The 50,063-nt window shown below is 65.2% G+C and carries 42 protein-coding genes (1 of these 42 cut by a window edge); 19 read left to right on the forward strand and 23 right to left on the reverse strand.

The features are described from left to right. On the forward strand, positions 1 to 2,271 hold the 3' portion of the coding sequence (icmF, locus tag GPT34_RS03780) for a fused isobutyryl-CoA mutase/GTPase IcmF (protein ID WP_291009816.1). The gene continues 1,023 nt to the left of window position 1, outside the view; only the last 2,271 of its 3,294 coding nucleotides appear in the window; its start codon lies off the left edge, out of view; the stop codon is at positions 2,269 to 2,271. 445 nt (positions 2,272 to 2,716) lie between these two features. Beyond that, a complete protein-coding gene (locus GPT34_RS03785) occupies positions 2,717 to 5,758 on the forward strand; it encodes a PAS domain S-box protein (RefSeq protein ID WP_291009817.1) in 3,042 nt (1,013 codons plus the stop codon). 6 nt (positions 5,759 to 5,764) lie between these two features. On the opposite strand, the gene GPT34_RS03790 is transcribed toward GPT34_RS03785, so the two are convergent. From GPT34_RS03790 to GPT34_RS03800, 3 genes are all read right to left on the reverse strand, one after another. Beyond that, positions 5,765 to 6,847 (reverse strand): DUF6352 family protein, encoded by a 1,083-nt coding sequence (locus GPT34_RS03790; RefSeq protein ID WP_291009818.1) that lies wholly within the window; start codon positions 6,845 to 6,847, stop codon positions 5,765 to 5,767. 141 nt (positions 6,848 to 6,988) lie between these two features. Further along, positions 6,989 to 7,396, reverse strand: a complete 408-nt coding sequence (locus tag GPT34_RS03795; protein WP_291009819.1) for a hypothetical protein — start codon at positions 7,394 to 7,396, stop codon at positions 6,989 to 6,991. Between the two features lie 55 nt (positions 7,397 to 7,451). Then, complete coding sequence (locus tag GPT34_RS03800; RefSeq protein WP_291009820.1) at positions 7,452 to 7,691, reverse strand: hypothetical protein; 240 nt, start codon at positions 7,689 to 7,691, stop codon at positions 7,452 to 7,454. A gap of 401 nt (positions 7,692 to 8,092) precedes the next feature. Between GPT34_RS03800 and rocF the strand changes: the two genes are divergently transcribed. Continuing rightward, the gene (gene rocF / locus GPT34_RS03805; protein WP_291009821.1) at positions 8,093 to 9,013 is read left to right on the forward strand and encodes an arginase; all 921 of its coding nucleotides are present in this window, start codon (positions 8,093 to 8,095) and stop codon (positions 9,011 to 9,013) included. Between the two features lie 198 nt (positions 9,014 to 9,211). Here rocF and GPT34_RS03810 read toward each other — a convergent pair whose 3' ends face one another. Both GPT34_RS03810 and GPT34_RS03815 read right to left on the reverse strand, forming a co-directional pair. After that, positions 9,212 to 9,511 (reverse strand): antibiotic biosynthesis monooxygenase family protein, encoded by a 300-nt coding sequence (locus GPT34_RS03810; protein ID WP_291009822.1) that lies wholly within the window; start codon positions 9,509 to 9,511, stop codon positions 9,212 to 9,214. Further along, entirely contained in the window at positions 9,508 to 11,178 is a 1,671-nt protein-coding gene (locus tag GPT34_RS03815) for a choline dehydrogenase (protein WP_291009824.1), read from the reverse strand. The genes GPT34_RS03810 and GPT34_RS03815 overlap by 4 nt, the downstream gene beginning before the upstream one ends. Before the next feature lie 257 nt (positions 11,179 to 11,435). On the opposite strand from GPT34_RS03815, the gene GPT34_RS03820 reads away from it, so the two are divergent. After that, entirely contained in the window at positions 11,436 to 12,290 is an 855-nt protein-coding gene (locus GPT34_RS03820) for a 3-hydroxybutyryl-CoA dehydrogenase (RefSeq protein ID WP_291009826.1), read from the forward strand. A 158-nt stretch (positions 12,291 to 12,448) separates the two neighbouring features. On the opposite strand, the gene GPT34_RS03825 is transcribed toward GPT34_RS03820, so the two are convergent. Beyond that, positions 12,449 to 13,186 (reverse strand): SDR family NAD(P)-dependent oxidoreductase, encoded by a 738-nt coding sequence (locus GPT34_RS03825; RefSeq protein WP_291009828.1) that lies wholly within the window; start codon positions 13,184 to 13,186, stop codon positions 12,449 to 12,451. Between the two features lie 54 nt (positions 13,187 to 13,240). On the opposite strand from GPT34_RS03825, the gene gorA reads away from it, so the two are divergent. Next, on the forward strand, positions 13,241 to 14,644 hold the full coding sequence (gene gorA / locus GPT34_RS03830; RefSeq protein ID WP_291009830.1) for a glutathione-disulfide reductase: 1,404 nt from the start codon (positions 13,241 to 13,243) through the stop codon (positions 14,642 to 14,644). 140 nt (positions 14,645 to 14,784) lie between these two features. Here the strand turns inward: gorA and GPT34_RS03835 are convergent, their stop codons facing one another. Further along, positions 14,785 to 16,089 carry a DUF4010 domain-containing protein gene (locus GPT34_RS03835; protein ID WP_291009831.1) on the reverse strand — a complete coding sequence of 435 codons (1,305 nt, stop codon included), beginning with the start codon at positions 16,087 to 16,089 and terminating at the stop codon, positions 14,785 to 14,787. Positions 16,090 to 16,134: 45 nt separating this feature from the next. Here GPT34_RS03835 and GPT34_RS03840 point away from each other — a divergent pair, with 45 nt between their 5' ends. From GPT34_RS03840 to GPT34_RS03865, 6 genes are all read left to right on the forward strand, one after another. Continuing rightward, complete coding sequence (locus GPT34_RS03840) at positions 16,135 to 17,622, forward strand: AMP nucleosidase (RefSeq protein WP_291009832.1); 1,488 nt, start codon at positions 16,135 to 16,137, stop codon at positions 17,620 to 17,622. A gap of 20 nt (positions 17,623 to 17,642) precedes the next feature. Further along, positions 17,643 to 18,746, forward strand: coding sequence for a mechanosensitive ion channel family protein (locus tag GPT34_RS03845; RefSeq protein ID WP_291009833.1), 1,104 nt, complete (start codon positions 17,643 to 17,645; stop codon positions 18,744 to 18,746). A gap of 116 nt (positions 18,747 to 18,862) precedes the next feature. Further along, the gene (locus GPT34_RS03850; RefSeq protein ID WP_291009835.1) at positions 18,863 to 20,338 is read left to right on the forward strand and encodes an efflux transporter outer membrane subunit; all 1,476 of its coding nucleotides are present in this window, start codon (positions 18,863 to 18,865) and stop codon (positions 20,336 to 20,338) included. Positions 20,339 to 20,358: 20 nt separating this feature from the next. Further along, on the forward strand, positions 20,359 to 21,657 hold the full coding sequence (locus tag GPT34_RS03855; protein WP_291009837.1) for an efflux RND transporter periplasmic adaptor subunit: 1,299 nt from the start codon (positions 20,359 to 20,361) through the stop codon (positions 21,655 to 21,657). Positions 21,658 to 21,746: 89 nt separating this feature from the next. Then, a complete protein-coding gene (locus GPT34_RS03860) occupies positions 21,747 to 22,469 on the forward strand; it encodes an ABC transporter ATP-binding protein (RefSeq protein WP_291009839.1) in 723 nt (240 codons plus the stop codon). A gap of 2 nt (positions 22,470 to 22,471) precedes the next feature. After that, a complete protein-coding gene (locus GPT34_RS03865) occupies positions 22,472 to 23,680 on the forward strand; it encodes an ABC transporter permease (protein WP_291009841.1) in 1,209 nt (402 codons plus the stop codon). 78 nt (positions 23,681 to 23,758) lie between these two features. On the opposite strand, the gene purT is transcribed toward GPT34_RS03865, so the two are convergent. Both purT and asd read right to left on the reverse strand, forming a co-directional pair. Continuing rightward, on the reverse strand, positions 23,759 to 24,961 hold the full coding sequence (gene purT / locus GPT34_RS03870) for a formate-dependent phosphoribosylglycinamide formyltransferase (protein ID WP_291009843.1): 1,203 nt from the start codon (positions 24,959 to 24,961) through the stop codon (positions 23,759 to 23,761). Between the two features lie 24 nt (positions 24,962 to 24,985). Next, positions 24,986 to 25,849: an archaetidylserine decarboxylase gene (gene asd, locus GPT34_RS03875; protein WP_291009845.1), complete on the reverse strand. Its 864-nt coding sequence runs from the start codon at positions 25,847 to 25,849 to the stop codon at positions 24,986 to 24,988. 104 nt (positions 25,850 to 25,953) lie between these two features. Here asd and GPT34_RS03880 point away from each other — a divergent pair, with 104 nt between their 5' ends. Then, complete coding sequence (locus GPT34_RS03880; protein WP_291009847.1) at positions 25,954 to 26,889, forward strand: ATP-binding cassette domain-containing protein; 936 nt, start codon at positions 25,954 to 25,956, stop codon at positions 26,887 to 26,889. 124 nt (positions 26,890 to 27,013) lie between these two features. Continuing rightward, positions 27,014 to 27,835, forward strand: coding sequence for an ABC transporter permease (locus GPT34_RS03885; protein WP_291009849.1), 822 nt, complete (start codon positions 27,014 to 27,016; stop codon positions 27,833 to 27,835). Positions 27,836 to 27,960: 125 nt separating this feature from the next. Here the strand turns inward: GPT34_RS03885 and GPT34_RS03890 are convergent, their stop codons facing one another. The 3 genes from GPT34_RS03890 to GPT34_RS03900 form a co-directional block, all read right to left on the reverse strand. Then, positions 27,961 to 28,230, reverse strand: a complete 270-nt coding sequence (locus GPT34_RS03890) for a hypothetical protein (protein WP_291009851.1) — start codon at positions 28,228 to 28,230, stop codon at positions 27,961 to 27,963. A gap of 184 nt (positions 28,231 to 28,414) precedes the next feature. Next, entirely contained in the window at positions 28,415 to 29,542 is a 1,128-nt protein-coding gene (locus tag GPT34_RS03895; RefSeq protein ID WP_291009853.1) for a YbdK family carboxylate-amine ligase, read from the reverse strand. A 5-nt stretch (positions 29,543 to 29,547) separates the two neighbouring features. Then, positions 29,548 to 30,762 (reverse strand): cation:proton antiporter, encoded by a 1,215-nt coding sequence (locus GPT34_RS03900; RefSeq protein ID WP_291009855.1) that lies wholly within the window; start codon positions 30,760 to 30,762, stop codon positions 29,548 to 29,550. A 148-nt stretch (positions 30,763 to 30,910) separates the two neighbouring features. Between GPT34_RS03900 and GPT34_RS03905 the strand changes: the two genes are divergently transcribed. Beyond that, entirely contained in the window at positions 30,911 to 31,507 is a 597-nt protein-coding gene (locus tag GPT34_RS03905) for a hypothetical protein (protein ID WP_291009857.1), read from the forward strand. Between the two features lie 47 nt (positions 31,508 to 31,554). Here GPT34_RS03905 and GPT34_RS03910 read toward each other — a convergent pair whose 3' ends face one another. Both GPT34_RS03910 and GPT34_RS03915 read right to left on the reverse strand, forming a co-directional pair. Further along, positions 31,555 to 32,418 (reverse strand): SAM-dependent methyltransferase, encoded by an 864-nt coding sequence (locus GPT34_RS03910; RefSeq protein WP_291009859.1) that lies wholly within the window; start codon positions 32,416 to 32,418, stop codon positions 31,555 to 31,557. Next, positions 32,415 to 32,864 carry a potassium channel family protein gene (locus tag GPT34_RS03915; RefSeq protein ID WP_291009861.1) on the reverse strand — a complete coding sequence of 150 codons (450 nt, stop codon included), beginning with the start codon at positions 32,862 to 32,864 and terminating at the stop codon, positions 32,415 to 32,417. The genes GPT34_RS03910 and GPT34_RS03915 overlap by 4 nt, the downstream gene beginning before the upstream one ends. 38 nt (positions 32,865 to 32,902) lie before the next feature. Here GPT34_RS03915 and GPT34_RS03920 point away from each other — a divergent pair, with 38 nt between their 5' ends. The 4 genes from GPT34_RS03920 (at position 32,903) to GPT34_RS03935 (ending at position 36,179) form a co-directional block, all read left to right on the forward strand. Continuing rightward, positions 32,903 to 33,940, forward strand: a complete 1,038-nt coding sequence (locus GPT34_RS03920; protein ID WP_291009863.1) for a serine/threonine protein kinase — start codon at positions 32,903 to 32,905, stop codon at positions 33,938 to 33,940. A 115-nt stretch (positions 33,941 to 34,055) separates the two neighbouring features. After that, positions 34,056 to 34,505, forward strand: a complete 450-nt coding sequence (locus GPT34_RS03925; RefSeq protein ID WP_291009865.1) for a MarR family transcriptional regulator — start codon at positions 34,056 to 34,058, stop codon at positions 34,503 to 34,505. Positions 34,506 to 34,565: 60 nt separating this feature from the next. Beyond that, positions 34,566 to 34,982, forward strand: coding sequence for an organic hydroperoxide resistance protein (locus tag GPT34_RS03930; RefSeq protein ID WP_291009867.1), 417 nt, complete (start codon positions 34,566 to 34,568; stop codon positions 34,980 to 34,982). 108 nt (positions 34,983 to 35,090) lie between these two features. Then, positions 35,091 to 36,179 (forward strand): DUF2855 family protein, encoded by a 1,089-nt coding sequence (locus GPT34_RS03935; protein ID WP_291009869.1) that lies wholly within the window; start codon positions 35,091 to 35,093, stop codon positions 36,177 to 36,179. 39 nt (positions 36,180 to 36,218) lie between these two features. On the opposite strand, the gene GPT34_RS03940 is transcribed toward GPT34_RS03935, so the two are convergent. From GPT34_RS03940 to GPT34_RS03980, 9 genes are all read right to left on the reverse strand, one after another. After that, the gene (locus GPT34_RS03940) at positions 36,219 to 37,178 is read right to left on the reverse strand and encodes a response regulator (RefSeq protein ID WP_291009871.1); all 960 of its coding nucleotides are present in this window, start codon (positions 37,176 to 37,178) and stop codon (positions 36,219 to 36,221) included. Continuing rightward, the gene (locus GPT34_RS03945) at positions 37,175 to 38,347 is read right to left on the reverse strand and encodes a hybrid sensor histidine kinase/response regulator (RefSeq protein ID WP_291009873.1); all 1,173 of its coding nucleotides are present in this window, start codon (positions 38,345 to 38,347) and stop codon (positions 37,175 to 37,177) included. The genes GPT34_RS03940 and GPT34_RS03945 overlap by 4 nt, the downstream gene beginning before the upstream one ends. Further along, on the reverse strand, positions 38,344 to 39,684 hold the full coding sequence (locus GPT34_RS03950; protein WP_291009875.1) for an ATP-binding protein: 1,341 nt from the start codon (positions 39,682 to 39,684) through the stop codon (positions 38,344 to 38,346). The genes GPT34_RS03945 and GPT34_RS03950 overlap by 4 nt, the downstream gene beginning before the upstream one ends. A 9-nt stretch (positions 39,685 to 39,693) precedes the next feature. Further along, entirely contained in the window at positions 39,694 to 41,097 is a 1,404-nt protein-coding gene (locus GPT34_RS03955) for a class I SAM-dependent methyltransferase (RefSeq protein ID WP_291009877.1), read from the reverse strand. A gap of 170 nt (positions 41,098 to 41,267) precedes the next feature. Continuing rightward, positions 41,268 to 43,217, reverse strand: coding sequence for a molecular chaperone HtpG (gene htpG / locus GPT34_RS03960; RefSeq protein ID WP_291009879.1), 1,950 nt, complete (start codon positions 43,215 to 43,217; stop codon positions 41,268 to 41,270). Between the two features lie 173 nt (positions 43,218 to 43,390). Then, positions 43,391 to 44,932 (reverse strand): alanine/glycine:cation symporter family protein, encoded by a 1,542-nt coding sequence (locus tag GPT34_RS03965; RefSeq protein ID WP_291009881.1) that lies wholly within the window; start codon positions 44,930 to 44,932, stop codon positions 43,391 to 43,393. A gap of 311 nt (positions 44,933 to 45,243) precedes the next feature. Further along, positions 45,244 to 46,530, reverse strand: a complete 1,287-nt coding sequence (locus tag GPT34_RS03970) for an alpha/beta hydrolase (RefSeq protein WP_291009883.1) — start codon at positions 46,528 to 46,530, stop codon at positions 45,244 to 45,246. Positions 46,531 to 46,843: 313 nt separating this feature from the next. Beyond that, positions 46,844 to 47,992 carry a pseudouridine synthase gene (locus GPT34_RS03975; protein ID WP_363356199.1) on the reverse strand — a complete coding sequence of 383 codons (1,149 nt, stop codon included), beginning with the start codon at positions 47,990 to 47,992 and terminating at the stop codon, positions 46,844 to 46,846. A 103-nt stretch (positions 47,993 to 48,095) separates the two neighbouring features. Beyond that, positions 48,096 to 48,821, reverse strand: a complete 726-nt coding sequence (locus GPT34_RS03980; protein WP_291009885.1) for a Crp/Fnr family transcriptional regulator — start codon at positions 48,819 to 48,821, stop codon at positions 48,096 to 48,098. Positions 48,822 to 48,985: 164 nt separating this feature from the next. On the opposite strand from GPT34_RS03980, the gene GPT34_RS03985 reads away from it, so the two are divergent. Continuing rightward, on the forward strand, positions 48,986 to 50,063 hold a 1,078-nt coding region (locus GPT34_RS03985; RefSeq protein ID WP_291009887.1), incomplete at its 3' end, for an AMP-binding protein.

The following is a 50,063-nucleotide window of genomic DNA, read 5'->3' on the forward strand; positions in this document are numbered from 1 at the left end:
CTGGAGAAGATCGACATGCTCGACTTCGCCGAGTTTGTCGCCATCAACAAATTCGACCGCAAAGGGGCGCTGGATGCCCTGCGCGATGTGGCCAAGCAGGTGCAGCGCAACCGCGAAGCCTTCACCGTGATGCCCGACACCATGCCCGTATTCGGTACCATGGCCGCGCGCTTCAACGACGACGGCGTGACCGCGCTCTACCAGGCGATCAAGGTGCGGCTGCAGGCGCTTGGACTTCCCCTGACCGCGGAGCGGCTGCCAGCGGTCAAGGTGCGCCACAGCACCAACCAGACCCCCATCGTGCCGCCTGCACGCACCCGCTACCTGGCCGAGATTTCGGACACGGTTCGCGGCTACAAGCGGCGCGCCCGCGCGCAGGCCCAGCTGGCGCGCGAGATCCAGCAGCTGCGCGAAGCCGCGCGCATGCTCGCGGTCGACAAGCCGAACCGGCCCAAGGCCTCGGAAGCGGCGATCGACCTGGCCCAGGAACGCGAACTGCAGCAGGACAACGACGCGCGCAAACTGCTGACCCAGTGGCCCGACATGCAAAAGGCCTACGCCGGCGACGAGTACGTGGTGAAGATCCGCGACAAAGAGATCCGCACCGCACTGACAACGAAATCGCTCTCAGGCACCGTGATCCGCAAGGTGGCACTGCCGCAGTTTGAGGACCACGGTGAAATCCTCAAGTGGCTGATGCTAGACAACGTGCCGGGCAGTTACCCCTACACCGCGGGCACCTTCGCCTTCAAGCGCGAAGGCGAGGACCCGACCCGCATGTTTGCCGGTGAAGGCGACGCCTTCCGCACCAACAAGCGCTTCAAGCTGCTCAGCGAAGGCCTTCCAGCCAAACGCCTGTCCACTGCTTTCGACTCGGTCACGCTCTACGGCAACGACCCCGACCGACGACCGGACATCTACGGCAAGGTGGGCAACTCGGGCGTGTCGATCGCAACGCTTGACGACATGAAGGTGCTCTACGGGGGTTTCGACCTCTGCCACCCGGCCACCTCGGTCTCCATGACCATCAACGGTCCGGCGCCCAGCATCCTGGCCATGTTCATGAACACCGCCATCGATCAGAACATCGACAAGTTCAAGACCGATAACGGTCGTGAGCCCACCGACACCGAAGCACAGAAGATCAAGGAATGGGTGTTGGCCAATGTGCGCGGCACGGTACAGGCCGACATCCTGAAAGAAGACCAGGGCCAGAACACCTGCATCTTCAGCACAGAGTTCTCACTCAAGGTCATGGGCGACATCGCCGAGTACTTCGTGCACCACGATGTGCGCAATTTCTACTCGGTCTCGATCAGTGGCTATCACATCGCCGAAGCCGGAGCCAATCCGCTCAGCCAGCTCGCGTTCACGCTCAGCAACGGCTTCACCTTTGTGGAGGCCTACCTGGCGCGCGGAATGCACATCGACGACTTTGCGCCCAACCTGTCCTTCTTCTTCAGCAACGGCATGGACCCAGAGTACACCGTGCTCGGCCGCGTAGCGCGCCGCATCTGGGCGGTGGCCATGAAAGAGAAGTACGGTGCCAACGAGCGCAGCCAGAAGCTCAAGTACCACGTGCAGACCAGCGGGCGCAGCCTGCACGCACAAGAGATCCAGTTCAACGACATCCGCACCACGCTGCAGGCGCTGATTGCCATTTACGACAACTGCAACAGCCTGCACACCAACGCGTTTGACGAGGCCATCACCACACCGACCGAAGACTCGGTTCGCCGCGCTATGGCGATCCAGCTCATCATCAACCGCGAATGGGGACTGGCCAAGAATGAGAACCCCAACCAGGGTGCTTTCATCATCGAGGAGCTCACCGAGCTGGTGGAAGAAGCGGTGCTGGCCGAGTTCGAAAAGATCGCTGACCGCGGTGGCGTGCTGGGTGCGATGGAAACCGGCTACCAGCGCGGCAAGATCCAGGACGAGTCCATGCACTACGAGATGCTGAAGCACACCGGCGAATACCCCATCGTCGGTGTCAACACCTTCCGCAATCCCCACGGCGACCTGACGCCCGAGACCCTGGAGTTGGCGCGCTCGACCGACGAAGAAAAGCAAAGCCAGTTGAAGCGACTGGCCGACTTCCACGCCACCCATGCCCAGGCGGCGCCGGCCATGCTCGAACGCCTGAAGCAGGCAGTGATCCACAACCACAATGTGTTCGAAGTGCTGATGGAGGCGGTGCGGGTGTGCTCGCTGGGCCAGATCACCAGCGCATTGTTCGAGGTGGGCGGGCAGTACCGACGCAATATGTGAGCCTCAGTCCGCGCAGGGTTCAAGTTGGCGATGAAGGCGCCGAGACGGCTTACACTGGCGTTCACCATTTCGATCACCCATGCCCTCTCCTGACTCCGCACCGCTCCCAACGGCTCAGGACCTGCCCGCATCGGATGTTTCGTCGCCTTTGAGACGAACCCAGCGCCGCTTGCTGGCATTTGCCACGGCAGGTTGTATCCTGGTCCTGCTGGGAGGTACCGCCGCCTTCCTCTGGAATGCGCGGGAACAAGTCTTGGATCAGGCGGAGCTTCTTGCCACCGAGCGCAGCGAGCGACTGGCAGAGGGCCTGGAGCAGGCACTCAGACTTGCAAGTGCCGTTATCAGGTCTGTCGATGACCAGATCGAATCTGCATCCGGTCAACCGTTTGAGGCCCCACCGGCGCAGGAGGCAAAGCGTCAAGCCGATTTGCTCGCCGCACTTCCGTTGCCATTCCATCTCTATGCTGTCGGACCGCAGGATCGAAAGATCGCGCTGGTGGGTGAGTCAGGCCCTCTGACCTTGCAGGCGACGCCTTCCCACCTGAGGCGGCTCAACCTGATCGCCGATCGTTGGGGCATCGGGGATACCGAAGGCAGCCCGGGGCAGCGTGTCTTACCGCTGCGCTGGCGGGCTGTGCCCAACCTGCAGGGAATCGAGGGCTACGGCGTGGACCTGGATTTCGAGGCCTTGCAGCGCTGGCTGGAGCGCGAGCGCCGCGACCCCGAAGATCACGCGGTCCTGTTCCGGCTCAATCAGGATGGCACCGCCACTCTGCTGGCACTCGCCCCCCTGATCGACAGTCAGCTCGGCATCAGGCTCGCGCCCGAGTGGGTGGCGCAGGCGCGGCTCAGCGCGACCGGTGCCGTGGGCCTGCATAGCCCGCTGGACGGTCATTCCCGCCGCGTTGCGTTCCATCGGCTCGACGGGCCAGCCGACCAGCTGGTCATCGTGTACGGCGTTTCTACCGCCGGCGCACTGGTGAACTGGAGAGTACAAATGGTCTATCTGGCGGGTCTGGCCCTGTTGCTGGCTGCCAGCATGGGCGCTGGCGGCTGGCGCCTGGACCGCTCGTTGCGTGAGCTGACCGACAGCAAGCGAAGGTTCGAGCTGGCGCTGCAGTCGGGCCATGTGTGGGACTGGGACATCGCTGAGGGTGCCCTGCGTTACGCGCCCGGCTTCCTGCAAAACTTGGGCGTGCCACCAACCCCACCCGACCGGCTCACGACCAAGCTCTACCAGCTCATGCTCCCCGAAGACGCGATCCGCGTGAAGGCTGCACTGCGTGACCACGTCGTGCACCACAAGCCCTATGCCATCACATTCCGCCTGCTCGACAGCGCGGGCGAGTTGCGATGGTTCGAAACCCAGGGCCAGGCATTCTGGGACCGCAACGGGATCGCCACGTACATGGCGGGCACCACCTTCGAGATTACACAGCGCCTGCAGCTGGAAGAATCCCAGCGCCAGACCCTGCAGCGGCTGGACACCGTCGCCAACGCGTCGCCCGTGCTGTTCTGGACCGCCGATCTCCTGGGGCAACGCGACTGGGTGAACCAGCGCTGGCTCACCTTCAGGGGGCATAGCCTGGAGCAGGAACTGGGGGATGGCTGGATGGACGGCATCCACCCGGACGACCTGGAGCGGCGCCGAACCGCCACGCCGCCCGATCCGCAAGAACAAGCCTCTTGCGCAATGGAATACCGGCTGCGCCACCACGACGGCAGCTACCGCTGGGTGGTGGACCAATGGCTGCCGCGCTTCGACGCCGATCAGCAGCCAATTGGCTACATCGGCTCGTGTGTGGACGTGACCGAGCTCAAGCAGGCCGAGGCCGAAGCGCGGCAACGTGGCGCCATGCTCGAACGGGTGTTCGATGTGCTGCAGGACATGCTGTTCGTGGTGGATGCCGAGGGCCGTTTTCTGCACTACCAGGGTGCCGCCGATGCCAAGCTGTATGCACCCGCAGAGCGGTTCCTCGGCCGCGTCATCGACGAGGTCATGCCCGGCGAGCTGGCCAGTTTGCTCAGGCGCGAAATGGCACAGGCCAAGAATGGCCAACTGCGCGATTTTGACTACAGCATGGATCTGCCTGGCGGGCGTCACCATTTCAACGCCCGGTTGGCTTACTTGACCGAGGGCAACCAGTACATGGTGGTGGCCCGCGACATCACCGAGCGCGAAACCCTCAAGGAACAGCGCGAGCGTCTGCAGCAGTTCCTGATCCTGCAGCTGCGCCTGGCGAGCCAGTTCATCAACCACCCGCTGGACACCATCGACAAGGAGATCGACCGAGCGCTGGGCGAAATCGGCGAATTCGTGCGGGCCGACCGCGCCTACATCTTCGCCTACGACATGCAGGCGAATACCGCCTCCAACACGCACGAGTGGTGCGCACCAGGCATCGAGCCGGCGATCGAGCAACTGCAAGACCTGAGCATGGACCTGATTCCTGACTGGGTAGCGGCGCATACGCAAAAGAGGGCGCTCTGGGTGGACGATGTGCAAGCCCTGCCCCAAGGCAACCTGCGGGCCATCCTGGAACCCCAGTCGATCTGCAGCCTGATCACGCTGCCCATGAACTCGACACAGGGGCTGCTAGGTTTCGTGGGCTTTGACTCGGTGCGTGCAACGCATGTCTACGATCAGGAAGAAATCAGCCTGCTGCATCTGTTCGCGCAGATGCTGGTCAACGTGCAGGAGCGCAAGCAGGCTGAGGCGCGTCTCCACGAACTCGCCGCCGAACTGGAAATTCGGGTCCAGGACCGCACCCGACAATTGGGCACCAGCGTCAAGCGACTCAGCCAGGCCAACCGAGAACTCGAATCGTTCGCCTACTCAGTCTCCCACGACCTGAAATCACCCCTGCGCAGCATGGAGGGGTTTGCCAGCCTGCTTGTGCAGGAACACGACGATCAGCTGGGCGACGAGGCGCGCGACTACCTGCAGCGCATCCAGGCCGCCACCCGGCACATGGGGCGCTTGATCAACGACCTGCTGTCTTACGCGCGCATCGAGCAGTTCGAACAGGGGCTGACGGGTCTGGCGCTGGAGCCGCTGGTGACCGAGGTGGTGCAGGGCATGCGCAATGAAATCGATGCGCTCGGTGCGCAGGTGCGGGTCGACATACAGCCCGGCCTCGCTGCCATCGCCCATCCGCAAGGCTTGGCCATGGTGCTGCGCAACCTGATCGACAACGCGCTCAAGTTCACGCAGCCAGGTGAGCCGCCAGAGATCACGATTCGGGGACAGGTGGTGGGGCCGGTGGTGCGCCTGTCGGTGGCGGACCGCGGGCAGGGCTTTGACATGCGCTACCACGACCGCATCTTCGCCATCTTCCAGCGGCTGCATCGTGGCGACCAGACGCCAGGGACCGGCATTGGTCTGGCGATGGTGCACAAGGCGATCGAGCGCATGGATGGCCGCATCTGGGCCGACAGCACGCCCGGCCAGGGCGCCACCTTCTACATCGAACTGCCGCGCGCCTGAGCGCGCTCAGGCCGGTGCGGACAGCGGCAGGTTGATCAGCAGGTTTTGCGGCTTGAGCTTGAGCAGACCCTGCTCGGTCATGGCCAGGCCCAGGTAAACCGGTTTGCCTTGAAGGTCGGCCTGCATGTCGGCCGAGTTTTCGAATCGCAGGCGGAACAGGCTGATCAACCGCTGCTGCCGTTGCGCCGACACCTCGTTGCCCTGGTACAGGTCGTTGAGCAGCTGGGTGGATTCGACGTCCAGCCCCAGGTGCCAGCGCCAGGAGGGGTCGTCCACACGGGCTTCTGGCTGGATGCGCACTGCCACACCGAGGAAGTGCTTCACCCAGCGCTCCAGCACCGCAGCCAGCGCCTTGAGGCCGGAGCGCGAACGGGTCATGGTCAGCGTGAGGCCGTGGGGCAGCTCCTGCTGCACTTCGTGGGTGAGGTCCAGCACGAAGTTGAAGCGCCCGGGCCCCTCGCAGCTTTGCAGGTAACGCGCCGCGTTGTCGTCCCCCAGCACCTCCACCTGCACCACCGGCAGCGACGCGCCGCTCTGCAGCAGCAGGCGCCCCATGCCACCCAGCCCCGCGGTTTCATTGAGCATGTCCAGTACATCGGCGTCGCCGCTGAGCACCCGACCTTCCTGCACCTGCACACGCTGGCGCCGGAACAGCAGCTCGGCAGCGCGCCAGACCCAGGCATCGGTTTCGTCCGCCAGCAGGTTGCGCACGATGGCCTGGACCATCAGGTCGAGAAACAAGGGCGGCAGCTGGATCGCGCCCGCGCGGAAGAAGCCGGCATAGGCGGCTTCCAGCGAACCCGCCTGCAAGACGGCGTCGCGCAGCTTCAGAAACAGCTGGTGATTGGCGCGCGCGTCGGCATCCTGCAGCGCGCCGAGCTCGGACGGGGAGACGGCACGGGTGGGCGCCAACATGAGCGATTCGTGCAGCGCGTGCTCGGCCGCACAGGACTCTTCCACCAGCGCGAGCTCGGGGCGCTGCAACCAGAGGCGCCAGTAGTCGTCCGACGGCTCCAGCCAGCCACGGGCATTGCGGCGCAGGTGGTCAAAGCCACAGGAATTCCATACAGAAGGAGCAGTGTCAGGCATCGGGGGGTCGTGAGTGAAACCCCGATGCACAGACAACCTCGCTCGGGGTGCCCGATTGTCCTTCAGCAGGGCCAACTCGCCCCGAGCGGGGTCAAAGGCGCGCCAAGGCGTGGATTGCAGCGCACCGCCCAGGCACGAGGGTCACGCGATCAGCCGCAGTACGGAACGCCGCGGGCTGTCTTGCGTGAAGGCAGGATCAAGGGTGACAGAAAGCACCAGCACATCGAGCATATTCTCCGAGGGCCAGAAGGCGGGCGAGCCGATCCGGTCTGCGCCTGCAAACTGGTTGCCGTTAGGGCTCACGTTGCCCTTCAACGTCACCGCTGATGACGAGAATCCACCACTGACGAGTTCAGCGCCATCCGGGCTGGCCGGCATATAGGCCAGCAACCGTACCGACTGAGCGCCCGCAGTCACCCGTATGAAGTTGCTGTTGGGCCGGGTCACCACCGTGATGGTGTGCGACAAGGTCAGGCTGTCGGGGCCACCACTGGCCAGCCCCTCCACCCCATAGGCAATCGCGACCCGGTTCGGTGCCAACGGCCCCATGTGAGACATGGTTGCCGCACAGCGTGACTTGCCCTCCATTGGAGAAATCGGCCAGCTAATTGGACACACCCGAAGGACCGTCCATCAAGTAGCTGGTTTCAATGGTCGACTCGCGAACCCTGTTCTTGAAGAGGTGGCCGTAGCGGGCTTCGTGAAAGAATCGGCCGCGCACGCTCACCCGGTCGAAATCACAAGCGGTGGCCAATGAGGATGGAAATGAAGCCTGGGTAGCAGCGCCACCCTTGGTCGTCTCGATACCGCCACCCCCAGCCGTGAGCTCATCTAGACCAATCAACGCGATATGAACACGTGCCCCGAACGTCCTGTTTGCCAGTATGGATGCTGAGGAAGTGAACATGAAACCCGTCAAAAAGGGATTCAGTTGAAGGCTGCGTGGTGCCACGTCTTGGCTCGGGGCGCTCGTTCGATAGCCGTTGACCGTCGAGATCACTCTGCGCGCGCCTGAAGACTCATGCGACAAGCCCCATCATCCACCACCCAAGTCGATCCAGCGCAACCAAATGCGTTCTTGCCACGCCAGGTTCGGTCAAGCCCAGCTATGGCTCCGGACCCGGTGGTCTCCGCGACCTTTCAGACGACCCGCACAAATCTTGACGTATGAGGCCCGCGAGCAAGAGGCCTGCATGAACACCATGATGTGGTGGGTGCCGAAGCAGGATCGACCACAATAGCCTCATGCAACAGACCACCGTCCACCTGATCGGCGTGCCGACCGACATCGGCGCCGGCGCCCGAGGCGCTTCCATGGGACCCGAGGCCCTGCGTGTGGCGGGGCTCGCGGCGGTGCTGAAGAGCCACGGCTTGCAGGTGCACGATGCGGGCAACCTGAGGGGCCCGGCCAATCCCTGGCTGCCCCCTGCGCAGGGTTACCGGCATCTGGCCGAGGTGGTGCAGTGGAATCAGACCCTGCACGAGGCGATGCACGCCGCGCTGGGCCTGGGCCACCTGCCAATGGTGCTCGGCGGAGACCACTGCCTAGGCATCGGCTCGATCAGCGCCGTGGCGCGGCACTGCCGCGAGCAGGGCAAGAAGCTGCGCGTGCTCTGGCTCGACGCCCACGCCGACTTCAACACCGCCGACCTAACGCCCAGTGGCAACGTACACGGCATGCCGGTGGCGGTGCTGTGCGGCCATGGGCCAGCCGAACTCACTGGCGTCGGTGGCACCACGCCAGCGATATCGCCCTCAGTGGTGCGCCAGATCGGTATCCGCAGCGTGGACGCGGGCGAGAAGCGCCTGGTTCACCAGGCCGGTCTGGAGGTGTTCGACATGCGCTACATCGACGAGATGGGCATGCGCCACACCATGGAGCAGGCACTCTCCGGTCTGGACGACAACACCCACCTGCATGTGAGCTTCGACGTGGATTTTCTCGACCCGGAAATCGCCCCGGGCGTGGGCACCACCGTACCGGGTGGGCCGACCTACCGGGAAGCCCAGCTCTGCATGGAAATGATCGCCGACACCGGCCGCATGGCGTCGATGGACGTGATGGAACTCAACCCGGCGCTGGACGTGCGCAACCGCACGGCGATCCTCGCGGTGGACCTGATCGAGAGCCTGTTTGGAAAATCCACGCTGATGCGGAAAAATTAGCCCCCCGCGCCGCCTGCGGCGTCCCCCCCCACAGAGGGGCAACGCTGGCGGCCCGGCGGATCCGGTTCCGCAGCATTCTGAACTGAAGACACGGCGCGCCGGAAGGGAAGTTTACCCAGGGCACCGCCGACCTGGCTTTGCCAGTCGGGCTGTGCCGCCCCCTTGGGACGGTGACGCCGAACGCGGCGCGGGGGGAGCCTAGCTCTTTCTCACCAACTCCAGATGCTCCACCACCGGCGGCTGCACGAAGAAGGGGCCGACGATGGCGCGCCATTCGACGAATGCCGGTGACTCGCGAAAACCCACGGTGTGGTCTTCGAGCGTGTCCCAGTAGATCATGAGCAGGTAGCGCCCGGGACTTTCGATGCTCCGGTTGATTTTGTAACCCTGAAAACCTTTGGCCTTTGAAATCACGGTGCTTGCGCCCCGCGTGATGGCGTCTTCGAAAGCGGCGGCTTTCGCCGGGTCGATGCGGATGTCGGCGTGTTCAAGAATCATGCGGTGGTCTCCAGGACAGGGGCGCGGGTTGCCGGCACCGCCTGAGTGGCCTGCCGGGCTGCCCGAATCATATCGACCGCTTTCTCGGCCATCATGATCACCGGCGCATTGGTGTTGCCACCCACCACCTGCGGCATCACCGACGCATCCACCACGCGCAAACCCGACATGCCGTGCACGCGCAGCTCGGCGTCCACCACCGCCAGCGCATCGTTGCCCATGCGGCAGGTGCCGACCGGGTGGTAGATGGTGTCGGCATGGTTGCGGATGAACTGCTCGATCTGCGCATCGCTTTTCGCCGACGCCGACGCTTTGGACTCGATGCCGCCATGGCGGGCGAGCGCGTCTTGTTGCAGCATCTGGCGGGTGAGCTTGAAGCCACGCACCATGCGCGCCATGTCGTCCGGGTCTTGCAGGAACGCCGGATCGATCAGGGGCGCGACCTGCGGGTCGGCGCTGGCCAGGCGCAGCGTGCCGCGGCTCTTGGGGCGCAGCAGGCAGACATGGCAGGAATAACCATGACCCAGCACCGTCTTGCGGCCGTGATCCACCAGCTTGCCCACCACAAAGTGCCACTGCAGATCGGGAATGGCCTCGTCCGGCGAGCTCTTGATGAAGCCACCGCCTTCGGCGAAGTTGGTGGTCAGCATGCCACTGCGCGCGCGGCGCCATTCGAAGATGCCGCGCAGCAGCGCGAGGGTGCCAGTAGCCGAGAGGCCAAACAGATCGGTCACCTTGGGCGCGTTGACCACGATCACCACGTCGGGGTGATCGTGCAGGTTTTCGCCCACGCCAGGCAGGTCGTGCACCACGCCAATGCCGTGGCTGCGCAGGTGCTCGGCCGGTCCAATACCCGAGAGCATGAGCAGTTGCGGTGAGCCGAACGCGCCGGCGCTCACCACCACTTCACCACCAGGCTTGAGCTGCAGCGCCTGCAGGTCCCCGCGACCACCTTCGGCTCGGTATTCCACGCCCGTGGCCTGCGGCTGGCCGTCCTGAATCTGTGTCAGCACCCGGGTGGTCAGGGCCTGGGTAATCACGGTCAGGTTGGTGCGACCCAGGTGCGGCGTGAGGTAACCCTTCGCTGCGCTCCACCGCTCGCCGTTCTTGTGTGTCACCTGGTAGGCGCCCACACCTTCTTGCTCGGGACCGTTGAAATCCGGGTTGTGCCGGTAGCCCGCCTGTTGACCAGCCTCTATGTAGGCGGGCAGAAAGGGGTTGGGGCTGCGCAAGTCCATCACGTTGAGTGGGCCGCCCTGGCCATGCAGGGCATCGGCGCCGCGCTCGTTGTGCTCGGAGCGCTTGAAATACGGCAACACATCGGCGAAGGACCAGCCCGGGTTGCCCTGGGCCGCCCAGCCATCGTAGTCCCGCGCGTGGCCGCGCGCGTAGACCATGGCATTGATCGAGCTGGAGCCACCCAGCACCTTGCCCCGCGGCTGGTAGCCCCGGCGACCATTCAGGCCAGGCTGGGGCACGGTGTGGTAGCCCCACCCGTTGAGCTCGTACTTCGCCATCAAAGCCAGGCCGGCCGGGCAATGGATGAGCACGCTCTTGTCGGCCGGGCCGGCCTCCAGCAGGGCCACGCGAATGGTCGGGTCTTCCGTCAGGCGCCCGGCGAGCACACTGCCCGCGGAACCACCACCGACGATGATGTAGTCGTACATGCTTGCTCCTCAATCGGGCTCCTCATTCACCAAGGTGTGAGAGGCCACCGTTTTTCTGCTGCCAGAGGTGAGTCCCTTTCAGGCGGACGTCAGCCATGGCAGGACAATCCAATCCAAGTTAGCACAGCGACCCGGAGCGCATTAGGCACCCCAACCTAGAGACGACACCTGAGCGACTGGCCCATTCGAGGTCGATCTCCTGCAGGCGCGAAAATCGCAGAGATCTCTTTTCACCCCTTCACAGGAGCACCCTTCTCATGAGCAATTCCATCCAGACCGTCGGCATCATCGGCTCGGGCACCATGGGCAACGGCATCGCCCAGGCCTGCGCCACCAACGGCATCCGCGTGGTCATGGTCGACATCGCGCAGACCGCGATCGACAAAGGCCTGGCCACCGTTGCGGGCAGCCTGGACCGGCTGATCAAGAAAGAGAAGATCACGGCCGCCGACAAGGCACAGGCTTTGTCCCTGATTAAAGGCAGCACCAGCTATGACGACCTGAAGAGTGCCCAGCTCGTGATCGAAGCCGCGACCGAAAACGAAGCGCTGAAGATCAAGATCCTGCAACAGCTCGACGGCGTGCTGGCCGCTGACGTGATCGTCGCCACCAACACCAGCTCGATCAGCATCACCAAGCTGGCCGCGGCCACCCAGCGCGCCGACCGCTTTGTCGGCATGCACTTTTTCAACCCGGTGCCCATGATGGCACTGGTGGAAATCATCCGCGGCCTGCAGACAAGCGACGCCACACACGACGCGGTGAAGGCCCTGGCCGAGCGCCTCGGCAAGACACCGATCACGGTGAAAAACGCGCCCGGCTTCGTGGTCAACCGCATCCTGGTGCCCATGATCAACGAGGCTTTTTTCGTACTCGCCGAGGGCCTGGCAACGCCGGAAGACATCGACGCCGGCATGAAGCTCGGCACCAACCAGCCCATCGGCCCCCTGGCCCTGGCCGACATGATTGGCCTGGACGTGTGCCTGGCGGTGATGAACGTCTACATGGCCGAGTTCAACGACAGCAAGTACCGCCCGGCGCCACTGCTGAAAGAAATGGTGGCCGCTGGCTGGCTGGGCCGCAAGAGCGGGCGGGGTGTTTACACGTACTGACCCCCCGCGTCGGAGGCGTTGTTGTTCCCCCTGTGCCGGCTTCGCCGTCACCCCCCCCAGGGTGCGATGCTGGCGGCTCCGGCGGCCGGTTCCGCGGCATCCTGGGTTGGGGCACGTGCGCCGGAAAAGTTGTTGAGTTGCTGGTCTGGCCTAGCTTTTTACCAAGGCACGGTTTGACCATGGTGGTCGTAGAAGCCACCGGTCTGGCTGGCGCTGAGGCCGTCCATCACCGCGATGAGCTCGGCCGCCGCCACCTCGGGCGGGCGCACCTTCAACCCGGCCTTGGCAAACGGCTGCGACAGTGGCGTGTCCACCGTACCCGGGTGCAGCGCCACGCAGATGGCCTCGCGGTTGCGCCGCGCCAGCTCGATCGACGCCGTGCGCACCAGCTGGTTGAGCGCGGCCTTGGACGCGCGGTAGGCGTACCAGCCGCCCAGCGCGTTGTCACCCATGCTGCCCACGCGGGCCGAGAAAAACGCCGCCAGACAAGGCCCCTGGCGCGGCAGCAGCGGCAGGAAGTGCCGCATCACCAGCGCCGGGCCAATGGCGTTGACCGCAAAGCTGTGGCTCAGCGCGTCGGCCTCAAGGTGCTGCCAGGAGCGCTCCGGGTCGGCGCGGGAACCCGAAGCGGTCTCGCCATGCAGAAACCCGGTGGCCACGATCAGTCGCCGCAAGCGCTGCCCGCGGCCCGACAGCTCATCGGTCACCCGCTGCGCACAAGTGGCGATGGAGGCTGTCTGGATGAAGTCGATCGGCGGGTCGGTGCGCCGGCCGATCGCCAGCACGCTCTCTCCCCGCGCGCGCATGCCGCCCACCAGCGCCGCGCCCAGGCCGCCGGTGCCGCCGATGACAACTGACAGGCCAGGCATTTCGACGGCGTCTTGAGGCGTGTTCATGCGCCGATTGTGGGAGCGAACTAACATCTTGGCTTCACACAAGGATTCTTTGCCATGGCTTCATTCGACTTCGACCTGTTTGTCATCGGCGGCGGCAGCGGTGGCGTGCGCGCCGCGCGCATGGCCGCCCAGCGCGGCGCCCGCGTGGCTCTGGCCGAGATGATGGGCACAGACGGGCTGGGTGGCACCTGCGTCAACGTGGGCTGCATTCCCAAAAAACTCTACAGCTACGCAGCGCACTACGCAGACAGCTTTCATGAGTCGGCCGGTTATGGGTGGGAGGGCGTCGCGCCTACCTTGAACTGGGCCACCCTCAAGCACAACCGCGCCAAGGAAATCGGCCGCCTGAATGGCGTCTACAGCAACCTGCTGGGCGGCTCGGGCGTGACGGTGTTCAACGGATTCGCTCGCATCGACGGCGAACACGCGATCACCCTCGCGACGCTGCACGCAGATGGCTCACCCGGGCACCAGCACTTCACCGCCAAAAACATCTTGATCGCCACCGGCGGCACACCCTTTGTACCCCACTTCCAGGGACGTGAACACGTGATCACCTCCAACGAGGTGTTTGATCTGGAGCCGTTCCCCCAGCGCCTGCTGGTGGTGGGTGGCGGCTACATCGCCTGCGAGTTCGCCTCCATCTTCAACGGACTGGGCACGAAGGTGACGCAGCTCTACCGTGGTGAGCAGGTGTTGCGCGGTTTTGATGAAGAAATTCGCCACTTCGTCGCGGGCGAAATGATCAAGTCAGGCGTGGACTTGCGGCTCAACGCCGACGTGGTCGACGTGCGCAAGACAGCCGATGGCCTGGCCGTCGAGTGCGAGGGCGGCAGCATCGTCATGGCCGATGCGGTGCTCTACGCCACCGGCCGCATGCCCAACGTCAAGGGTCTGGGTCTGGACACCGTGGGCGTGGCGCAGGGCGGACAGGGCGAAGTGATCGTCAACGCGCAATACCAGACCAACGTGCCCCACATCTATGCCGTGGGCGACGTGACCAACCGCGTGCAACTCACGCCGGTCGCCTTGGGCGAGGCCATGGTGGTGGTCGACCAGCTGTTTGGTCCGGTGGCCGGCAAGCCCCCGCGGGACATGAGCTACGACTTCATCCCCACCGCCGTCTTCACCCACCCCAACATCGGCACCGTCGGCCACAGCGAAGAGAAGGCCCGCGAAAAGTTTGGCGCCATCACGGTGTTCCGCAGCGAGTTCAAGGCACTCAAGCACACGCTCTCGGGCAGCAGTGAACGCACGCTGATGAAGCTGGTCGTGGACACCGCCAGCGACCGCGTGGTCGGCCTGCACATGGTTGGCCCCGACGCGGGCGAGATCGTGCAGGGCTTTGCGGTGGCGATGAAGGCGGGCGCGACCAAGGCGGTGTTCGACAGCACCATCGGCATCCACCCGACAGCCGCGGAAGAGTTCGTGACGATGCGCGAGGCAACCCGGAACTGACTGGCCCCTTGCTTCCCCGCTGAGTGTGGTCCTCTGCCCCCGAGGAGCTGATCCGGCTTGGGGCGGTCCGGCGCAGGATCGTTTCCCCCCTGCGAGCCGCATCCTGCGGATGCGACTCGCGGCTTCCCCGCTGCGCAGCGTCACGGCATCAACCACCCAATCAGCGCCACACCAAGCGCGGTGTGCGCCCACAGGCCAGGCGCCAGCCAACGCAGGTAGCGCCAGCGCCCCACCAGGCCGGCCGTGACGCTTTTGCTGAGCGCATGAACCGCCAGCGCGCCCATCACGGGGATGGCTGATGCGAGACCGGGCTCAGCGCCGGATGAGGCAAACACAGCCGCCAGGGCGGCGTGCAGATCGGCCAAAGATGCCACCAGGGTGCCGGCGATCAGGCCGGCCTGCCCCAGCCACAGGTCCAGCCCATGCACCAGCGCCTGGACGCCGGTCAGCAGCCCGGCCACGGCGGCAGCGCCCCAGAGGCTGAACATGCGGTCGTCGCCCCGCCCCGTCAAACCTTCGATGCGCGAGCTCGACACCACGCCATCGGCCGGTTCAGGCGGTGCACCATGCACCAGCCACCACGCCCAGGCTGCAGCCAGCAAAGCCGCACTCAGCGTGGGCAACCACAACACCGCCAGCCAGGCCGGCTGCACCGCGGCAGCCACCAGCAGGACCTGCAGCTGCGTGGACACGCACGACATCAGACCGCCTCCAGCCATGAGCCGCGCACCCGAACGCCCCTCTCGCACGGCGAGGCCTAGGGTAGCGATGGTGGCGGTGCTCGACACAAAACCCGAGGCCAGGGCCGAGAACGCCACCGCTTCGCGCGCCTGCAGGAGCCGGCGGCTCAGGTGGGCGAGCGACTGCACCGCCAGCAACAGCGCCAGCAGCTGCACGATCACATAGGGGTTGAGGACCGGGCCCCACAACGGCCGGTTGGGCACCAGTGGCAGCGCCATCAGCACCAGCGCGGCGAGGACGATGCCATCGCGCACCTCGCCCGGCCGCAGCCATTGGCTGGCGAATCGGTGCAGCGCGTCGCGCCCAGCCAGCACCGCGGTCAGCCCCACCGCCAGGCCCGCCGCCACCGGCAAGCTCCAGGCACACAACACGCCGATCAGGTAGGTAAGCAGCAGCGCAATTTCGGTCGTGGCACCCGGGTCGTCAGAGCGGTCTCGCCAGTAGGCCACCAGGCTCAGCGCAGCGACCAGCAAGGCACCGGTGACCACCAGCCCTGGCATCGCGGTCAGCGCCGCCACCGCGCCCACCACGCTGCTCAGCGCAAAGGTGCGCAGGCCAGCAAATGCCCGACCCGGGCCACTGCCCTTGCGCCGCTCGCGCTCGATGCCCACCAGCAGCCCGCAGCCCAGCGCGGTGGCGAGCACCGCGACCGCACCAGCCGGGTCGGCCGGCAGTGGCAAGAGCGAAGGGGGGGCGTCGAACATCCTGTCAAGTCGGGGGTGTCACGGTGCAGGGTCACAATAGTCGCCATGCACAAGACACCTGACTTTACCGCCCCGGTCCTCTACCGCGATCCAGCCGCCGCCCTGGCCCAGGTGCAGGCGATTTACCAGCGCGCCGTGGACCATTTGCGCGCCGCCATGCGCGGATTTGTGGCTGGCGAAGACTTCCAGGGCAGCCGCGTGCGCGCCTGCTACCCCTTTGTGCGCCTGCACACGCAGAGCACGTCGCACCAGGGTTCTGGACGCTTGAGCTACGGCTTCGTCGCGGGCCCTGGCCGCTTCGAGACGACGATCACCCGGCCCGACCTTTATGGCGGCTACCTGCTGGAGCAGTTCAGCCTGCTGCTGGCCAATCACGGTGGCGAACTGGAGGTGGGCATCAGCGCTCAGCCGATCCCGATCCATTTTTCGTTTGCCGATCATGAGCATGTGGAAGGCCAGCTCAGCGCCGAGCGCCGCGCCCTGATGCGCGACGTCTTCGACCTGCCCGACCTCACCGCCATGGATGACGGCATCGCCAACGGCACGCACGAGCCCCGTTCGGGCGAGGCGCAGCCGCTGGCCCTGTTCACCGCGCCGCGGGTGGACTATTCGCTGCAGCGCTTGCGCCACTACACCGGCACCGCGCCCGAGTGGTTCCAGAACTTCGTGCTGTTCACCAATTACCAGTTCTACATCGACGAGTTCATCAAACTGGGCCACGCCGAGATGGCCAGCCCCCACAGCGAATACACCGCATTCATCGAGCCCGGCAATGTGGTGACCCGGCGTGTGGACCGGCCGTCTGAAGCGGGCGACGAGCTCGGCGCCGCCCCGCCCCGGCTGCCGCAAATGCCGGCATACCACCTGATGCGCGCCGACCGCAGCGGCATCACCTTGGTCAACATCGGCGTAGGCCCGTCCAACGCCAAGACCATCACCGACCACATCGCCGTGCTGCGGCCCCACGCCTGGCTCATGATCGGCCACTGCGCTGGTCTGCGCAGCACGCAGCAGCTGGGCGACTACGTGCTGGCGCACGCCTATGTGCGCGAAGACCATGTGCTCGACGAAGAGCTGCCGCTGTGGGTGCCGATTCCGGCCCTGGCCGAGATCCAGCTTGCGCTGGAGGCCGCGGTGGCCGACGTCACAGGCGTGCCACCCCAGGAGCTCAAGCGCATCATGCGCACCGGCACCGTGGCCAGCACCGACAACCGCAACTGGGAGCTGCTACCCGACAACACGCCGCAACGCCGCTTCAGCCAGAGCCGCGCGGTTGCGCTGGACATGGAGAGCGCCACCATCGCCGCCAACGGCTTTCGCTTCCGCGTGCCCTATGGCACCCTGCTCTGCGTGAGCGACAAGCCGCTGCACGGCGAAATCAAGCTACCGGGCATGGCCAACCATTTCTACCGCGAGCGCGTCGACCAACACCTGCGCATCGGCATCCGCGCCGTCGAACGGCTGCGCCAGGGCGGCGCCGGCCAGCTGCACAGCCGCAAGCTGCGCAGTTTTGCTGAAGTAGCCTTCCAGTAACCCACGCCTCACAGAACCGCATGCAACCGATCCGAGAATTCTTCGTCCAGACCTTTGGTATTGAAGCCTGGCTGGCGATGCTGCTGGCCATTGTGGTCATCGCCTTGCTGGTGAGCCATGCCGCCCGCCTGTTGTTCAACCAGCTCGACCGCTGGACCCACCAATCCCGGAATGCCTGGGATGAGGCGCTGGCCGAAGCCGCCCGCCGACCCACACATCTGCTGATCTGGATCGTCGCACTGGCGTGGATAGCCCGCGTCGTGCTGGTGCAATGGCCCGACCTGGACTTCGGGGAGGAGCGGGTGCAGATCCGCAACGTGGCCATCGTGGTCGCAGTGGCCTGGTTTTTCTGGCGCTTCATCCACCTCATGACACGCGGCACCGTGGACCGAGGCCGCGAAGGTGGGCAGGAATTTGACATCACCACCGTATACGCGCTCAGCAAGCTGGGGCGACTGCTGGTGGTCATCGTCACGGTCATCACCGTGGCACACAATCTGGGGCTCAACATCGGCGCCCTGCTCGCGCTCGGCGGCGTGGGTGGACTTGCCGTCGGTCTGGCAGCCAAAGACCTGCTGGCCAACTTTTTCGGCGGCCTCACCATCTACCTGGACCGGCCGTTCAGCGTCGGCGAATGGATCCGCTCGCCCGACAAGAGTATTGAAGGCACGGTGGAGTACATCAGCTGGCGCCACACGCGCATCCGCGCCTTCAACAAGAACCCGATCTACGTGCCCAACGCCGTCTTCACCACCATCGTGGTGGAGAACCCCTCGCGCATGAGTCACCGGCGCATCAAGGAGACACTGGGGCTGCGCTACGACGACTTTGCCCAGGTAGAGACCATCGTGGCAGAGATCAAAACCATGCTCCACGAACACCCCGACATCGACAACACCCAGACCCTGATCGTCAACTTCACCCAGTTCGGCGCCAGCTCGCTCGACATCATGATCTACACCTTCACCAAGACCCGGAAATGGGTCGAGTACCACGCGGTCAAACAAGCCGTGTTGCTTGAGATCGGCCAGATCGTCGCCCGCCATGGGGCCGAGATCGCCTTCCCGACGCAGACGCTGCACCTGGCCCCGCCGGCCGAGCCGCCTCCGGCGGCCGCCAGCTGACAGGCATACGTCGCCGGCGCGACCCATTGACCGGAACTTCACCCGGCCTTGACGAACCGGACACACCTGCGCGCCAGAATGAATCCGAGCATCCCCGCGCCTGACCCCCTGCCCCCATGACACGCCACCTCCCCACCACACCCGATACCGCCAGCACATTGCCGCGCTGGCTGGGGCTCGCTGGCCTGGCGCTGCTGTTGTCGGGCTGCGCCAGCCTGCGTCCGCCAGCGCCAGCGCCAGCACCCGTCGACACCGCCCTGCCCACCGCATGGACGGCTGCGCCGGCTGCGGCCACCGCGTCGCCCGCCGACCTGGCTCGCTGGTGGACCCGCTTTGACGACCCCACGCTCACCACGCTGGTCGAACAGGCCATGTTGCGCAACACCAGCGTGCAAAGCGCGCAGGCTGCGCTGGCGCAGGCCCGGGCGCAGCGCGATGTGCAGGCGGCCCAGCTCGGCCCCTCGCTGGGCGCCTCGGCCTCGGCACGCCGCAGCAGGGCCAGCGGGCAGGACGCCAGCAACAACTTCCAGGCGGGTTTTGATGCCAGCTGGGAACCCGATTTGTTCGGCGGCAACCGCAGCGCCGCCAACGCCAGCGAGGCTGACGCGCGTGCCGCCGCCAGCAACCTCGCCAATGTGCAGGTCTCGCTTGCCGCCGAGGTGGCGGTGAACCTGATCGAGCTGCGCGGTCTGCAGACGCGCCTGGCAATCGCACGCAGCAACCTCGCGGCGCAAACCGAAACCCTGCAAATCACCCGCTGGCGCGCCCAGGCAGGCCTGGCCGCCTCGCTGGATGTGGAGCAGGCGGTGGCCGCGAGCGAACAGACCGCCGCGCAACTGCCCGCCCTGCAGAGTGGCATCAGCCAGGCGATGAACGCGCTGGCGGTGCTCACCGGCGACGCCCCGGGCGCGCTCCAGAACCAGCTCGGCGCAGCCTCACCCATTCCCCTCGCTCCAGCGGACCTCGCGCTGGCTTTCCCCACCGAGACCCTGAGGCAACGGCCCGACGTGCGCAGCGCCGAATCGCGTGTGGCCGCAGCGCTGGCCCGCGTGGCGGTGGCCGACGCCGCGCGCTACCCCAGCTTTCGGCTCAGCGGCTCGCTCGGCCTCTCCGCGCTCACCCTGGGTGGCCTCACCAATGGCGCCTCGGTGGTCAACAGCCTGCTGGCGAGCCTGTCGGTGCCGCTGTTCGACGGCGGCGCCAGCGAAGCCCAGGTGCGCGCACAGGAAGCGGCGCTGGACCAGGCCCGCGTGGCCTACCGGGCGGCGGTGCTCGCCGCGCTGAAGGATGTGGAAGACACGCTGGTGTCGCTGCAAGGCAATCGCGAGCGCCTGGCGCGCCTGCAAGCCGCCAGCGAGGCCGCGGCCAACGCCGAGCTGCTCGCGCGTCAGCGCTTCCAGAGCGGGCTGATCGACTTCACCACCGTGCTCTCCACACAGCGCACCCTGCTGTCCACGCAAGACAGCGTGGCCACCGCCCAGACCAGCTTGAGCGGCGACCACGTGCGTCTGTTCAAAGCCCTCGGTGGTGGGTGGACACCCGACGCCGACACCGAATCTCCTGGCGGTCAGACACCCGCCACTACCCGCTGAGCCCGCTCACATCGCTCCCCATGAACCAGCCTGCTCCCGCCACCACCGATCCCGCACTGCAAGCCCTGCTCGGCGCCGAAGCCGCGCCGCGCTGGTGGCGTCGCCCCAGCTTGTGGCTGGGCTTGCTGGCGCTGGCGCTGATCGCCGGTGGGCTCTATCTCTGGCAAGCGCGCCAGACCACCAGCCAGGCGCCGATCTACGTCACCGAGGCCCTGCGCACCGGCAACCTCACGCTCACGGTGTCGGCCAATGGCACGCTGCAGCCTACGCGCTCGGTCAATGTGGGCAGCGAGCTGTCGGGCACGGTCAAGCGTGTGCTGGTCGACGTGAACGACCGCATCAAAGCCGGCCAGGTGCTGGTGGAGCTGGACGCCGCCAAGTTCTCCGACCAGGTGCAGCGCTCACGCGCCTCGCTGGCGGCTGCCCAGGCGCAGCTGGCGCAAAGCCGTGCCACGGTGCAGGAGGCGCAGGCCACCCTGGCACGTTTCGAGGAAGTGGGGCGTCTCTCTGGCGGCAAGGTGCCTTCGGCCACCGAGCTGGACAGCGCGCGCGCCGGGGTCGAGCGGGCACGGGCTGCGCAGGCCAGCGCCGAAGCCAATGTGACGGTGGCGCGCGCTGCGCTGTCCACCGACGAGACCAACCTGTCCAAGGCGTCGATCCGCTCACCCATTGACGGCGTGGTGCTCTCACGCTCGGTGGACCCGGGCAATGCGGTAGCGGCGTCGCTGCAAGCCGTCACCCTGTTTTCTGTGGCAGAAAATCTGGCGCAGCTGCGGCTGGACGTGAACGTGGACGAAGCCGACGTGGGCGCGGTCAAGCCGGGCCAGAAAGCCAGCTTCACCGTCAGCGCCTACCCGGCACGCCGCTACCCGGCCACCATCCAGCGCGTGGATTTTGGATCGACCAAAACCGACAACGTGGTGACCTACGTGACCACGCTGGAGGTGGACAACAGCGACCTCAGCCTGCGCCCGGGCATGACCGCCTCGGCCACCATCGTGGCCACCGAACGCAACGGCGTGCTGCTGGTGCCCAACACCGCGCTGCGCTTCAACCCCACCCGCATCGATGCGCAGACTGTCGGCAGCACCAGCATCCTTAGCCGCATGTTTGCGCGTCCCTCGCGCCCCGGCGCCCGCAAGTCCGCCGGCAACGACCCGCGCGCGCCCGGCCAACGCCAGATCTGGATCCTGAAAGACGGCGAGCCCACTGCGTTGAACGTGACCACTGGCATCAGCGACGGCCGCAGCACTGAAGTCAGCGGCGACGGCCTTGAAGCGGGCCTGGCCGTGATCGTCGACCAGCGGGCAGGGCAATGATCCGGGATGACCCCCACTGCGAATCGCTGCCCCCCGAGGGGGCCGAGCCTGCCTTGACGCCGCCAGGCGGCAGTCCCGATGGAACTCAAATGCCTTTGATCAGGCTTCGTGGCATCACCAAGGTTTATGGCCAGGGCGCCACCGCGTTCCAAGCGCTCAAGGGGGTGGACCTGGACATCGAGCGCGGGGAGTTCGTGGCCATCATGGGGCCCAGCGGCTCGGGCAAGTCCACCGCCATGAACACGCTGGGCTGCCTCGACACGCCGACCACCGGGACTTACGCATTCAATGGCGTGCAGGTGCAGTCGCTCAGCCGCGACCAGCGCGCGCTGCTGCGCCGCCGTTACCTCGGCTTCGTGTTCCAGGGCTTCAACCTGCTGGCGCGCACCTCGGCGCAGGAAAACGTGGAGTTACCGCTGATCTACCGCGGTGAGCCCACAGCCAAACGCCACACCATGGCCGCGCGCGCGCTCGACGCCGTCGGTCTCAAGGGCTGGGAGCACCACACGCCCAGTGAACTGTCCGGCGGCCAGCAGCAGCGCGTGGCGATCGCGCGCGCCATCGTCACCGAGCCGGCCGTGCTACTGGCCGACGAGCCCACCGGCAACCTTGACACCGCGCGCAGCAAAGAAATCATGGAGCTACTCTGGCACCTGAATGCCGAGCAGGGCATTACCGTGCTCATGGTCACGCACGAAGCAGAAATGGCCGCCTACGCGCGGCGGGTGGTGCGCTTTGTCGATGGCGTGATCGCCAGCGACGAACGCAACCCGCACCCGATGGCCCTGCAAGCAGCGAAGGCAGAGGCCTGATCATGTGGCTCAACACCTTGCTGCTGGCCTTGCGTTCGATCCGGCGCAACCTGATGCGCTCTTTCCTCACCGTGCTCGGTATCGTGATCGGGGTCAGCGCCGTGATCACCATGGTCACCTTGGGCAACGGCGCCACCCAAGCCATCCAGAGCCAGATCGCCGGGCTGGGCACCAACCTGCTGCAGGTGCGTCCCGGCCAGCGAATGGGACCAGGCAGCAGTGGTGGCAGTGCACCCTCGTTTGAAGAAAGTGACGCCGAGGTGATCGCGACCCAGATCGGTGGCATTGCCGCGGTCGCGCCGGAAGCGCGCACCGGCTCGACCCTGGTGGCCAACGGCCGCAACTGGAGCAGCCTGGTCACCGGCAGCACCAACGCATGGCTGCAGATTGGCAACTGGACTGTGGCCAGCGGGCGTGAATTCACCCGCGACGAGCTGCGCGCGGGTGCTGCCGTGTGCCTGATCGGCGAGACGGTGCGGCGTGAGCTGTTCGGCAACCGGGAAGCCCTGGGTGAAGCGCTGCGCGTCAAACAGATTTCGTGCGAAATTGTCGGCGTGCTGGGCGCCAAAGGACAGGGCGCGTTCGGCAATGACCAGGACGACATGGTGCTGGTGCCGATCAAGACGCTGCAGCGCCGCCTGACGGGCAACACCCGCGTCAACACCCTGCTGGTGTCGATGGCTGAAGGCAGCGATGCCGAGCGCGTCAAGGCCAGCCTGACGCAGCTCATGCGCGAGCGCCGCAAGCTCAGCGCGACCGACGAAGACAACTTCAACGTGCTGGACACCAAGCAGCTCGGCGAAACGCTCTCGGGCACCACCCGGGTGCTGACGATGTTGCTCGGTGCGGTGGCCGCGGTCAGCCTGCTGGTGGGTGGCATCGGCATCATGAACATCATGCTGGTCAGCGTCACCGAGCGCACGCGCGAGATCGGTCTGCGCCTGGCCATCGGCGCGCAGGAGCGCGAAGTGCTGATGCAGTTCCTGATCGAGGCGGTGGTGCTGGCCGCCATCGGCGGCCTGATCGGCATTGTGCTTGCGACTGCCGCGTCGATCGGGCTGTCAGCGGTGATGGACGTGCCCTATGTGTTCAACCCGGGCGTGAACCTGATGAGTTTCCTGTTCTCGGCCGGCATCGGTGTGCTGTTCGGCTACTTCCCGGCGAGACGTGCTGCGCGGCTGGACCCGATTGAGGCGCTGCGGCATGAGTAGGTAGGCGCCCCCTCGCGCCGGCTTCGCCGTCACCCCGCCCCCTCCTGGAGGCACTGGCGGCCTCTTCCTGGTGTAGGGCTATGCGGCCCGTGGTTTGACAAATGCGGCTGCTCGCTTGGCCTGAGTGCGCGCCACGTCCACATCGGCATCGTGCACCAGCGCCACGCCCATGCGGCGCTTCTTGAAGCTCTCGGGCTTGCCGAACAGGCGCAGCTCGCTGTTGGGCACGCGCAGCGCCTCGGCCACACCGTCAAAGGCGATGCCTGTGGCGTCCACGCCACCGTAAATCACCGCACTGGCGCCTGGGCTCTTGAGTGTGGTGTCCACCGGCAGGCCGAGGATGGCACGCGCGTGCAGCTCAAATTCGTTTTGCCACTGGGTGATCATGGTCACCATGCCGGTATCGTGCGGGCGCGGGCTGACCTCGCTGAACCAGACCTGATCGCCCTTCACGAACAGCTCTACGCCAAACAGGCCCTGGCCGCCCAGGTTGTCGGTCACGGCCTGGGCCACGCGGCGCGATTCGGCCAGCGCAGCCGGCGTCATGGCGTGCGGCTGCCAGCTTTCCACGTAGTCACCGCTCACTTGCACGTGGCCAATGGGCTCGCAGAAATGGGTTTCCACCTGACCGCTGGCGCCCAGCGCGCGCACCGTGAGCTGCGTGATCTCGTAGTCGAAGTCGATGAAGCCTTCCACGATCACGCGGCCCGGGCCGACCCGCCCGCCCGCCATCGCGCAATCCCAGGCGGTTTTCACGTCGGCGGGGCCATCGATCTTGCTCTGGCCTTTGCCCGACGAGCTCATCACCGGCTTGACGATGCAGGGGTAACCAATGCCCCCGTCGATCGCCGCCTGCAGCTCGGCCAGCGAGTCGCAGAACCGGTAGGGGCTGGTCGGTAGCCCCAGCGTCTCGGCGGCAAGACGGCGAATGCCCTCGCGATCCATGGTCAGTCGCGCGGCCCGAGCGGTGGGGATCACGCGCACCACGCCCGCGGCTTCGAGCTGCTCCAGCATGGGTGTGGCAATGGCCTCGATCTCGGGCACCACCAGCTTGGGTCGCTCGGCCTCGATCAGCGCCTTGAGCTGCTCGGGGTCGCTCATGGTGATGGTGCGCGCATGGTGCGCCACCTGATGGCCGGGCGCGTTGTCGTAACGGTCGACGGCGATGGTCTCCACGCCCAGGCGCTGCAGGGCAATCAACACCTCCTTGCCGAGCTCGCCACTGCCCAGCAGCATGACGCGGGTGGCCGAGGGAGACAGCGGGGTACCGATGGTGGTCATGGTCATCTCTTGGTTCGTTCGGGGTCAGGGCAGTTCGCCCATGGCTTCACCCAGACGCACCGGCAGCCCCGGCGCCCAGGCAATGTTGAAAACAATGGTGTCCTTGGGCCACAGCATCACCACGGTGGAGCCGAGCAGGAAGCTGCCCATTTCTTCTCCACGGCGCAGCGCCAGCGGATCGTCTGCATACGTCCATTCGCGCAGGCGCCCGGGCCGCGGCGGGTTCACCACGCCATGCCACACGGTCGACATGCTGCCCACGATCGTAGCGCCCACCAGCACCAGCACAAAAGGCCGCAAGGCGCCATCCGCGCCGTGGGGCGCGTCGAACACGCAGACCACGCGCTCATTGCGCGCAAACAGGCCCGGCACGCCCTGCGCGGTGGCGGGGTTGACCGAGAACAGGTCGCCCGGGACGTGGATCATGCGGCGCAGCGTGGCATCGACCGGCATGTGGATGCGGTGGTAATCGCGCGGGCTGAGGTAGAGGGTGGCGAAGTCGCCATCGTCGAACTGCGCCGCCAGCGCCGAGTCACCGCCCACCAGCGCCCGCGTGCTGTAGTGGTGGCCCTTGGCCTGGAAAATCTGGTCGCGTTCGATGCGCCCGAACTGGCTGATGGCGCCATCCACTGGACAGACATAGGCGGAACGCGCCAGTGGCCGCACACCCGCCTTGAGCGAGCGGGTAAAAAAAGCGTTGAAGCTGGCATAGCTGGCCGGGTCGGGGTTCGCCGCCTCGGCCATGTTGACGCCGTAGCGGCGGATGAACCATGGAATCACGCGGCTCGTCCACCAAGAGGCCTGCGAGCGGGCGCACAAACCGGCAAACCGCGTCAATGCCTGTTTGGGCAGGAGGTGCTGAAGGGCAACAAAAAGAGCGTCGGGCACAGGGGAGTCGGGTTGGTACAAAAAGCCCCGGCAGCAGCGGCGAGGGGCAACTGGATTGTAGAAGGCCAGGCCATGCCGATTTCCCGGCGGCACAATCAAGCTCCATGGACTCGCCGCTCTTCGAATGCCACCACCTTGTCAAACGATACGGCGGCGTCACCGTGGTGGACGACCTGTCCTTCGACATTTCGCCGGGTGAATGCCTGGGCGTGATCGGTCCCAATGGCGCGGGCAAGACCACCACCATCCGCATGTGCCTGGGCCTGACCGCACCCGACTCGGGCTCCATCACCGCGTTTGGGCTGGACATGCCGCGCGACGCGCTGGCCATCAAGGCGCAGCTAGGTGTTGTGAGCCAGATGGACACGCTGGACCCGGACTTTTCCTGCGCCGAAAACCTGCTGGTGTATAGCCGCTATTTCGGTTTTAGCCGGGCGCAGATCGCGCCACGCATCCCGCAGCTGCTGGACTTTGCCGCGCTGGCGCACAAGGCACACGCCAAGCCGGGCGAACTCTCGGGCGGCATGAAGCGGCGCCTGTCGCTGGCGCGCGCGCTGGTCAACAACCCGCGCCTGCTGATGCTCGACGAGCCGACCACCGGCCTGGACCCGCAGGCGCGGCACCTGATGTGGGAGCGGCTGCAGGCCTTGCTGCAACAGCGCAAGAGCATCTTGCTCACCACCCACTTCATGGACGAGGCCGAGCGCCTGTGCTCGCGCCTGCTGGTGCTGGACCACGGCAAGAAGATCGCGGAAGGCCGCCCGCGTCAGCTGATCGAGCAACACCTGGAGCCCGATGTGGTCGAGGTCTATGGCCACGGCGCCCTCGCCCTGGCCCAGGACGAAGTCCACGCGCCGCTGCGCGCGCTGGCCGCCCGCGTCGAAGTGAGCGGAGAAACGGTGTTTTTCTACACGGCGCAAGCCATGCCCGTGCTCGCCGCGCTCAGCGAACGCCACGACCTGCGCACGCTGCACCGGCCGGCGAACCTGGAAGACCTGTTTTTGAAACTCACCGGCCGGCAGATCAGGGAAGACGGGTGAGCGTCGCTCACCCTCCCCCCGAGCCGCTTTGCGTCACCCCCCAGCGGCAGGCGGCACTGGTGGTCCGGCAAAGCCGGCTCCACTTTGCCCCGACATAGTTCCCCCTGCAGCGACACGATCCCCCATGCTGACAACCCTTTCTCCGTCCCACTGGTCCAGCCCGCGTTTCTCCGCGCGCTGGTGGCCGGTGTTCTTGCGCAACCTACTGGTGTGGAAAAAACTGGCCATTCCCAGCCTGGTGGGCAACATCGCCGAGCCGCTGATGTGGCTGGTGGCATTCGGCTATGGCATGGGTGCGCTGGTGGGTCAGGTCAGCGTGGCCTCCCCTCATGGCACGGTGGCCGTGCCCTACATTCTTTTCCTGGCCAGCGGCAGCATCTGCATGAGTGCGATGAACGCGGCCAGCTTCGAGGCCCTGTACTCGGCGTTCTCGCGCATGCATGTGCAGAAAACCTGGGACGGCATCATGAATGCGCCCGTGAGCCTGGACGATGTGGTGCTGGCCGAGATGCTGTGGGCGGGATTCAAGGCGTTGTTTTCGGTCTGCGCCATCATGGTCGTGATGCTGGCCCTGGGCATAAGCCATTCACCGAAGCTGCTGCTGGCGATTCCGGTGCTGCTAGGCGCCGGCATCGCGTTTTCCTGCATCGCGCTGGTGTTCAACGCCCTGGCCCAGGGCTATGACTTCTTCACCTACTACTTCACGCTGTTCCTCACGCCCATGATGTTCCTCTCGGGCGTGTTTTTTCCGCGCGAACAGCTGCCGGACCTGGTGCGCCAGATCTCCGACTGGCTGCCTCTGACCAACGCAGTGGAACTGGTGCGGCCCCTGTTCATGGACCAGTGGCCCGAGCGGGCCTGGTTGCATGGCTTGGTGCTGGCCGTGTACGCGGTGGGAGCCTTCTGGATCGCCCTGGCGCTCACCAGAAAAAGATTCGCCAAATAGCGGGGCCGGGGCGTGCAGCGAGCGGTCCGCAGGCCGCTCGAAACCAGGACACCGCTGAACCGGCTTTGCCGATCCGCCAGTGCCGCCCCCCCTGGGGGTGATGGCGAAGCCGGCGCGGGGGGGGCTCAGTGAACCGCGTGCTGCAGCGCCGGCTGGGCTTCGACGTAGGCCTCGATGCCCGAGTCCATGAATTCTTCTGCGTCGATCACGGCGTCGTAATCGCGCAGGGCGATGCGGTCGATGCTGTGGGTCTTGGGAATCAGGGGCTTGTCCAGCGGGCGGCAGATGCGCTGACGCAGCTTGCGCAGGTTCATGCTGTTCTCCATCGCGTTGAGCACAAACTCGGGATCGAGCATGAGGGCGAAGGGGTTGAGGCGGTTGTTTGATGCGTTCATGGTGGGCTCCTGGAGAAAGTGGGGGAAGAAACAAATCGGGTGTCGATGAAACAAACTGTATTTGGAACGTTTCAAAAGGTTAAGTCGGCCCAGCGCCATTCCGCGTGTAGGAAGTTGCCTGACAAAACTGGAATTGCACGGCAAACCACCGCCTTATTGCCCCCGTGCGGAGCAGGAGCGTGGCTCAGCCCGGGCCAGCGCGCAGGGCATCCACGCTGGCGCGCACCACGCCTTGCACACTGCCGCTCTCCGCGTAGCGCCGGCGCAAAAAGCTGGCGTGGTTGCCATCGCGACCCGCCGCGCGCTCGATTTCGTCGAGCGCTGGCAGCGCATGAAGGGCGACGGCGTGAGGCTGCAACAGGCGCAGCGTGGCGAGGATGTCTTCGCGGATGCTGATGCGCTCTTGCGTCTTGGGCTTGACCATCTGGCCATCGAGACCAAAGCGGCAGGCCTGGAAGCGGTTGTAGGTGTAGACGAGGTAATCGTCTTCCTCGGGCGGTGGCTCGCTGCGGCCCAGAAGGTGTCGACAGAGCGCCTGCAGGTAACAGGCCAGCGCGGCCGCGCGCTCGACCGTCAGCGGCGTGTCACACACGCGCAGCTCGATGGTGCCGTACTCCGGCTTGGGCCGGATGTCCCAGTAAAAGTCCTTCATGGACTTCACCACGCCGGTGGCTTCCATCTTGGCGAAGTAGACGTCGGCAAATTCCTCCCAGCGCAGCACGAAAGGTGCGCGCCCGCTGAGTGGAAACGCAAACACCGAGTTCAGCCGCGAAGAGTCGAACAGGGTGTCCACCCCCTGCGAGAACGGCGACGAGGCGGAGAGCGCGATGAAATGGGGCACGTAGCGGTTGAGTGCATGCAGCAAGAACAGCGCCTCGTCCGGGCTGGCGCAGCCCACGTGCACATGCTGACCGAATACCGTGAACTGCTTGGCCAGGTAGCCGTAAAGCCCCGACAGCTCCTGGAAGCGCGGTTTGGAGAAAATCCGCTGCTCGAACCAGCGCTGGAACGGGTGCGTGCCGCCGCCAGCGATCTCGATGTTGAGCCGGTCGCCCGCATGGAGCACGGTGTCGCGCATGTGTTGCAGCTGGGCCAGCAGCGGACCGTATTCGGTCTGCACATCGGTCGCCACCTCGATCATGCTCTGCGTCATCTCGGGCGTGACCACGCCCGGGAACGGCTTGCGCTGCAGCAGCTCCAGCAGGTCGTTGGCGCTGCTGGACAAGTCCATGTCGTAGCTATTGACCAGCTGCAGCTCCAGCTCCACGCCCAGCGTGAGCGACTTCGAGGTCTTGAAAGGTCCAAGCGGCATGGTGGTCAGAGCACGGAGCGGGTGATCTGCCCGTCGGCCTGGGTCACGTGGGTTTCCTGCGCCGCCATCAGACTGCGCTGGCTCACGAGTGGACCCAGCAACTCCTGGAACAGCATCATGCCGGCCATGAGCGACAGCGCATCAGCCGCTGGCGCGAAGCCGTAGATGCGGCTTTGTTCGATCAGCAAAATGGCAAACGCCGACATCGGCATGAGCGCCAGCCCGGTCAGCAGCCCCTTGCGCTCGGTGCTGCCCGAGAGCCGCGCCGCCGCCACGCTGCAGCCCACCTTGCTGGTCGTGCGCACCACGATCAGCGTCAGCCCCAGCAGCAGACTGCCCATCACCGCGCCCCAGTCCAGCAGCGAGGCGATGTAGACGAACAGGAACAGCGTGAGCAGATCGCCTGCTGTGCCGAAACCGCGCTGCGCGTTGGTGAGGTGCACGCGGCGCTCGCGCGCCACGATGCCGAACACCAGAGCTGCCAGCAGCGGCGACAGCCGGAAGCCGTACGACATGGTGGTAAGCAAAACCACCGCCAGTGCAAACACCACGGTGACACCGCGCTCGTGGGTACCGGGGCGTCGCAACAGCCAGGGCACGGCCACGCCAAGCACCGTTCCCATCACCACCGAGGTGAGCAGCGCGTGAACGCTGCCAAACACCGCCGCCAACAGGTCACCCGACGTGCTGAGCGTCCAGTAGCCCACCAGCAGCTTGAGCGCCAGCACCGACACGAGGCAATTGATGGCGCACAGGTGCATCACGCGCTCGGTGACCTGACCCGCGCTCCGCAGCTCGTTGGCCACGCGCACGATGCCAGCCGGCGAGGCCGAGATAGACAAGGCCGCAATGATCAGGCGCAGATCGGTCGCCAGCCCAAACCAGCCACTCGCGCCGTACACCAGCGTAAAGGTCAGCACCGATTCGAACACGCCCAGCGCCAACACCCAGGGGTTGTGGCGGAACCAGCGCAGATTGATGCGGTAGCCCAGTTCAAACAGCAGCAGCGACAGCGCCACATTGGCCAGGAACGGCAGCCCCTGCACCTCGGCCGTGAGTCCGGGCAGGTTGAACAGACTGGCCAGCAGCCCCACCGCCACGTAGCTGCTCACCCGCGGCACCTTCCAGCCGCGGTGCAGCCGCTCGCCCAGCACCCAGGCCAGCAGCAGCACCAGCGGCCAAGCCATGGATTGCAACAAGAAGGGCAGGTTGGGGAACATGAACTGCGCAGCAGGCGGTGGTCAGCGAAGGCGCATGGTACCTGCGGGGGGCGGTGCGCTGAAGGCATCTCTCCAGACCGGCGGCTGAACTTACACCCTGACGCAGGTGTCCCAAGAGTCCCACGGCTTTGCCGCTACCATTCGCATCATGAAAAATCTCCTCCCCCGCGCCTTGATCGGCGCCGCCCTGATTGGCCTGTGCGGCTTGGCCTTTGCCCAGCCCACCGCCGCCAGCTCGCCCGCCAAGAAGGAGCTGGTCGCCCGCCTGCTCAAGCTGCAGCAACCCAGCGTGGAGCGACTGGCCCAAGGCATGATCGAACAGCCGGCCTTGGAGCTGATAGGCCGTGCAGGGCAAGTTCTGCCGACGCGAGTTGCGCCCGATAGGCAGGAGGCCGTGGCCAAAGAAATTCAGGCTGACGCCAAGAAGTTTGTGGAAGAGGCTGGGCCGCTGGCGCGCGCCCGTGCGGTCAAGCTCGCCCCTTCAACGGTGGGAGCGGTGATCGAAAGTCAATTCACCGAAGACGAGCTGAAACAGATCGTCACTTTGCTGGAATCCCCTGCCTACAAGAAGTACCTCGACAAAAGCGAAGAGATGGAAAAGGCCCTGCTGGAGAAGCTCTATGCCGACACCAAGAGCACCATCGAACCCAAGGTCATGGCTCTGCAACAGTCGATCGGCAAGCGCCTGGGCGTGAGTGCGCCGCCCTCCACAACCTCATCTGCGCCCGCACCGGTCACCAAGTAACCGCGAAGCCCGGCAGACGGGCATGCAGTGTGCGTCAAGGCTGCGGCTCAGGCGGGTGCACCTGCAAAGCGCTCCGTCAGGGGTTGCAGGCCCAGCTCCTCCAGCACTTGCAACAAGCGCTCGCGGGCACGAGCCTGCTGAGCTGCCCGAACGCTGCCGTCGCGCGTGGCCAGGATCAGCTCGTTTTTCATCGAGTGTTCCCAGCCCACCAGCTCGGTGACGGTGACCGCGTAGCCGTGTGACTCCAGCTGCAGACAACGCAACACGTTGGTGATCTGGCTGCCGAACTCACGCGTGTGCAGCGGATGGCGCCAGAGTTCAGCCAGCGGTGTTCGTGAGAGTGAAAAGGCCTTGTGCTGTTTCATCACGCTGGCCACCTCGGCCTGGCAACATGGCACCAGCACCAGGTGCCTGGCCTGCTTGGCCAGACCAAAACGGATCGCATCATCGGTGGCCGTGTCGCAAGCGTGCAGGGCCGTGACCACATCGATCTGCTGCGGCAGGTCGGGATGGCTCAGCGCCTGCTGCACTGTGGTCGCGAGGAACCGCATACGCTCGAACCCGAGGCGACGGGCCAGCGCCTGGGATCGTTCGACCAGCTCGGGTCTGGACTCCACACCCACCACCCAGCCGGTGTTCTTGGCTTTGAAAAACAGGTCGTACAGGATGAAGCCCAAGTACGACTTGCCCGCGCCGTGGTCGGCCAGCGTGACGTCCCCGCGCGCCTGCATCACCTCGTTCAGCAGCGGCTCGATGAACTGCACCAGGTGGTAAACCTGCTTGAGCTTGCGCCGGGTGTCCTGGTTGAGCTTGCCCTCGCGTGTGAGGATGTGCAGCTCCTTGAGCAGCTCGATCGACTGCCCTTCGCGCAACTCGGGCAGCTGTTCCTGAAGGGACTTCTGAGGCTTCAACCGGTGCTCCGTTCCTGACGTTGTTTCGGGTCTTGTGGGGGTTGGTGTGGGTCATCGAGCCGCCGCTGCAAGGCATCGACCTGCTGGCGCAGCGCGCGGATCTCACGCATGAGGGCGTGCTCGATCTGGCGCTCTTCGGCCTCCACATCGCGCTCGACAAACAGCGCGGCCAGGGAGGCCGTCACCAGCGACAACACCGCCAGCCCCAGCAGCACCACCAGCACCGCAAACGCGCGACCCAGAGTGGTTTCGGGCACCACGTCTCCGTAGCCGACGGTGGCCGCAGTGGTGAAGGCCAGCCACAGGCCGTCGTGCAACGTTTCAATGCCTGGCTCCAGCAACCAGAAGCCAACGCCACCGATGAGCAGGATCAGCAGGCACAGCGCCAGCGAATACCAGAGCCCGCGGCGCATCAGGTGGCCACGGCGTAGCCTGATTCGATTCATTCCCCAATTCTGGCACGCGCGCCGCGCCACAATCGGATATGACCGACACCCACCCAAGCCAACACCCCTACGCCGCCCTCACCCCTGATGTGGTGCAAGACGCGCTGGCCAGCATCGGCGTCTGGGGAGACGGGCGAATGGCTGCGCTCAACAGCTTCGAGAACCGGGTTTATCAGATACACCTGGAGTCGCCGCTTGCAGGGCACAACCAGGTGGTGGCGAAGTTTTACCGGCCTGATCGCTGGAGCGATGCGCAGATCCATGAAGAGCACGCGTTTGCTGAAGCACTGCTGGTCGCCGAGATTCCAGTGGTGCCGCCGCTGCGGGTGAACGATCAGACTCTCCACCACTTCGGCGGCTTTGGGTTTTCGGTCAGCGCCCGACGCGGTGGTAGGCGACCCGAGTTGGAGAGCGCCGAGGTGCTGGAGTGGATCGGGCGGTTCCTGGCGCGCATCCACACCGTAGGCGCCGCCGAGCCGTTTGTTCAGCGCCCGAGTTTGGATGCCACCACCTTCGCGCATGAGCCGCGCGACTGGCTGATGGAGCATCAGATGGTCGCGCCGGAGGTGCGCAGCGCCTGGTCAACCGTGCTGGCCGAGGCCTTGGCCATCATCGAGTCTTATCCCACACTGTCGGGGAGTCTGCCAGCCGACGGTGAGATTCGCCGCATCCGCCTGCACGGCGATTGCCACCCCGGCAACATCCTGTGGACCCCTGAGGGACAGCCCGAGCCCGGCCCCCATTTTGTGGACCTTGACGATGCCCGCACCGGCCCCGCGGTGCAGGACCTGTGGATGCTGCTCTCAGGCGAACGGCGCCAGCAGATCCAGCAACTGGGCGCGCTGGTCGATGGCTACGAGCAGTTCCGCGAGTTTGATCGCCGCGAACTCGCACTGATCGAACCGCTGCGCACCCTGCGCCTCATCCACTACAGCGCTTGGCTCGCCCGCCGCTGGGACGACCCGGCCTTTCCCATCAACTTTCCCTGGTTCGGCAGCCGGGACTATTGGCAGGGTCAGGTGGACATGCTGGTGGAGCAGGTCGAAGAGATGCAGAACCCGCCTTTGGTGGCTTGAGCGCTCCCGGTCGGGCGTTCACACGCCAATGATGGATGAAGTCGCGGCTTGGGCAAGTGGTTCCTGACCGGCGATTACATTGCACACAATTTAATTGCTCGATATACTTGGCCGCATGCCCAACGCCCCTGTCACATCCGATCAAGCCTTGCTGCTGGACCACCAGCTCTGCTTTGCCCTGTATTCGGCGTCGCTGGCCATGACCAAGCTGTACAAGCCCTTGCTCGATGAGCTGGGTCTCACCTACCCGCAGTACCTGGCGCTGCTGGTGCTGTGGGAGCGCGACGGCATCACCGTCTCCGAGCTCGGCGATCGCCTGTTTCTCGACTCGGGCACGCTCACGCCCTTGCTCAAGCGCCTGGAAGCAGCCGATCTGGTCTCGCGCCTGCGCGATACCACCGACGAGCGCCGCGTGTTGATCCGGCTCACCGCGGCTGGCCGAGCGCTCAAGAACCAGGCCCGACGCATTCCCGGCTGCGTGCTGCAGGCCTCGCACTGCTCGGTCGACGAAGCCCGGGCGCTCACGCGGCAGGTGAAAGCGTTGCGTGAACAGCTGCTCGCCTGATTCAACGCCCCTCTCTTTTCACTTCCCGCCTCCCCCAGACCCATCCTAGAAAGGTTCACGATGACCCAGCTCGACAAAGTCCTCTACACCGCCCGCGCCCACACGACCGGTGGCCGCGACGGCGCCTCACGCACCGACGACGGCCGCCTCGACGTGAAGCACAGCCCGCCGGGCACGGCCGGCAACGGCACCAACCCCGAGCAGCTGTTTGCTGCTGGCTACTCGGCCTGCTTCATCGGCGCGATGAAAGCAGTGGCTGGCCCGATGAAACTCAGCGTACCGGCCAACGTGGCAATCGACGCTGAGGTCGACCTCGGCCCCATCACCGGCGGCTACGGCATCGCGGTGCGCATGGCCATTCACCTGCCCGGCATGGACCGGGCCGAGGCACAAGCCCTGGTGGACGCAGCCCACAAGGTCTGCCCCTACTCGAACGCCACCCGCGGCAACGTCGGCGTCGCCCTCACGCTGGCCTGATCCGCTGACGGGGGTTCCAGCCCGCTGTCACCCAAGCAGCCCGCCGGCCTTGTTCCCGCGGGCTGCTTGCTTTACCTTGGACGATTTCCGATCGGACACCCACACACCATGACCACCCAGACCCTTCAGGTGCAAAAGCGCGCCCTGGCCAACACCCGCTGGCAAACCACGGAAGACACGCCTCTCATCCCTGGCCAGATCCGACTGCGCGTGGACCTGTTTTCCCTCACTGCAAACAACATTACCTACGCCGCCATGGGCGAAGCCATGGAGTACTGGCGCTTCTTCCCGACAACAGACGCCGACTGGGGCGTGATCCCGGTATGGGGTTTTGCCACCATCACCGAGTCGGCACACACGGATCTCGCCGCCGGCGACAAGCTTTACGGCTACTGGCCCATGGCCACCGCGACCGTGTTGCAGGCCGACATGGTCACGTCTGTCAGCCTGGTCGATGCGGCGCCACACCGCGACGGCCTGCACCCGGTCTACAACCAGTACACCCGCTGCGCTCGCGATCCGTTCTACACCCCCGACAGCGAAGCGGTGCAGGCCTTGCTGCGCCCGCTTTTCATGACCTCGTGGCTGATCGACGACTTCCTGGCTGACAACGACTTCTTTGGCACGCAGACGCTGCTGCTCTCCAGCGCTTCCAGCAAAACCGCCTACGGCACCGCGTTCCAGCTGGCCCAGCGCGAAGGACTGCAAGTGATAGGCCTCACTTCCGAAGGCAACCGGGCGTTTTGCGAAAGCCTGGGCTGTTACACCCGAGTGCTGAGCTACGAACAGCTCGGAGAGATGCCCGCCGATGTGCCCTGCGTGTACGTGGACTTCGCGGGCAGCGCCAGCTTGCGCGAGCAGATTCACCGCCGATTCACCGCCTTGCGCTACAGCTGCGCGATCGGCGCTACCCACGTGAGCGATCTGGGCGGCGGCAAGGGCCTGCCCGGTCCCGCACCCACGCTGTTTTTTGCGCCGGCCCAGATCAAGAAACGGCGCGCCGACTGGGGTGCAGCCGAGCTGGGCCAGCGGCTGCTGGCCAGCTGGCAAACCTTCACCACCCAGGTGGGTGACCCGACCCGGCCCTGGCTTCGAGTCGTTTCGCACCTAGGCGCCGACGCACTGCAGAACGCCTACCTGCAGATGCTGGTCGGCCGCAGCGACCCGCAAGAAGGACACGTGTTCCGGCTCGACTGAGCGGCCGCGTCACGGCCAGCCCGCATCCGCTGGCGCGGCTCAGGCTGGCGCGCCGCCCAGCTGCTCCATGGCGGCGGCCATCCAGTCGGCAGAGGGTGCCACAGCCTCTGTCAAGGGCCGGATGCGCCAGCCCTCGCCCTCGGTCACCAAGGTCGCCAGGCCTTGATGCGCAATCAGCCAGGACAGCCACGCACAGGCGGCGTGGCTCACTGGCTCGCCTGGCGTGCCATCGAGCAGCGCAGTGAATGGAGCCTTGTTGGCGACGCTCACCGTATCACCCTCCACCGACCCGCCCAGGGCCTCCGCCAGCAAGGTCAACGCGCCGGCGCCATCCCCAAGCGAGGCCAACCGGGCCAGCCACTGCCGCAGGTCCCCAGCCACCGCAACCCCTCGACGCGCCTCGGCCTGCATCAGGTCCGCGTGGTCCCAGCGGTGCCATGGCACCTCGGGCATAGTGCAGCCAGCCGCGAGCGCAGCGCGCGCCAACTGGTGCAGCGCCGCTTCGGTGGGCTGGTCATGCACCGCCGCTGCCAGACCGACCAGCATGGCGAGCCGGCTGGCCAGCAGCTGGCCTTGCTGCGCCAGCAGCTTGTCGCGCATCAGCGAATCGCGCTCGCTGCGCAGATCGGCGAGTTCCAGTGCGTTCTTGAGGTCGGCACGCAGGCTCTCCAGTTCCCAGGGCTTGTTGATGTAGCGGTAGATCTCGCCGGTGTTGATGGCTTCGATTGCATCGCCCAGCTCGGAGTAGGCCGTGGTCAGCATGCGCACGATCCCGGGGTAGTACTCGCGCGTGTGGCGCAGCAGCTCATTGCCCTGCTCGCCAGGCATACGCTGGTCACACACCAGCACCGCGATCTCGGCACCGTGTTCGCGCAACATCGCGCGACCGGCCTCGACCGAGGTAGCGGTGAGCACGGGCGCCATAGGGCTGACCAGGCGCTCGAAGTATTTCAGCGCCATGGCTTCGTCGTCAACGTAAAGAATCTTGGTGGGTTTCATGTGCTGACCGTGGCCTTGTGTGGTTCGGTGAACGGGAAATGCAGCGTGATGGTTGTGCCCTCACCAGGCGCCGAGGCCACGCTGACGGACCCACCAAGTGAACTCATGACGCGCTGGCAAAAAAGCAGCCCCATGCCGCTGCCACCCGAGTCGGCGCGGGTGGTGACCGGTTCGCGGGTGAGCCGGGGCAGGATGTGAGCAGGGATGCCCGGGCCGTTGTCGACCACCTCAATCGCGGGTTGTTCGCCCAGCCCAGGCGCTGGGGCCACCCGCAACAGGCGCATCCACACCAGTGGCTCGGCGGGCGGCGCACTGCGCAGCGCTAGCAGCGCGTTCTTGATCAGCGTGCACAGCACGAGGAAAAGCAAATCGCGGCGCCCGGGCACTTCAAAATCTGCCATGAGGTCGCAGGCCAGCCAGTCACCCTCGCTCGGCTCGAATGGGTACTCGTCGCGCACCGCCCGCACCAGATCACTCGCAAACAGGCGCGAAGGAGTATCGCCCCGGCTTGCATCGCGGGCCGACTGCACAAAGGTCGATACCAGGGACTGCGCGTAGTCAGTGCGGCGCTGGGCGGCGTTGATCATGGCAAGCAGGCTTTGATCCGAGGTCGAACCCGCCTGCTCCTGCAGGTTCTTCATGGCCGACAGGTAGCCGCTCACGGTCGCCAGCGGGGAGGTCACTTCGTGCGCGAGGAAGCCCAGCGTCTCGCGCAGCGTGGCTGCGCGGCGCGCCAGCAGGGCCTGGTCGCGCGCCCGCTCGCGGCTGGCAGTCAGGGCGTGGCGCAGGGTCTGCCGCGTGAGCGCCTCGTCCAGCGGCTTCTCCAGGATCTTCTCCACCTGCCCCTGGTTGACGGCCGACAGCGCCACGTCCTTGTCGGCATAAGCCGACACCAGCAGGCGGTAGACGTGAGGGTAAGCCGCGCGAGTTTCGCTCAGCAGGGCGACACCATTGCGCTCGGGCATGCTGAAGTCGGTCAGCAACACCGCCACCTCGTGGCCGCGCTGCGCCAGCACCGCTAGCGCCTCGTTCACGCTGCCGGCGGTCAGCACCACAAACTCATCTCCGTACAGACGCGCAAACCACTTGCAAGCCTGAGGCTCGTCGTCCACCACCAGGATAGCGTGGGCACCCTGCGGGGTGGGTGGGTTCGTTACGCGCTCGCTCATGCCGGCCTCACCAGGTCGAAGCGGAACTCTGTCCACGCGCCATACTCGCTTTGCACCGTCAACGTGCTGCCGTGGCGCTGCACGATGCCGTAGCTCACGCTCAGCCCCAGCCCCAGCCCGGAGCCCACGTCGCGGGTGGTGAAGAACGGCTCGAAAACGCGGCTCAGGTTGTTGGGCGCGATGCCCTGCCCGTTGTCGCGCAGCGAAAAGACAAGGCGATCTCCTCTCACCACCGCCCGCACGTCAATGCGCGGATCGCTGCGCTTGGCCACCTGCAGGGCATGGGCTGCGTTACTGAGCAAGTTGATCAACACGCCAATCAGGGCAGGTTCGTCGCCCATCACGTGCGTGTCTTCGGGCAAATCGGTCACCACCGTAATGCCCTTGAGCTCGTGCCCCGCCAGCCGCTGCGCCGAGCGCAAGGCCCGCTCCATCAAAAAGGGCCGCATGGTGTCCTGGCCAGGCTTCTGGTAAGCGAAGGTCTTGAGGTCGGAGACGATATTCTGGATGCGCTCCATGCCCTCCTTGGCGTCGACCAGGCTTTCATTGAGCATCTCATCGGCCTTGGCTGCCGGCAGGCTGAGCCCCATGTTGATCGCCATCAGGCTGTAGTTCACCGGGTTGTTGAGCTCGTGCAGCAGGCCTGCGGAAAGGGTGCCGATGGCCGCCATTTTTTCGCGCTGGATGAGCTGGCCCTTGACTTCGGTCAGAGCCTGGTTGATGTCGAGAAGTTCGTTGCGCTGACGCTGGACTTCGGCCTGCAATGTGAACGCCTGTGTGCGCCAGCGAGCGCTGTAGATGGAGATCGTGACGGCGATGACGCCATAAAAGGCAATGAAAATCAACTGCCCTGCGAATACGGGCCACTGCTGAACGCCGCCTGGCCGCAGCAGACAAGCCATCACATACACCACCAAGGTCAGACCGCTAAAAGCAACGGCCTCGCGAACCGAAAGCGGCAGGAACACGCCGATCCCGGAAATCGCAAAGGTCAAGCCAACAAAATAGATGGATGCTTCACCATCGCTGTAAAAAACCATCCACGCAATCATCAGCTGCGGCAACGCGATCCAGAAGTAGGTGAGTTGACGGATGTGCCGGGCGCCGACCGGTGTGCTGTAGCTCCAGAGCGTAAAGCCAATCAACACAATCACCAGAAACCGGGCTACGGCGAACGGCTGCACATGCTCTGGATAGAACGCCAGGTCCAATCCGACACCCAGCGCAACCAGCACCATCGCCACCACACACGTCACCCGGCTGTAAAACTTCAGATGCTGGTTCACCGCCTCGTCGTAGGACGTGGGCAGTTGTCCGGAGCCGGGCAGCGAAGCCATGGCGCTCATTCAGGCGGCCTTGACGACTTCTGCGAACAGGTTGACACCGGTCACATCGGTGTAGGTGGTCACACCAGGCAAGGACTCAGGAAACAGGCTCGTCACATCGGCCTCGTTTCGGTAGATCAGGTACCACTCCAGAAAGTGCTCCATCCAGAAGCGCTCGGGGTTGTCTGAATGCACATTGGTCACCAGCATCGTGCCACCAGGGCGAAGATGGTGATCGAAATAGCCGATCAGACGGGCACAAGCCTTGTCAGCCAGGTAATCGAACAGTCCCGCGCAATAGATGAAGTCGAACTGGTCCTGCAGGTGGATGCCTTGGGCCCGCGAGGATCGTTTGAGCAGTTGATGAACGGACTCGTGACGCAGGGTGAGCGCGAGCCGCTCACGCCCGGCCGAATCAGCGGCAGCCCCGATGCTCTGCGAGGCGTACAGCAGCGTCTCGTCGCTGAAGTCCATCAACACGATGTCAAGGTGATTCAGTTCGGCTTTGCTCGCAGCGATTCTCTGCAGTTCCCCCGCTGGACCGCACCCCACGTTCAAGATGCGCATGGGGCGCCCCTCTGCGCGGGCCTTTTCCGCCAGCTTCAGCAACCGCTGTTCCAGAATGTCCACCCGGTTGCGGTGGGCCTGCGCCACGCCGGCCTGGAGAAACATGAAATTGACAAGTTCAAAGTAGGTGCTAGGCCCTTCGCGCGGATCACCCAGAATCTGGTTGACCATCTGGTAGTCCCCCGCATAGCCCATTGGCTTGGCGAACGTGCGGTAAACGAATGGGGCGCGCAACACAAGCGGGTGAATCGCGGCCTGTGCAAACGCACGATGAGCAGGCTCCAGCTCCATCGGCACCTTGGCCGCCTCTGCCTCGAAGCGCAGCAGGTACCCCTTGCCCTTCTCAAGCAACGGTCGTGCAATCTCGAAAAACACATCGTCACGCACCTTGCCATTGACGGTGCGGGGAAGCCCTGCGGTCACGTCAGCTTGATCAAGCCAGCGCGTGACTTCGGAGAAATAGGCGCGCATGTCGTTGACAACCACCTGGTAGGCCTGTCCCACTTGTGCCCGCGTTTCCCAGGCCTGAATGAAGTGCCCCACTGCATCCGATACCGTCTTGGCGTCGTGACCGATGCCGCCCAGGTCATTCCACTCCTCAATGAGCGTGACCGACACCACCGCCATCAGCCCCGTATTGAGCAGGCTCACCACCACCGCCTTTCCCTTGTAGATGCTGCGGTCGCCACTGCGGATGTTCAACTCGTTGAGCACCTCACTCACCTGCACGATGGAGTACGGGTTGTAGATCTCCATCACCAGCGAATGGCGCTGCAGGCTGGTGAGCGTGCCGCGGGCGGCCTCCCCTTGGCTGTTGCGAAACGTGACGACGGGATCGAAGGGGCGCTGAAGTTGCACAGTGGATCAATCAGTACGGATGGGGAGGGCTTGGCCCGCCCTCGCGAATGCTCCTGACCCGGGAGTGTAGTCATCCCCAGCCCTTGGCGCGGCCCTCACGCAGCAATCCAGGCACAAAAAAGCCTGGGGTCGAGGTCGGCCCCAGGCTTCTTGGCTGCCACTGACCCGCCTCAGGCCAGCAGCGCGTTGACCCGCTTGACGTAGGCCGCCGGGTCTTCGGGCAGTCCGCCTTCGGCCAGCAGGGCCTGATCGAACAGAATGTGGGCGAGGTCGTCGAAGTGATCGCTTGCCTCCAGCTTCTTCACCAGGGCGTGCTCGGCGTTCACCTCCAGGATCGGCTTGCTGTCGGGCACGGGCTGGCCGGCCTGTTTGAGCATGCGCGCGAGCTGCGTGCTCATTCCGTGGTCTTGCACCACGAGGCAGGCCGGTGAATCGACCAGGCGGGTGGTCACGCGCACATCCTGCGCCTTGTCTTTCAGGCTGGCCTTGAGCTTTTCCAGCACCGGCTTGAAGGTTTCGGCGGCAGCCTCGGCGGCCTTCTTCTCTTCTTCGTCCTGCAGCGAGCCCAGGTCCACCGCCCCCTTGGCCACGCTTTGCAGCGGCGTGCCGTCGAACTCGTGAATGTGCGACATGGCCCATTCGTCGACCCGGTCGGCCATCAGCAGCACCTCGATGCCCTTCTTGCGGAAGACTTCCAGCTGCGGGCTATTCTTCGCCGCGCCCATGCTGTCGGCGGTGATGTAGTAGATGGCTTCCTGGCCCTCCTTCATGCGGGCCTTGTAGTCGGCAAAGCCCACGCTCACGCTGTCGGTGGTGGTGCTGGCGTAGCGCAGCAGTCGGGCCAGCTTCTCGCGGTTGGCGAAGTCCTCACCCAGGCCTTCCTTCAACACGGAGCCGAATTCGGCGTAGAAGGCCGAGTACTTGCCTGCATCCTGCGCGGCGGCGGCTTTGTCTTCTTCGCTCACCTCGTTGGTCACGCCATCGACGCTCTCAGCAGCAGGCGTTGGCTGATCCTTCTTAGCCAGGTCTTCCAGCATGGTCAGCACTCGGCGGGTGTTGCCCTCGCGGATGGCCTTCACGTCGCGGCTTTCCTGCAACAGCTCACGGCTGACGTTGAGCGGCAGATCGGCCGAGTCGACCACGCCCTTGACCCAGCGCAGGTAGGAGGGCATCAGGCTCTCGGCCTCGTCCATGATGAACACGCGCTTGACGTAGAGCTTGATGCCCGACTTGTGATCGCGGTTCCACAGGTCCATCGGCGCCTTGGCCGGGATGAACAGCAGCTGCGTGTACTCCGTGCTGCCCTCGACGCGGTTGTGGCTCCAGGCCAGCGGCGCCTGCTGGTCGTAACTCAGGTTCTTGTAGAACTCGGCGTACTGCTCATCGGTGATGTCCTTCTTGGCGCGCGACCACAGGGCGTTGGCCGAGTTCACGGCTTCCCACTCGTCCTGCTTCACGTGCTCGCTTTTCTCGGCGTCCCATTCCTCTTTCTGCATCAGGATGGGCAGGCTGATGTGGTCGGAGTACTTGGTGATGAGCGACTTGAGTTTCCAGTGGCTCAGGTACTCGCCCGCATCATCGCGCAAGTGCAGGGTCACGCTCGTTCCCCGTGCTGCGCGCTCAATGGTCTCCACCTCGAACTCTCCCGTGCCACCGCTGACCCAGCGCACGCCCTCGTTGATCGGCAGACCCGCGCGACGGCTTTCCACCGTGATCTTGTCGGCGACGATGAAGCCGGAATAAAAGCCCACGCCAAACTGACCGATGAGCTGGGCGTCTTTTTTCTGGTCACCGCTCAGGCGCCCCATGAAGTCCTTGGTACCGCTCTTGGCGATCGTGCCCAGGTGTTCCACCGCCTCGGCCTGGCTCATGCCGATGCCGTTGTCGGTGATGGTGATGGTCTTGGCGCCTTTGTCGAAGCCCACACGGACCTCAAGGTTCGGCGCATCTTCGAACAGCGCAGCGTTGTTCAGTCCCTCGAAGCGGAGCTTGTCGCAGGCGTCCGAGGCATTGGAGACCAGCTCGCGCAGGAAGATCTCGGGGTTGGAGTACAGCGAATGGGTGACGAGGTGCAGCAACTGCGCCACCTCGGCCTGGAAGGAGAGGGTTTGTTTGCTCATGGGTTCTGGCTCAAAAAACGAAACGCCGACCAGCTTGGTCAGCAAGAACAACAAAAAGGGAGAATCCGGAATTATGGGCATGGCGCCCTTTTTCAAGTCGGGAGGGCCTGCAGCCCACGAAAAAGGGCGCGCCGCCCTCGTGAGGCGGCGCGCCCTTTTGAAGATATGACTTTTTAACTGTAGCGTTTGAACTCACCCGAATCCACCTTGGCCATGAACTTGTGGTATTCGCGCTTGACGATGGGCATAAGGAAGTACAGGCCGATGATGTTGAAGATCGACATCGCGAAGATGGCCGCATCCGAGAAGTCAATCACCGCACCGAAGCTCACCGACGCGCCCACCACGATGAACAGGCAGAACATGATCTTGTAGATGTACTCCTGGGTGGTGCCTTCACCAAACAGGTAGGTCCAGCCCTTGAGCCCGTAGTAAGCCCAGCTGATCATGGTCGAGATGGCGAACATCACCACGGCCAGCGCCAGCGGGTAACGGAACCAGTCAGCGGTGGCCTGGAACGAGGCGGCCGTGAGGTTGACGCCCGTCAGGCCGTCCGGACTGGGGAACGGTCCGGTGTTCAGACCGGCGATGGTGATCACCAGCGCCGTCATGGTGCAGATCACCACGGTATCGATGAACGGCTCCAGCAGCGAGACCAGGCCTTCGGTCACTGGCTCGTCGGTCTTGACCGCGCTGTGCGCAATCGCAGCCGAGCCCACGCCCGCTTCGTTGGAGAAGGTGGCGCGCTTCAGACCTTGAATCAGGGCGCCGACAAAACCGCCCGCAACGCCTTCGGCACTGAAGGCACCGTTGAAGATGGCGGCAAACGCCGCCGGAATCTGGCTGAAATTGGACACGATTACGATCACCGACAAACCGATGTAGAGAAGTGCCATCCAGGGGACTAGGCGCGAGGTGACAGTCGCGATCGAGGGCATTCCTCCCACAATCACACCGTAGACAAACGCGGCCAGGATGATGCCCACCACCCAGCCGAAGCCGTCGGGCAGGCCGAAGGTCTGCACGATCATGGCGTTGGCCTGGTTGCCCTGGAACATGTTGCCGCCGCCCAGGGCGCCCAGGATGACCATCACGGCAAAGCCCACCGCCAGCACCTTGCCCAGCACCGGCATGCCGCGCTCGGCCAAGCCATCGCGCAGGTAGTACATCGGGCCACCTGAGACCACCCCAGAAGGCAGGATGGTCCGGTACTTCACGCCCAGCGTGCACTCGGTGAACTTGGAGGCCATGCCCATCAGGCCCACGATGATCATCCAGAAGGTGGCGCCAGGACCACCGATGGCCAGCGCCGCGCCCACACCAGCAATATTGCCCAAACCCACCGTACCCGAGAGGGCTGTGGTGAGCGCCTGGAAGTGGCTTACCTCACCGGGATGCACGCTCTTGGGATCGGTGTAGCGACCGCGCACCAGATCGACCGCCAGCTTGAAACGCGACAGCTGCGGAAAGCCGAAATACACCGTGAAGATGATGGCCGCGGCCAGCAGCCATCCCACGATCAGCGGAAACTGGGCTTCACCCAGCGGCACGGAATAAAAGATCAGGTTGACGAACCAGCCAAAGGTCGTCGCAAAAAAACTGTCGATGGCCTGGTCAATGCCCTGAGACCAAGCTGGCGCCGACAGTCCCGCCAGCAGCACGGCGACCAGCCAGACCGGAGCGCGGGGCGCCACGGGTGTGTGTTTTGTTGACATCGGAGTCTCCTTGGAAGTGGGCACTGACATTTCAGCAACCCCCGAGGCACCGACCATCGGCAAAACGGGAATGCGCCACCGCTTCATGCTCTCACCCTCACGCCGAACTTGCCGAGCAAAACACCTCAGCGATTACCCTTGGTTTCCCAAACAAATCACTGTGTTTTGGAGAATTAAGGCGAAATATTTGTCAATTAACGGCGTATACGGAGACCACCACTCAAAAATGGGTAATTCGGCCGAACAAGATGCAGCGTCACCACTTCGCCGCACGGCCTCACACCCCGTGCAGGGCCCGTGAAGGCGCACGCTCACTCGACATCGGCGTGGGGCGTCAGCCAGTCGCGCACCTGCTCGGCCACCTTCTGGCTGGATAGCAGGTCAAGGTGACTGGTGCGGCACACGATGAGCTGGCTGTTTTTCGCAAACACCAGCCGCCTCCGAGCCTCGTCGTGCTGGCCCAACGCGCTGTTCAGCGGCACCAGCCCGTCGCCCGTCAAACGATCGGCCAACAGCCCGCGCTGGGCGGCCAGGGTGGCAGCCACCGCGAAGCAGGCCACGCCCTCGGGCAGTGGCAGGGGCACGCGCTGGTCGTCAAAACCGGCGCGCCAGCTTTGGCCACCGGGCGAGCGCCAGTCGGCTTCCTGCACATGGCCGTGGCGCAGGTCCAGGATGCCGGCGCTGCGCAGCTTACCGAGCTGGGCGAACGGGCGCGAGAACGGCGTGGCGTCGAGCAACACATCCACACCATGTCCGGCGCGCTCCAGTGGCGCGCCGTGGTGCGGGGTCCCCAGGAACACGATTTCACGCAGCATCTGAGGCCAGTGCTGGCCCGTTTCTCGACCAGCCTGCACCGCCGAGCGCGCCACCAGACCGCCCATGCTGTGGCCCATCATGGTGATGCGTTGCAGAGGCACCGGCCAAGACGCCACCAGCCGCTCCAGCTGCAAAGACAGCTCGCGGCCGTTGTCCGACACATGCCGGCCGCTGTTGTAGCGCAGGTAGACCGGCGTGCCACCCACGGCCTGTGCCAGGTAGGCCCCATGGTTGTGGCCATCGCGCGTCCACTGCGTATCGTTCATGCACAGACCGTGGATGAGCAGCAGCAGGTGCGGGCTGGCGGCTTCGCCCAGCTGCTCCTTGAGCGCGTTGGGATCATCCAGCGACAGGACCTGCCCCTCGCGCCGCAGGGTCATGGGTTGCGCCAGCGGATTGCCCGTCGCCACCAGCCGGTCACCCAGCACACCATTGAGCGCGGCCAGCACCGCTTCGCGCTGCGGCGAAGCCTCGGGGTAGGCGGGCGGCTTCTCCAGCAGCGGCAGCAGTGCGCCCAGCACCGCCTCCGACCCTTGACCCACCAGCGCCGCTACCCCGCGGATGCCGCGGTAGATCTGACCGGTGAGCCCGCCCGTATGCGAGGGCGTCGCACCCGCCGTCAAGCCCAGGGTGCGTCGCACCGACTGGTGCACGCCTTCGGTGATGCCGATCACGCCCTGCGTCGCCTGCGTGGCGAGCTGAGCAGCCGCTTTCATGTCGGATGGGCGAAAGTGGCGCAGGACGGCGCGTTGGGAGCGGCTGGGAGGGGTGGGGGCGGTCATCACGCATTGTGGCCAAACTCGGGCACCATGTGATGGGTGGGCTCCTCTATACGTGCCGGTAGGAGCTTCCTGACACAACCAAGCTGCAGGCAATGGAGGCAGTTGGTCGGCTGCATGGCGCAAGCAAAAACTCTCTCGCTTTGGTCCAGCATGGAGCTGCGCGCTCCAAGAGCAGCCTGCGTGCAAAGCTCACATCGTCACCCGTCGCAACAACTGATCGACTTGGCATATGGGGGCCACCAACTCCGTGGGCAATTGCGATATGAGTCGCAAATTGCACGCAAACACGCCCCTGGCGGGCAAGTAGCCAACCTCAAAAGCTTTCCTCCGATCCCAAATACCGCCACTGCCCCACCGGCAGATTGCCCAGCACGACATTGCCGATGCGGATGCGCTTCAAGCCCACCACGTGCAGTCCCACCTGTTCGCACATGCGGCGGATCTGGCGCTTCTTGCCTTCGACCAGCACGAATCGCAGCTGCTCGGGGTTCATCCACTCCACCTGAGCAGGTTTGAGGAGCTGGTCGTCCAGACTCAGCCCGTGGCGCAGCCGGGCCAGTTGCTCAGGCGGAAAAGCGGCTTGCACGTCTTGCGTCACCACGCCCGCGCCCTGCGGTCCGTTGGGTGCCCACTGCACGCGCACCAGGTACTCCTTTTCGACACCACTGTTTTCACCAATCAGCTGGCGGGCGATGCGGCCATCTTGCGACAGCACTAGCAGGCCGACGGAATCGATGTCGAGGCGGCCGCAGGGCGCGAGGCCGCGCGTGTGTTCGGACGCAAAGCGGCGACCGTCGCTGAGGGTGCGTGCATCGCCGCGCCACTGGCTGGGCGCGCCGATCAGGGTGGCAGCGGCTTCGTGGCCGTCTTCGGGCTGGCCGCTCACATAGCCCATGGGTTTGTGCAGCAGGATGGTGACCAGTCCAGCTTGCTGGTGGCGGGCCTGGGGCAACACCTCGATGGTCGCGTCAGGTGCCACCGGCTGGCCCATTTGTGCGGGTTGGCCGTTGACCAGCACCCAGCCGCGACCAATCCAGGCATCGGCCTCGCGGCGAGAGCAAAGGCCCAGCTCGGCCATGCGCTTGTTCAGGCGCACTTCGCCCTGCGCGTTGCCCACTCGCGCCAGATCGGGCCGCCGGGGGTCGGCAGGACGCGCAGGCGGCTGGGGCGCACGCGGTACGCTGGATCTAGCGGGAGAGAGTCGGTCGCCCGGATCGCCTGGGCGCTGGCCCTCGGCTAGGTTGGCACGCTGGCGATCTGGCCCCGGCCGCGACGGGCGTTCACCCCCAGAAGCGTCGGGCCGCTCGCGCGGCGGCTTAGGCGCGGAGGCCGAGACGGATTGGGCACGCGCCGGGCCAGGCGGGCGCACCGGCGGACGCCTCTCGGCGAACGGGCCGTTGGCGGTTTTTTTGGCAACGCCGGGCTTGAGCTTGAGGGTGCCGGGCTTGGGGTCGGAAGTCATGGGGCGATCATCCCACGGTGAGCAAGCTGTGGGTCTACCAAGCAGCGGATGAAGACTGGTATTCGGCGAACGGCGGATCAGCGTAGCCTGCGGGCTCCAAGCCCTAAAGCTCACCCTGCCGCAGCGCCTGCAGGTCGAGCACGCGCACACCGCCGTACTCCACCCGGATCCAGCCTTTGGCCGACAGCGTGGACAGGGCTTCGTTGACCCGTTGGCGGGACAAGCCCACCAGGTAAGCCAACTCCTGCTGCGTGATGCGCAGGATGCCGGCCACGTTGGGATAGAGCAGCGGGTGGAACATGGCGGCCAGATTGCGCGCCACGCGAAGGTCGGGACTGTTGAGACGGTCGATCTCGCGTGCGGCGATGAACTGGCCCAGGCGCTCGTTGAGCTGGTTCATCACGAAACGGTTGAAGCCCAGCGAATGGTCAAGCAGCCAGTCAAAGGTGGCGACCGGAATGCCGGCCACGTGGCTCTTGCGCAGGGCCTGGATGTTGTAGCGGTAGTGCTCGTGCTTGAGCACCGTGCCCTCGCCGAACCAGCCGCCCGGCGCCACCCCGGTGAATGTGATCACCGGACCGAGGGACTCGTCGTTGCTCATCTTGAGGAGGCCGTCGACCAGCCCGAACCAGTAGGTGACCGGGCGACCAATGCGGCAAAGGTAGTCGCCCGCCTGCGCGGCAGTGACCACCAGCGCGTCTTCCGCGCGCTCACGTTCGGCCAAATTCAGCGCCCGCAGCCAGGGAATGCGTGCAAGCTCCTCGGGCGTGAGGGCGCGAGCGCGGGCTCGCAGCGGTGAGGCATGTCTGGGCGAGGGGGAAGGGCTCATCGGGTGAGGGGCACTAGGGGAAAGTCCTAGGAGGGCAGACCCTTCAATTGTCGTCCAACCGACAACATAACGTCAAACATCGGCCTACCATGGCACTCAGAATGATCGGCATGGAAGCTGTGCGCGCAGTCCGCGTCAAGCCTTCCGCGCCAATGGAGACAAGTATGCAAACCACTTTCCCCCGGCTGTTGCTGGACCACGCCAAAGCTCGCCCCGCGGCGCCCGCCATGCGTGAAAAGGAATACGGCATCTGGCAGACCACCACCTGGGCCGACATGGCCAAGCTGGTTGAGGCGCTTGCCTGCGGCCTGCACCAGGCCGGCCTGCGGCGTGGCGAGCACATGGTGGTGATCGGCTCCAACCGTCCGCGCCTGTACGCCACCATGCTGGCCGCGCAGTCGCTGGGCGCTATTCCCGTGCCGCTGTATCAGGACGCGGTGGGCGCCGAATGCGTATTCCCGATCAACAACGCCGACGTGCGTTTCGTGGTGGTGGAGGATCAGGAACAGGTCGACAAGATGCTGGAGATTCGCGAGGAGTGCCCACAGATTTCCCATATTTACTTCGACGATCCGCGCGGCTTGCGCAAGTACGACGAGCCAGGCCTGAGCGCGCTGGAAGAACTGATCGCCGCCGGACGAGCCTTTGCCAAGGTGCACCCGGACCTGTTCGGTGAACAGGTTGAACTGGGTCAGCCCGATGACGTGGCAGCGATGTTTTTTACCAGCGGCACCACGGGTAAACCCAAGGGCGTGGTGCACACCCATCGCACGCTGATCGACCGCGCCGACGTGGGAGCCCGGTTCGACAAGCTGACCGCCGATGACGAGGTACTGGCTTACCTGCCGCCAGCTTGGATCGGCCAAAACATCTTTTCTTACGCGCAGTGGCTGGTGGCTGGCTACGTGGTGAACTGCCCCGAGTCGAGCAGCACCGTGACGATCGACCTGAAGGAGGTCGGACCTACCTACTATTTCGCGCCACCGCGGGTGTTCGAGGGCTTGCTGACCTCAGTGATGATCCGCATGGAAGACGCGGGCGCCCTCAAGCGTCGCATGTTCCACGCCTTCATGGATGTGGCCAAGCGCGTCGGTCCCGACAAGATGGACGGCAAGGCGCTGGGCTTCATGGACAAGCTGAAATATGGGCTGGGCAATGTGATGGTTTACGGGCCGCTGCGCAACAGCCTGGGCATGAGCCGGGTGCGAGTGGCATACACAGCGGGGGAGGCGATCGGGCCCG

This window comes from Hydrogenophaga sp., assembly GCF_011390835.1.
In the GTDB taxonomy this organism is placed as follows: domain Bacteria; phylum Pseudomonadota; class Gammaproteobacteria; order Burkholderiales; family Burkholderiaceae_C; genus Hydrogenophaga.

Excerpts from the sequence above, each read along its gene's own strand:
- GPT34_RS03790 (WP_291009818.1), bottom strand. The coding sequence starts at position 6,847 with ATGCCTGACACTGCTCCTTCTGTATGGAATTCCTGTGGCTTTGACCAC.
- GPT34_RS03795 (WP_291009819.1), bottom strand. The coding sequence starts at position 7,396 with ATGGGGCCGTTGGCACCGAACCGGGTCGCGATTGCCTATGGGGTGGAG.
- rocF (WP_291009821.1), top strand. The coding sequence starts at position 8,093 with ATGCAACAGACCACCGTCCACCTGATCGGCGTGCCGACCGACATCGGC.
- GPT34_RS03810 (WP_291009822.1), bottom strand. The coding sequence starts at position 9,511 with ATGATTCTTGAACACGCCGACATCCGCATCGACCCGGCGAAAGCCGCC.
- GPT34_RS03815 (WP_291009824.1), bottom strand. The coding sequence starts at position 11,178 with ATGTACGACTACATCATCGTCGGTGGTGGTTCCGCGGGCAGTGTGCTC.
- GPT34_RS03820 (WP_291009826.1), top strand. The coding sequence starts at position 11,436 with ATGAGCAATTCCATCCAGACCGTCGGCATCATCGGCTCGGGCACCATG.
- GPT34_RS03825 (WP_291009828.1), bottom strand. The coding sequence starts at position 13,186 with ATGAACACGCCTCAAGACGCCGTCGAAATGCCTGGCCTGTCAGTTGTC.
- gorA (WP_291009830.1), top strand. The coding sequence starts at position 13,241 with ATGGCTTCATTCGACTTCGACCTGTTTGTCATCGGCGGCGGCAGCGGT.
- GPT34_RS03835 (WP_291009831.1), bottom strand. The coding sequence starts at position 16,089 with ATGTTCGACGCCCCCCCTTCGCTCTTGCCACTGCCGGCCGACCCGGCT.
- GPT34_RS03840 (WP_291009832.1), top strand. The coding sequence starts at position 16,135 with ATGCACAAGACACCTGACTTTACCGCCCCGGTCCTCTACCGCGATCCA.
- GPT34_RS03845 (WP_291009833.1), top strand. The coding sequence starts at position 17,643 with ATGCAACCGATCCGAGAATTCTTCGTCCAGACCTTTGGTATTGAAGCC.
- GPT34_RS03850 (WP_291009835.1), top strand. The coding sequence starts at position 18,863 with ATGACACGCCACCTCCCCACCACACCCGATACCGCCAGCACATTGCCG.
- GPT34_RS03855 (WP_291009837.1), top strand. The coding sequence starts at position 20,359 with ATGAACCAGCCTGCTCCCGCCACCACCGATCCCGCACTGCAAGCCCTG.
- GPT34_RS03860 (WP_291009839.1), top strand. The coding sequence starts at position 21,747 with ATGCCTTTGATCAGGCTTCGTGGCATCACCAAGGTTTATGGCCAGGGC.
- GPT34_RS03865 (WP_291009841.1), top strand. The coding sequence starts at position 22,472 with ATGTGGCTCAACACCTTGCTGCTGGCCTTGCGTTCGATCCGGCGCAAC.
- purT (WP_291009843.1), bottom strand. The coding sequence starts at position 24,961 with ATGACCACCATCGGTACCCCGCTGTCTCCCTCGGCCACCCGCGTCATG.
- GPT34_RS03880 (WP_291009847.1), top strand. The coding sequence starts at position 25,954 with ATGGACTCGCCGCTCTTCGAATGCCACCACCTTGTCAAACGATACGGC.
- GPT34_RS03885 (WP_291009849.1), top strand. The coding sequence starts at position 27,014 with ATGCTGACAACCCTTTCTCCGTCCCACTGGTCCAGCCCGCGTTTCTCC.
- GPT34_RS03890 (WP_291009851.1), bottom strand. The coding sequence starts at position 28,230 with ATGAACGCATCAAACAACCGCCTCAACCCCTTCGCCCTCATGCTCGAT.
- GPT34_RS03895 (WP_291009853.1), bottom strand. The coding sequence starts at position 29,542 with ATGCCGCTTGGACCTTTCAAGACCTCGAAGTCGCTCACGCTGGGCGTG.
- GPT34_RS03900 (WP_291009855.1), bottom strand. The coding sequence starts at position 30,762 with ATGTTCCCCAACCTGCCCTTCTTGTTGCAATCCATGGCTTGGCCGCTG.
- GPT34_RS03905 (WP_291009857.1), top strand. The coding sequence starts at position 30,911 with ATGAAAAATCTCCTCCCCCGCGCCTTGATCGGCGCCGCCCTGATTGGC.
- GPT34_RS03915 (WP_291009861.1), bottom strand. The coding sequence starts at position 32,864 with ATGAATCGAATCAGGCTACGCCGTGGCCACCTGATGCGCCGCGGGCTC.
- GPT34_RS03920 (WP_291009863.1), top strand. The coding sequence starts at position 32,903 with ATGACCGACACCCACCCAAGCCAACACCCCTACGCCGCCCTCACCCCT.
- GPT34_RS03925 (WP_291009865.1), top strand. The coding sequence starts at position 34,056 with ATGCCCAACGCCCCTGTCACATCCGATCAAGCCTTGCTGCTGGACCAC.
- GPT34_RS03930 (WP_291009867.1), top strand. The coding sequence starts at position 34,566 with ATGACCCAGCTCGACAAAGTCCTCTACACCGCCCGCGCCCACACGACC.
- GPT34_RS03935 (WP_291009869.1), top strand. The coding sequence starts at position 35,091 with ATGACCACCCAGACCCTTCAGGTGCAAAAGCGCGCCCTGGCCAACACC.
- GPT34_RS03940 (WP_291009871.1), bottom strand. The coding sequence starts at position 37,178 with ATGAAACCCACCAAGATTCTTTACGTTGACGACGAAGCCATGGCGCTG.
- GPT34_RS03945 (WP_291009873.1), bottom strand. The coding sequence starts at position 38,347 with ATGAGCGAGCGCGTAACGAACCCACCCACCCCGCAGGGTGCCCACGCT.
- GPT34_RS03950 (WP_291009875.1), bottom strand. The coding sequence starts at position 39,684 with ATGGCTTCGCTGCCCGGCTCCGGACAACTGCCCACGTCCTACGACGAG.
- htpG (WP_291009879.1), bottom strand. The coding sequence starts at position 43,217 with ATGAGCAAACAAACCCTCTCCTTCCAGGCCGAGGTGGCGCAGTTGCTG.
- GPT34_RS03965 (WP_291009881.1), bottom strand. The coding sequence starts at position 44,932 with ATGTCAACAAAACACACACCCGTGGCGCCCCGCGCTCCGGTCTGGCTG.
- GPT34_RS03970 (WP_291009883.1), bottom strand. The coding sequence starts at position 46,530 with ATGACCGCCCCCACCCCTCCCAGCCGCTCCCAACGCGCCGTCCTGCGC.
- GPT34_RS03975 (WP_363356199.1), bottom strand. The coding sequence starts at position 47,992 with ATGACTTCCGACCCCAAGCCCGGCACCCTCAAGCTCAAGCCCGGCGTT.
- GPT34_RS03980 (WP_291009885.1), bottom strand. The coding sequence starts at position 48,821 with ATGAGCCCTTCCCCCTCGCCCAGACATGCCTCACCGCTGCGAGCCCGC.